At 70.3% G+C, this 55,074-nt stretch carries 59 protein-coding genes (1 of these 59 cut by a window edge); 27 read left to right on the plus strand and 32 right to left on the minus strand.

Going from position 1 to position 55,074, the window contains the following annotated elements:
- The first annotated feature begins 19 nt into the window (after positions 1–19).
- A complete protein-coding gene (locus JOE67_RS05890; protein ID WP_204974566.1) occupies positions 20–496 on the plus strand; it encodes a MogA/MoaB family molybdenum cofactor biosynthesis protein in 477 nt (158 codons plus the stop codon).
- Positions 493–918, plus strand: coding sequence for a molybdenum cofactor biosynthesis protein MoaE (locus JOE67_RS05895; protein ID WP_204974567.1), 426 nt, complete (start codon positions 493–495; stop codon positions 916–918). The genes JOE67_RS05890 and JOE67_RS05895 overlap by 4 nt, the downstream gene beginning before the upstream one ends.
- Positions 919–939: 21 nt before the next feature.
- Here the strand turns inward: JOE67_RS05895 and JOE67_RS05900 are convergent, their stop codons facing one another.
- From JOE67_RS05900 to JOE67_RS05915, 4 genes are read right to left on the minus strand one after another with little or no spacing between them, the layout of a single operon-like run.
- A complete protein-coding gene (locus tag JOE67_RS05900) occupies positions 940–1,176 on the minus strand; it encodes a MoaD/ThiS family protein (protein WP_204974568.1) in 237 nt (78 codons plus the stop codon).
- Entirely contained in the window at positions 1,176–1,655 is a 480-nt protein-coding gene (gene moaC / locus JOE67_RS05905) for a cyclic pyranopterin monophosphate synthase MoaC (RefSeq protein WP_204974569.1), read from the minus strand. The genes JOE67_RS05900 and moaC overlap by 1 nt, the downstream gene beginning before the upstream one ends.
- Positions 1,655–2,878, minus strand: coding sequence for a molybdopterin molybdotransferase MoeA (locus tag JOE67_RS05910; protein ID WP_204974570.1), 1,224 nt, complete (start codon positions 2,876–2,878; stop codon positions 1,655–1,657). The genes moaC and JOE67_RS05910 overlap by 1 nt, the downstream gene beginning before the upstream one ends.
- Positions 2,875–4,029, minus strand: a complete 1,155-nt coding sequence (locus JOE67_RS05915) for a ThiF family adenylyltransferase (RefSeq protein ID WP_204974571.1) — start codon at positions 4,027–4,029, stop codon at positions 2,875–2,877. The genes JOE67_RS05910 and JOE67_RS05915 overlap by 4 nt, the downstream gene beginning before the upstream one ends.
- Positions 4,030–4,179: 150 nt before the next feature.
- Between JOE67_RS05915 and JOE67_RS05920 the strand changes: the two genes are divergently transcribed.
- The 5 genes from JOE67_RS05920 (at position 4,180) to radA (ending at position 8,418) form a co-directional block, all read left to right on the plus strand.
- Complete coding sequence (locus JOE67_RS05920; protein WP_204974572.1) at positions 4,180–4,581, plus strand: TOBE domain-containing protein; 402 nt, start codon at positions 4,180–4,182, stop codon at positions 4,579–4,581.
- Entirely contained in the window at positions 4,578–5,390 is an 813-nt protein-coding gene (gene modA / locus JOE67_RS05925) for a molybdate ABC transporter substrate-binding protein (protein WP_338041516.1), read from the plus strand. Before JOE67_RS05920 ends, modA begins: the two co-directional genes overlap by 4 nt.
- Positions 5,387–6,196 carry an ABC transporter permease gene (locus JOE67_RS05930; RefSeq protein ID WP_204974573.1) on the plus strand — a complete coding sequence of 270 codons (810 nt, stop codon included), beginning with the start codon at positions 5,387–5,389 and terminating at the stop codon, positions 6,194–6,196. The genes modA and JOE67_RS05930 overlap by 4 nt, the downstream gene beginning before the upstream one ends.
- Complete coding sequence (locus JOE67_RS05935) at positions 6,193–6,912, plus strand: ATP-binding cassette domain-containing protein (protein ID WP_204974574.1); 720 nt, start codon at positions 6,193–6,195, stop codon at positions 6,910–6,912. Before JOE67_RS05930 ends, JOE67_RS05935 begins: the two co-directional genes overlap by 4 nt.
- A gap of 138 nt (positions 6,913–7,050) precedes the next feature.
- Positions 7,051–8,418 (plus strand): DNA repair protein RadA, encoded by a 1,368-nt coding sequence (gene radA / locus JOE67_RS05940; RefSeq protein ID WP_204974575.1) that lies wholly within the window; start codon positions 7,051–7,053, stop codon positions 8,416–8,418.
- Between the two features lie 20 nt (positions 8,419–8,438).
- Here the strand turns inward: radA and JOE67_RS05945 are convergent, their stop codons facing one another.
- The 5 genes from JOE67_RS05945 to JOE67_RS05965 form a co-directional block, all read right to left on the minus strand.
- Positions 8,439–8,675 (minus strand): hypothetical protein, encoded by a 237-nt coding sequence (locus JOE67_RS05945; RefSeq protein ID WP_204974576.1) that lies wholly within the window; start codon positions 8,673–8,675, stop codon positions 8,439–8,441.
- Positions 8,672–9,082 carry a dehydrogenase gene (locus JOE67_RS05950; protein ID WP_204974577.1) on the minus strand — a complete coding sequence of 137 codons (411 nt, stop codon included), beginning with the start codon at positions 9,080–9,082 and terminating at the stop codon, positions 8,672–8,674. The genes JOE67_RS05945 and JOE67_RS05950 overlap by 4 nt, the downstream gene beginning before the upstream one ends.
- A gap of 239 nt (positions 9,083–9,321) precedes the next feature.
- A complete protein-coding gene (locus JOE67_RS05955; protein ID WP_204974578.1) occupies positions 9,322–9,975 on the minus strand; it encodes a hypothetical protein in 654 nt (217 codons plus the stop codon).
- Positions 9,976–9,984: 9 nt separating this feature from the next.
- A complete protein-coding gene (locus tag JOE67_RS05960; protein ID WP_204974579.1) occupies positions 9,985–10,488 on the minus strand; it encodes an amino-acid N-acetyltransferase in 504 nt (167 codons plus the stop codon).
- Between the two features lie 87 nt (positions 10,489–10,575).
- Positions 10,576–13,095, minus strand: a complete 2,520-nt coding sequence (locus JOE67_RS05965) for an ATP-dependent Clp protease ATP-binding subunit (RefSeq protein ID WP_204974580.1) — start codon at positions 13,093–13,095, stop codon at positions 10,576–10,578.
- A 231-nt stretch (positions 13,096–13,326) separates the two neighbouring features.
- Here JOE67_RS05965 and JOE67_RS05970 point away from each other — a divergent pair, with 231 nt between their 5' ends.
- From JOE67_RS05970 to JOE67_RS05990, 5 genes are all read left to right on the plus strand, one after another.
- Positions 13,327–13,953 (plus strand): DUF2975 domain-containing protein, encoded by a 627-nt coding sequence (locus tag JOE67_RS05970; protein WP_204974581.1) that lies wholly within the window; start codon positions 13,327–13,329, stop codon positions 13,951–13,953.
- Positions 13,953–14,702, plus strand: a complete 750-nt coding sequence (locus JOE67_RS05975) for a hypothetical protein (RefSeq protein ID WP_204974582.1) — start codon at positions 13,953–13,955, stop codon at positions 14,700–14,702. Before JOE67_RS05970 ends, JOE67_RS05975 begins: the two co-directional genes overlap by 1 nt.
- Before the next feature lie 97 nt (positions 14,703–14,799).
- A complete protein-coding gene (locus JOE67_RS05980; protein WP_204974583.1) occupies positions 14,800–15,039 on the plus strand; it encodes a helix-turn-helix domain-containing protein in 240 nt (79 codons plus the stop codon).
- Between the two features lie 98 nt (positions 15,040–15,137).
- On the plus strand, positions 15,138–15,410 hold the full coding sequence (locus JOE67_RS05985) for a helix-turn-helix domain-containing protein (RefSeq protein ID WP_204974584.1): 273 nt from the start codon (positions 15,138–15,140) through the stop codon (positions 15,408–15,410).
- A 147-nt stretch (positions 15,411–15,557) separates the two neighbouring features.
- A complete protein-coding gene (locus JOE67_RS05990) occupies positions 15,558–16,985 on the plus strand; it encodes a dicarboxylate/amino acid:cation symporter (protein WP_204974585.1) in 1,428 nt (475 codons plus the stop codon).
- A gap of 90 nt (positions 16,986–17,075) precedes the next feature.
- Here JOE67_RS05990 and JOE67_RS05995 read toward each other — a convergent pair whose 3' ends face one another.
- Positions 17,076–17,366, minus strand: a complete 291-nt coding sequence (locus JOE67_RS05995) for a MerR family transcriptional regulator (protein WP_204974586.1) — start codon at positions 17,364–17,366, stop codon at positions 17,076–17,078.
- A gap of 129 nt (positions 17,367–17,495) precedes the next feature.
- Between JOE67_RS05995 and JOE67_RS06000 the strand changes: the two genes are divergently transcribed.
- On the plus strand, positions 17,496–17,918 hold the full coding sequence (locus JOE67_RS06000; RefSeq protein WP_204974587.1) for an Hsp20/alpha crystallin family protein: 423 nt from the start codon (positions 17,496–17,498) through the stop codon (positions 17,916–17,918).
- Between the two features lie 72 nt (positions 17,919–17,990).
- Positions 17,991–18,200 (plus strand): DUF2795 domain-containing protein, encoded by a 210-nt coding sequence (locus JOE67_RS06005; protein WP_204974588.1) that lies wholly within the window; start codon positions 17,991–17,993, stop codon positions 18,198–18,200.
- 53 nt (positions 18,201–18,253) lie between these two features.
- Here JOE67_RS06005 and JOE67_RS06010 read toward each other — a convergent pair whose 3' ends face one another.
- A complete protein-coding gene (locus tag JOE67_RS06010) occupies positions 18,254–19,996 on the minus strand; it encodes a cation:proton antiporter (RefSeq protein ID WP_204974589.1) in 1,743 nt (580 codons plus the stop codon).
- 101 nt (positions 19,997–20,097) lie between these two features.
- On the opposite strand from JOE67_RS06010, the gene JOE67_RS06015 reads away from it, so the two are divergent.
- Positions 20,098–21,132 (plus strand): LLM class flavin-dependent oxidoreductase, encoded by a 1,035-nt coding sequence (locus JOE67_RS06015; protein ID WP_204974590.1) that lies wholly within the window; start codon positions 20,098–20,100, stop codon positions 21,130–21,132.
- 143 nt (positions 21,133–21,275) lie between these two features.
- Here the strand turns inward: JOE67_RS06015 and JOE67_RS06020 are convergent, their stop codons facing one another.
- The 3 genes from JOE67_RS06020 to pheA form a co-directional block, all read right to left on the minus strand.
- Positions 21,276–21,662: an endonuclease domain-containing protein gene (locus tag JOE67_RS06020; protein WP_204974591.1), complete on the minus strand. Its 387-nt coding sequence runs from the start codon at positions 21,660–21,662 to the stop codon at positions 21,276–21,278.
- A gap of 71 nt (positions 21,663–21,733) precedes the next feature.
- Positions 21,734–22,072: a hypothetical protein gene (locus JOE67_RS06025; RefSeq protein ID WP_204974592.1), complete on the minus strand. Its 339-nt coding sequence runs from the start codon at positions 22,070–22,072 to the stop codon at positions 21,734–21,736.
- Positions 22,073–22,558: 486 nt separating this feature from the next.
- Positions 22,559–23,500, minus strand: coding sequence for a prephenate dehydratase (pheA, locus tag JOE67_RS06030; protein ID WP_204974593.1), 942 nt, complete (start codon positions 23,498–23,500; stop codon positions 22,559–22,561).
- A 127-nt stretch (positions 23,501–23,627) separates the two neighbouring features.
- Between pheA and pgm the strand changes: the two genes are divergently transcribed.
- Positions 23,628–25,271: a phosphoglucomutase (alpha-D-glucose-1,6-bisphosphate-dependent) gene (gene pgm, locus JOE67_RS06035; protein WP_204974594.1), complete on the plus strand. Its 1,644-nt coding sequence runs from the start codon at positions 23,628–23,630 to the stop codon at positions 25,269–25,271.
- A gap of 75 nt (positions 25,272–25,346) precedes the next feature.
- On the opposite strand, the gene JOE67_RS06040 is transcribed toward pgm, so the two are convergent.
- From JOE67_RS06040 to JOE67_RS06075, 8 genes are all read right to left on the minus strand, one after another.
- Entirely contained in the window at positions 25,347–26,360 is a 1,014-nt protein-coding gene (locus tag JOE67_RS06040; protein WP_204974595.1) for a LacI family DNA-binding transcriptional regulator, read from the minus strand.
- 112 nt (positions 26,361–26,472) lie between these two features.
- Positions 26,473–27,222, minus strand: coding sequence for a sugar phosphate isomerase/epimerase family protein (locus tag JOE67_RS06045; protein ID WP_204974596.1), 750 nt, complete (start codon positions 27,220–27,222; stop codon positions 26,473–26,475).
- Between the two features lie 62 nt (positions 27,223–27,284).
- Positions 27,285–28,190 (minus strand): sugar phosphate isomerase/epimerase family protein, encoded by a 906-nt coding sequence (locus tag JOE67_RS06050; protein ID WP_204974597.1) that lies wholly within the window; start codon positions 28,188–28,190, stop codon positions 27,285–27,287.
- On the minus strand, positions 28,187–29,347 hold the full coding sequence (locus tag JOE67_RS06055; RefSeq protein ID WP_204974598.1) for a dihydrodipicolinate synthase family protein: 1,161 nt from the start codon (positions 29,345–29,347) through the stop codon (positions 28,187–28,189). The genes JOE67_RS06050 and JOE67_RS06055 overlap by 4 nt, the downstream gene beginning before the upstream one ends.
- Complete coding sequence (locus tag JOE67_RS06060) at positions 29,347–30,498, minus strand: Gfo/Idh/MocA family protein (protein ID WP_204974599.1); 1,152 nt, start codon at positions 30,496–30,498, stop codon at positions 29,347–29,349. The genes JOE67_RS06055 and JOE67_RS06060 overlap by 1 nt, the downstream gene beginning before the upstream one ends.
- Before the next feature lie 81 nt (positions 30,499–30,579).
- Entirely contained in the window at positions 30,580–31,047 is a 468-nt protein-coding gene (locus JOE67_RS06065; protein WP_204974600.1) for a MarR family winged helix-turn-helix transcriptional regulator, read from the minus strand.
- A 70-nt stretch (positions 31,048–31,117) separates the two neighbouring features.
- Complete coding sequence (locus tag JOE67_RS06070; RefSeq protein ID WP_204974601.1) at positions 31,118–31,567, minus strand: MarR family winged helix-turn-helix transcriptional regulator; 450 nt, start codon at positions 31,565–31,567, stop codon at positions 31,118–31,120.
- Between the two features lies 1 nt (position 31,568).
- Positions 31,569–33,206 (minus strand): MDR family MFS transporter, encoded by a 1,638-nt coding sequence (locus JOE67_RS06075; protein ID WP_204974602.1) that lies wholly within the window; start codon positions 33,204–33,206, stop codon positions 31,569–31,571.
- A gap of 131 nt (positions 33,207–33,337) precedes the next feature.
- On the opposite strand from JOE67_RS06075, the gene JOE67_RS06080 reads away from it, so the two are divergent.
- The 3 genes from JOE67_RS06080 to JOE67_RS06090 are packed head-to-tail and all read left to right on the plus strand — an operon-like array spanning position 33,338 to position 37,253.
- Positions 33,338–34,345 (plus strand): hydroxyacid dehydrogenase, encoded by a 1,008-nt coding sequence (locus JOE67_RS06080; protein WP_204974603.1) that lies wholly within the window; start codon positions 33,338–33,340, stop codon positions 34,343–34,345.
- A complete protein-coding gene (locus JOE67_RS06085; protein ID WP_204974604.1) occupies positions 34,342–36,258 on the plus strand; it encodes a DUF2264 domain-containing protein in 1,917 nt (638 codons plus the stop codon). Before JOE67_RS06080 ends, JOE67_RS06085 begins: the two co-directional genes overlap by 4 nt.
- 38 nt (positions 36,259–36,296) lie before the next feature.
- A complete protein-coding gene (locus tag JOE67_RS06090) occupies positions 36,297–37,253 on the plus strand; it encodes a formylglycine-generating enzyme family protein (RefSeq protein ID WP_420827653.1) in 957 nt (318 codons plus the stop codon).
- Positions 37,254–37,265: 12 nt separating this feature from the next.
- Here the strand turns inward: JOE67_RS06090 and JOE67_RS06095 are convergent, their stop codons facing one another.
- The 3 genes from JOE67_RS06095 to JOE67_RS06105 are packed head-to-tail and all read right to left on the minus strand — an operon-like array spanning position 37,266 to position 39,048.
- Positions 37,266–37,619 (minus strand): DUF202 domain-containing protein, encoded by a 354-nt coding sequence (locus JOE67_RS06095; protein ID WP_204974605.1) that lies wholly within the window; start codon positions 37,617–37,619, stop codon positions 37,266–37,268.
- On the minus strand, positions 37,616–38,029 hold the full coding sequence (locus JOE67_RS06100; RefSeq protein WP_204974606.1) for a YidH family protein: 414 nt from the start codon (positions 38,027–38,029) through the stop codon (positions 37,616–37,618). Before JOE67_RS06100 ends, JOE67_RS06095 begins: the two co-directional genes overlap by 4 nt.
- Positions 38,030–38,073: 44 nt before the next feature.
- Positions 38,074–39,048, minus strand: a complete 975-nt coding sequence (locus tag JOE67_RS06105) for a LacI family DNA-binding transcriptional regulator (protein WP_239528008.1) — start codon at positions 39,046–39,048, stop codon at positions 38,074–38,076.
- Positions 39,049–39,121: 73 nt separating this feature from the next.
- Between JOE67_RS06105 and galT the strand changes: the two genes are divergently transcribed.
- The 3 genes from galT to JOE67_RS06120 all read left to right on the plus strand — a co-directional run bounded on the left by galT (position 39,122) and on the right by JOE67_RS06120 (position 42,095).
- Positions 39,122–40,306: a galactose-1-phosphate uridylyltransferase gene (gene galT, locus JOE67_RS06110; RefSeq protein ID WP_338041517.1), complete on the plus strand. Its 1,185-nt coding sequence runs from the start codon at positions 39,122–39,124 to the stop codon at positions 40,304–40,306.
- Positions 40,303–41,484, plus strand: a complete 1,182-nt coding sequence (galK, locus tag JOE67_RS06115; protein ID WP_204974607.1) for a galactokinase — start codon at positions 40,303–40,305, stop codon at positions 41,482–41,484. The genes galT and galK overlap by 4 nt, the downstream gene beginning before the upstream one ends.
- Positions 41,485–41,585: 101 nt before the next feature.
- Positions 41,586–42,095 (plus strand): GNAT family N-acetyltransferase, encoded by a 510-nt coding sequence (locus JOE67_RS06120; RefSeq protein WP_204974608.1) that lies wholly within the window; start codon positions 41,586–41,588, stop codon positions 42,093–42,095.
- Between the two features lie 89 nt (positions 42,096–42,184).
- Here the strand turns inward: JOE67_RS06120 and JOE67_RS06125 are convergent, their stop codons facing one another.
- Positions 42,185–43,615 (minus strand): gamma-aminobutyraldehyde dehydrogenase, encoded by a 1,431-nt coding sequence (locus JOE67_RS06125; RefSeq protein WP_204974609.1) that lies wholly within the window; start codon positions 43,613–43,615, stop codon positions 42,185–42,187.
- A gap of 100 nt (positions 43,616–43,715) precedes the next feature.
- Here JOE67_RS06125 and JOE67_RS06130 point away from each other — a divergent pair, with 100 nt between their 5' ends.
- Genes JOE67_RS06130 through JOE67_RS06140 form a run of 3 tightly spaced genes read left to right on the plus strand, consistent with a single transcriptional unit; the run spans position 43,716 to position 45,973 of the window.
- On the plus strand, positions 43,716–44,183 hold the full coding sequence (locus JOE67_RS06130) for an Lrp/AsnC family transcriptional regulator (protein WP_204974610.1): 468 nt from the start codon (positions 43,716–43,718) through the stop codon (positions 44,181–44,183).
- Between the two features lie 42 nt (positions 44,184–44,225).
- A complete protein-coding gene (locus JOE67_RS06135; RefSeq protein WP_204974611.1) occupies positions 44,226–45,623 on the plus strand; it encodes an NAD(P)/FAD-dependent oxidoreductase in 1,398 nt (465 codons plus the stop codon).
- Complete coding sequence (locus JOE67_RS06140; RefSeq protein WP_204974612.1) at positions 45,620–45,973, plus strand: cupin domain-containing protein; 354 nt, start codon at positions 45,620–45,622, stop codon at positions 45,971–45,973. The genes JOE67_RS06135 and JOE67_RS06140 overlap by 4 nt, the downstream gene beginning before the upstream one ends.
- Before the next feature lie 26 nt (positions 45,974–45,999).
- Here the strand turns inward: JOE67_RS06140 and JOE67_RS06145 are convergent, their stop codons facing one another.
- Positions 46,000–47,550 carry a PucR family transcriptional regulator gene (locus tag JOE67_RS06145; RefSeq protein ID WP_204974613.1) on the minus strand — a complete coding sequence of 517 codons (1,551 nt, stop codon included), beginning with the start codon at positions 47,548–47,550 and terminating at the stop codon, positions 46,000–46,002.
- A 98-nt stretch (positions 47,551–47,648) separates the two neighbouring features.
- Here JOE67_RS06145 and JOE67_RS06150 point away from each other — a divergent pair, with 98 nt between their 5' ends.
- On the plus strand, positions 47,649–49,133 hold the full coding sequence (locus JOE67_RS06150; protein WP_204974614.1) for a CoA-acylating methylmalonate-semialdehyde dehydrogenase: 1,485 nt from the start codon (positions 47,649–47,651) through the stop codon (positions 49,131–49,133).
- 19 nt (positions 49,134–49,152) lie between these two features.
- Positions 49,153–50,538: an aspartate aminotransferase family protein gene (locus JOE67_RS06155; protein WP_204974615.1), complete on the plus strand. Its 1,386-nt coding sequence runs from the start codon at positions 49,153–49,155 to the stop codon at positions 50,536–50,538.
- Between the two features lie 69 nt (positions 50,539–50,607).
- Here the strand turns inward: JOE67_RS06155 and JOE67_RS06160 are convergent, their stop codons facing one another.
- From JOE67_RS06160 to JOE67_RS06180, 5 genes are all read right to left on the minus strand, one after another.
- Positions 50,608–51,216: a histidine phosphatase family protein gene (locus tag JOE67_RS06160; RefSeq protein WP_204974616.1), complete on the minus strand. Its 609-nt coding sequence runs from the start codon at positions 51,214–51,216 to the stop codon at positions 50,608–50,610.
- A gap of 10 nt (positions 51,217–51,226) precedes the next feature.
- Positions 51,227–52,855, minus strand: a complete 1,629-nt coding sequence (locus JOE67_RS06165; protein ID WP_204974617.1) for a dipeptide ABC transporter ATP-binding protein — start codon at positions 52,853–52,855, stop codon at positions 51,227–51,229.
- Complete coding sequence (locus tag JOE67_RS06170) at positions 52,852–53,715, minus strand: ABC transporter permease (protein ID WP_204974618.1); 864 nt, start codon at positions 53,713–53,715, stop codon at positions 52,852–52,854. The genes JOE67_RS06165 and JOE67_RS06170 overlap by 4 nt, the downstream gene beginning before the upstream one ends.
- Positions 53,712–54,668, minus strand: coding sequence for an ABC transporter permease (locus JOE67_RS06175; RefSeq protein ID WP_204974619.1), 957 nt, complete (start codon positions 54,666–54,668; stop codon positions 53,712–53,714). The genes JOE67_RS06170 and JOE67_RS06175 overlap by 4 nt, the downstream gene beginning before the upstream one ends.
- 115 nt (positions 54,669–54,783) lie before the next feature.
- Positions 54,784–55,074, minus strand: the final stretch of a protein-coding gene (locus JOE67_RS06180; protein WP_204974620.1) for an ABC transporter substrate-binding protein. Its footprint extends 1,362 nt past the window's final position; the window shows 291 of its 1,653 coding nt (coding positions 1,363–1,653); its start codon lies beyond the right edge, outside the window; the stop codon is at positions 54,784–54,786.

The raw sequence follows: 55,074 nt of genomic DNA on the forward strand, positions 1-55,074 counted from the left end.
CGCGGATAGTGTGGAGAGCATGATCGCCGCCGCCGTCGTCACCGTCTCAGACAGGTCGGCCGCCGGCGTGCGCGCCGACACCGCCGGTCCGGTCGCGGTCGCCGCGCTGCGGGAAGCGGGTTTCGCCTGCGACGACGCGCGGATCGTGCCCGACGGGGCGGATGCGGTGGAGCAGGCGCTTCGTGAACTGCTCGGCACAGGCATCCGGTTCGTCGTCACCAGCGGCGGCACCGGCGTCAGCCCCCGCGATCAGACGCCGGAGGGCACCGCGCGCGTGATCGAGCGGCAGCTGCCTGGAATCGCCGAGGAGCTGCGCCGCGCAGGTCTCGCCTCGACGCCCATGTCGATGCTGACCCGCGGCCTCGCCGGCGTCGTCGGCGAGGCCCTGATCGTCAACCTGCCCGGCTCGCCCAAGGCCGTCGCCGAGGGCATGCCGATCGTGCTGTCGACGGCTGCGCACGTGCTCAGCCAGCTCAATGGAGAGGATCACCGATGACCGTCCGCCTCGCTCGCATCACCGAGCAGCCCCTGTCGCTCGACGAGCACATCGCCGCCGTCGACAGCACGACCGCCGGCGCCGTCACGACCTTCGTCGGTCGCGTGCGCGACCACGATCCGGATGCGACGGACGCCGTCGTCGCCCTCGAGTACACCTCGCACCCTGACGCCGAGCCCGCTCTGCATCGCATCGCAGAGGCTGCGGCCGAGGGAACGGATGCCCTGGTCGCGGTCAGCCACCGCGTCGGCCATCTCGGCGTGGGCGAGGCCGCCGTCGCGATCGCCGTGGCGTCATCGCACCGCGATGAGGCGTTCACGGTGTGCCGCGAGGTCATCGAGGCCATCAAGCGCGACCTGCCGATCTGGAAGCGGCAGGTCGAGGCCGACGGCACGACGGCCTGGAAGGGCATCGGCGGCTGAGCCGCCGCCCGGCCGTCGCCGTCAGCCGCCGGCGAACGGCGGCAGGACGTCGATCGTCTTGGCTTCGGCGAGCGGGAACGCGTCATCCACGCGGGCGCCGTCGACCAGCACCGCGCACCGGTTCAGGATGCCGGTGAGCGCCGGATGCCCGGCGAGCAGCTGCTCCTTGAGCGAGCCCAGCGTCTGGGCATCCGTGGTCATGGTGTCGCTGCCGACCGCCTCCTGAGCTGCGGCGAAGAACCGCACGGTGGCCGCCATCAGGAGCCCTCACCCGGGCGGCGCCATGATCCGCTGCGGCCGCCCTCCTTGGCGGTGATGCGCAGGTTCTCGATCGACGCCGACTTGTCGACGCCCTTGATCATGTCGATCACCGAGAGCGCAGCGACCGAGACGGCGGTGAGGGCCTCCATCTCGACGCCGGTGCGGTCAGCGGTGCGCACGGTCGCCTCGATCGCCACGCCCTCGTCTTCGATCGCGAGGTCGACGACGGCGCCGTGCACCCCGATCACGTGCGCGAGCGGCAGCAGCTCGGGGGTGCGCTTGGCCGCCTGGATGCCCGCGATACGCGACACCGCGAGCACATCGCCCTTGGGCACCGAACCGTCGCGCAGCAGCTCGACGGTCGAGGCGGCGCAGCGCACGAAGCCCTTCGCCGTCGCCGCGCGGACGGTCGGGGTCTTCTCGGTGACGTCGACCATGCGAGCGTGGCCGGCGGAATCCAGGTGGGTGAAGGTCATCACAGCTCCATGACTTCGATGAGGTCGCCGGCGGAGACGCGCTCCGTCTCGGCGGGGACGATCGCGTAGGCCTCGGCTGCGCCGAGCCCCACGCTGAGGTGCGAACCGGATCCGCCTGCGGTCGCCGGGCGCACGACGGGACGGGCGGGATCGGTGCGGTCGATCACGGCGGGCAGGTACTGACGTCGGGCGGGCGGCGTGGTCCAGTCGGTGCCGGCGGGCAGCATCCGCTTCGGACGATGGATGCCGGCGGCCCCCTGCATGCGCAGCAGGGCCGGACGCACGAACACCTCGAACGAGACCGCAGCGCTCACCGGATTGCCCGGCAGTCCGAAGATCAGCATGCCGCCGGCGGCGCCGAAGCCCTGCGGCTTACCGGGCTGCATGGCGATCTTCGCGAACTCCATGCTCTCGCCGAGGCTCTGCTTGACCACCTCGTAGGCGCCGGCGCTCACGCCACCCGAGAAGACGATCACGTCGGCACCGAGTGCCCTCGCCTCGGCGACGGCGTCTGCGGGACCGTCGCCCTCGTCGTCGACGACCCGGCGCAGCACGACCTCTGCGCCCACGTCTGCCGCGAGGCCGGCGAGAAGGATGCCGTTCGACTCGGGGATCTGCCCGCGCTGCAGAGCGGTGCCGACGGGCACGAGCTCGGAGCCGGTCGAGACGATCGCGACCCGCGGGCGGGGCGCGACCTCGACGTGGGCGATGCCGGCGGATGCCAGAGCCGACAGCTGTCGCGGGCCGAGCTGCGCCCCCGCGGCGAGCACGATGTCGCCTTCGGCCGTATCGGCAGCGGTACGGCGGATGTGCATGCCGGCTGCTTTCGGAGCACGCCGCACGACGGCGGTCACGAGCGAGTCATCGAGCCCGCCTGCCGTGTCTTCGAACGGGACGATCGCGTCGACATCGCTCGGCGTCGGCGATCCGGTCATGATGCGCGCCGCCTCGCCGGGGCCGATCGCGGGATCGAGGGCGCTGCCGGCCGGGATGTCGGCGACCACGCGAAGAGTCACGGGATGCTCGGGGCTCGCGCTCTCGACATCGGCCCAGCGCACGGCGAAGCCGTCCATCGCGGAGTTGTCGAAGGCCGGCACGGAGCTCATGGCGCGCGCGTCGGATGCCAGGAACAGTCCGCGCGCGTCATCGAGCGCGACGGTGATGGGCGGTCGCTGCTGCACCTGGGTGAGCACGATATCGAGCTGCTGTTCGACGGTTCTCATGCGACTCCTTCCGCGTTCGAATCGCTCATCTTGCCGCCGTCGGCGCCGGAATGCGGCGAATCGAGCGATTCGAGACCCGTGGTCCAGGCATCCATCCCGCCGGCCAGCACGACGGCGTCGGCACCGGCGGCGCGCAGCGCGTCGGCGGCGCGGCGTGCACGGGCGCCGACCTGGCAGATGACGACGATGCGGCCGGCATCGATCGCGGCGGGATCGGCGAGCACCTGTGCGAGCGGCACGTGCTGTGCGCCGGGGATCATGCCGTCCGCGACCTCGGCGTCCTCCCGCACGTCGAGCAGTGCGGCGCCGGCGGCGATCTCGGCCTCGAGGTCCGCCACCGCGACGTGCGGTGCGCGCTCGGGCTGCGGCGCCGGCGCGGTCGCACGCGACGGGCGCAGCGGCACCTCTCCGGTCTTCGCACGCAGCGCGTCGATCACCAGCACGCGGCCCAGCAGCGGGTCGCCGATGCCGGTGATGAGCTTGATGGCCTCCATCGCCAGGATCGACCCGGCCTGCAGGCACAGCGCCCCGAAGACCCCGACGGCCGCGCACGTCGGCAGCTCGCCGACGCTGCCGGCGGGGTACAGGTCGCTCAGCACCACGGCATCCGTGCCCTGCGGCGGAGCCGACCAGAAGACGGTGATCTGCGCCGCGAACTCCTGGATCACACCCCACACCAGCGGGATGCCGAGGCGCTCGGTCACCGCGGCCACCTCGAGACGGGTCTCGAAGGTGTCGGTGCCGTCGATGACGAGGTCGGCTCCGGCGAGCAGGTCGGCGGCGTTTTCGGATGCCAGTCGCGCCCGCTTCGCGTGCACGACCGTCTCCGGTGAGAGATCGGCTGCCACGCGGACCGCGCTGTCGACCTTGGGCCGGCCGACATCGCTGCGGCGGTGCATGACCTGGCGCTGCAGGTTCGACAGTTCGACATCGTCGTCGTCGATGACGGTGATCTCGCCGATACCCGCTGCGGCGAGCGCGAGCACGACGGGGGCGCCGAGTCCGCCCGCTCCGACGACGGCGACGTGCGCTGCACGCAGGCGTCGCTGACCGATCTCGCCCAGGCCTGCGAGCACCTGGTGGCGCGCCGTGCGGGCGCTCTCGGCGTCGCTGAGGACGGCGACGGGCTCGACGAGCGGCGGAACGGGCATGGTCTGAGGCTACGGTTCTGCGCCCGCGCACGCCAGCCGCGCGACCCGGAAATCCGCATCGTGAGAATCCGCGCAGAGACTTCCGCATCTGCGGAGGAAAGAAATGGAATCCTCTGGATCTGCGGAACCCACCCGCCTAGTCTCAGGAGCATGACCTCGTACCGCATCGCCGATGCCGCCCGCCTGCTCGGCGTCAGCGATGACACCGTGCGCCGGTGGATCGATCAGCGCGCTCTGCCGGTGACCGGCGATTCTCCTACGCGCATCCCCGGCGACGCTCTCGCCGTACATGCGCAGCGCCTCGCCGAGTCGGGTGACGACGAGCGCGGGCCTCTCTCGAGCGCCCGCAACAGGTTCACCGGCCTGGTGACCCGCGTGCAGGTCGACGGGGTGATGGCGCAGGTCGACATCCAGGCCGGGCCGCATCGGGTCGTCTCGCTGCTGTCGGCCGAGGCCGTGCGCGAGCTGGCGCTCGAACCGGGATCGCTCGCGACGGCGACCATCAAGGCGACGAACGTCATCGTCGAGACCCCGCACGGAGGGCACCCGTGAGGCGAGTGGCAGCAGGGCTGCTGCTCTGCGCTCTGATGCTCAGCGGCTGCGCGGCTGGTTCCTCGCGCGGTTCGTCCGACTCCGGCGATGAGAGAGGCGGGTCCGAGACGTCGGGGGCCGCCCTTTCCGGCGACGTCACCGTCTTCGCGGCCGCCTCGCTGAGCATCGCATTCGACGAGATCGCCGAGGCGTTCGAGCAGCAGCATCCGGGGGTCGACGTGAAGCCGATCGTCTACGACGGCTCGAGCACCCTCGTCACGCAGCTGCAGGAGGGCGCCCGCGCCGACGTTCTCGCCACCGCCGATGAAGACAGCATGCAGCTGCTCGTCGACGACGGCCTGGCCTCCGGCACTCGGATCTTCGCGACGAACACCCTCGTCGTGATCACCCCTCCCGACAACCCCGGCAGCGTGACGGCCCTCTCCGACCTGTCCGACGCGGTCACCGTGCTGTGTGCGCCCGAGGTGCCGTGCGGCAAGGCGTCGTCGACGCTGCTCGACGGGGCCGGCGTCGAGGTCACGCCTGCCAGCCTCGAGCAGAACGTCACCGCCGTGCTGCAGAAGGTCGCCGCCGGCGAGGCCGACGCGGGCCTCGTCTACGCGACCGACGCGCCCCCGGCCGACGGGCCGTGCGATGCGCCGGCCGCCGAGGTCTGCAGCTTCCGGCCGGAGAACTGGCGCGACGCGGTCAACCGCTACCCGGTCACGGCGCTCGACGGCGCGAGCGAGGCCGGCGTCGCGTTCGCGGAGTTCGTACGAGGACCAGAGGCGCAGCAGATTCTCGGCGACCTCGGATTCGGGCATCCGTGACCCCCCGCGACACCGGAACCGGCGCCCCGTTCACCCTGATCGCCCCCGCGGTGCTGGGGGTGGCGCTGCTGATCCTGCCGCTCGTCGCTCTCGTCGGCCGCGCGTCGTGGGCGACGCTGTGGCAGGACATCACCTCTCCCGCCGCGCTCGACGCGCTGCGCCTGTCGGTGCTGAGCGGTCTCGGCGCGACGGCTCTCTGTCTGTTTCTTGGTCTGCCGCTCGCACTCCTGATGGCACGGTCGGGTCCGCGGCTGTCAGCCCTGCTGCGCGCTCTGGTCGCGGTGCCGCTCGTGCTGCCGCCGATGGTCGGCGGCGTGGCCCTGCTGTTCCTGTTCGGTCGCACCAGCCCCGTCGGGCGGATGCTGTCGGACGCCTTCGACGTGACCCTGCCCTTCACACCAGCCGCCGTGGTGCTGGCGCAGGCGTTCGTCGCGCTGCCGTTCCTCGTGCTGGCGGTGGAGGGCACGATCCGCAGCGTCGGCGGCCGGTACGAGCGCACCGCGGCGACGCTGGGAGCACGGCCGTGGCGAGTGCTGTGGCATGTGACCCTGCCTCTCGCCGTGCCGGGGATCGTCGTCGGCGTGATCCTGTGCTTCGCGCGGGCGATCGGCGAGTTCGGCGCGACGGCGCTGTTCGCCGGCAACGCCCCCGGCGTCACGCAGACCATGCCACTGGCGATCTACACGGCGTTCAACGGCGCGGGCACCGGTCGCGAGACCGCGGTGGCGCTGTCGATCCTGCTGCTCGCGACGGCGGTGGTCGTGCTGCTGCTGGTGCGCGCCTGGCGTCCGGGAGCATTGAAGTGAGCGCGGGGGCGACCGGCGCTCTCGATGCGCACGTCGTCGTGGCGCGCGCGTCTCTCGACGTGCGGCTGTCGCTGCAGCCGGGTGAGGTGGTGGCGGTGATGGGTCCGAGCGGGGCCGGCAAGACGACGCTGCTCGACGCGCTCTCCGGGCTCACGCACCTCGACGCCGGTCGCGTGGAGGTCGACGGGGTGGTGCTCGCGGACGCCCGCCGCCACACGCCGCCATCCCGGCGGGCGATCGGCCTGCTGGGGCAGGATCCGCTGCTCTTCCCGCACATGACCGCCGTCGGCAACATCGCGTTCGCTGCACGTTCGGCGGGGTCCTCCCGTGCCGAGGCGATGACGATCGCGCAGGAGTGGATGCCCCGCATAGGCCTCGCAGACCTCGGTGACCGTCGCCCTGATCAGCTCTCCGGCGGCCAGCGCCAGCGAGTGGCCCTGGCCCGTGCTCTCGCCGCCCGCCCTCGTCTGCTCCTGCTCGACGAGCCGTTCAGCTCTCTCGACGTGCAGGCGGCGGCTCAGCTGCGCCAGGTCGTCGGTGAGCATGTGAACGGCACGACGACGGTCATCGTCTCCCACACGCTCGCCGATGCTCAATCCCTCGCGCCCCGCCTCGTGATGCTCGAGGACGGCCGCATCACCCAGGACGGGACGCTGAGCGACGTGCTGGCGGCCCCCGCGACCCCGTTCGCCGGGGCCGTCGCCGCCACCGCCTGATCGCAGGGCGTTCCCGGAGCGAGCATCGGGAGGGACCCGCGAAGCGGGAGGGAACCCGCTCTGCGAGCGAAGGGAACGCCCCGGAGCCCGCACCCCAAACAAAGAAGCAACGTCCGCCCCCGCCAGTAGCCTGGGACCATGGCCACCCGCAGACCCGCTCCCCCCGCTTTCGCCTGCTCCGAGTGCGGGTGGACGACGGCGAAGTGGGTGGGCCGGTGTGGTGAGTGCCAGCAGTGGGGCACGGTGCAGGAGCAGGGTGCGAAGACGGGTCTGGTGAAGCAGACCGAGGCCGTCGCACCGCTGGCGAGCAGGGCCGCCCGCCCGATCACTCAGATCACGACGGCCGATGCACCGCGGCGCAGCAGCGGTGTCGGCGAGTTCGACCGGGTGCTCGGCGGGGGCATCGTGCCGGGGGCGGCGATCCTGCTGAGCGGCGAACCCGGGGTGGGCAAGTCCACGCTGCTGCTCGAGGTCGCGGCATCCACGGCTCGAACGGGCCGTCGGGTGCTGTACGCGAGTGCCGAGGAGTCGCCTGCGCAGGTGCGGCTGCGCGCCGAGCGCACGAATGCGCTGCACGACGAGCTGTATCTGGCGAGCGAGACAGATCTTGCGACGATCCTCGGGCACATCGACGAGGTCAAGCCCGATCTGGTGATCGTCGATTCGGTGCAGACGGTGGCGTCGGGCCTGATCGACGGCGCTGCGGGGCAGCCCAGCCAGGTGCGCGAGGTGGCCGCGTCGTTGATCCGCATCGCGAAGGACCGAGGGCTGCCTGTGATCCTCGTCGGCCACGTCACGAAAGACGGGCAGGTCGCGGGTCCACGGGTGCTCGAGCATCTGGTCGATGTGGTGTGCCACTTCGAGGGCGACCGTCAGACGGCGCTGCGGTTCATCCGCGCGCTGAAGAACCGGTTCGGCCCGACGGATGAGGTCGGATGCTTCGAGATGACGGGCGCGGGCATCTCGGAGGTGCCGGATCCGAGCGGGCTGTTCCTATCGCAGGGCGCCGCCGAGCCGGGCACCTGCGTGGCGATCGCGCTCGAGGGCCGGCGTGCGCTGCCGGTCGAGGTGCAGGCGCTGACGATCGAGTCGAACGCCCCGAACCCGCGACGGGTGGTGCACGGCCTCGACTCGTCACGTGTCGCGATGGTGCTGGCGATCCTCGAGCGGCGGGCGGGCATCGCGACATCGAAGCTCGACGTGTACGTCTCGACGGTGGGCGGGGTGCGCTTCACCGAGCCGGCGGCCGATCTTGCGATCGCCGTGGCGGTGGCGGGGTCGATCCGCCAGTGGTCTGTGCCGCGCACGATCGCCGCGGTGGGCGAGCTGTCGCTGGCGGGTGAGATCCGCCCGGTGACGCAGGCGACGCAACGGCGAAGCGAAGCGGCGAGGCTGGGATATCAGCAGGTGGTCGACGACCGGTCGAAGACCCTGCGCTCGGCCCTGGGCGACATTCGCTCGCGTACGACCGACCGCCGGCCCGAGGCCTCGATCCCGCCGTTCTGACCGTCTCTGCTTTTCGGCGGTCAACGTCGCAGGTCGCTGGGTCCCCCGCGGGTGCCCTTGTGCTCCTCCTCGATGAGGCGCACGTTGCGCACGGTGACCGTGTCGGCCATGAGCAGATCGAGCGAGGTCACGAACAGCCGGCCGATCTCGGCATCCGTCACGTCCGGACCGGGGATGTCGACGCGGAAACCCTGTGCCTGCAGGCCGCCGTCGTTCGAGAAGGTGACCTCGGCGTCGAAGACGGCGCGCCAGCTCATGCGTCGAGGGCCTTGAGCAGCTCGGCGGGCGGCGCCTGCATGGGGTGAGGTCCGGCGATGTCGAGGAACACGGTCGTGATCGTGTCCCGGTGCGTGGTGAGGAACGACCTCAGCCAGCTCGGCGAGTAGATGCCCACGCCCGGCGGAAGGTTGGCGGGCTTGTTCTTCGCATCGCTGAACAGCAGCAGCGCCACGTCGCCGGTGCCGGCGTCGCGATAGGTCCACACCTCACCGCTGTCGAGCGGGTTGTCACGCGCGCCGGGCTTGATCAGCGGCACCACCGTGTTGCCATTGCGCAGCGCGAGGGCGACAGCAGCCATGTCCTGCTTCTCGAGCGCCTGAGCGAGTGCCTCTGAGCGGAAGTCCTGCGGTGCGGGCTTCTTGCTGCCCGGCTTCTTCTTCGCCATGACACCAGCCTATGAGTGGGGCCCTCTCGAATCCTCCATTGGGGACTGGGGAACTCGAGAGGGCCCTCCGGCTCTCGGATGCGGTTGATTGTCGAAGCGCTGGGGACGCTGGTATCGACACCACTGGGGATGGCTTGACCGCATCAGATCTGAGAACCTCTACCCATGGTATCCCAAAATATCGGTTGCGTCAGCCTAAAACCGGAATTTCTCCGAACGGTTTGCGACAGATCTGTTCGCTAGCGCAGCAGGAACTGCTTGGGCTGAGCGCTCGCGAACCCGCCGATCGACACCATCACATGGTACGAAGCGCCGCCGCCCGGGGCCCGCGGCCTGTTCTTCTCGGCGCAGGTCTCCTTCGACGACCTCGTGCGGTCCCAGACCACCGGAGTCGAGCTGGTGACCGACGCACCTGCCTCGAGCGTCACGATCATGTCCGAGGGCTCGGACTGGCAGTCGGTCGAGTTCCACCACACGTCCGAGCCGCTGGTGATCGTGAACTTCTGCGTGCTCGATCCGACGTTCATCGTGCAGTCCTGGGCACTCGTGTTCTTGAGCGCGATCGACAGCTTCGGCAGTTGTCCCGCGGCGTAGGCGTCGGCATCGGTCACCGCGGTGACCGTGACGTCCGCAGCCGTGCACGCGACGATCGCCGGAGACTCCGACGGGTCAGGGCTCGGGCTGGGATCGACGCTCTCCGCTGTCGAGGGGCTCGGCTCCCCCGCATCCGGAATCGCCGTCTGACCACCCGAGGGGTCGGCAGGGGCTGCATCCGACCAGGGCTGGGCGATCGCGAGCCACACGCCGCCACCGATGGCGGCGAGCACGAGCACGAGGATCAGCAGCACCGCGAGCCGGCGGCGACGGTAGACGGCGGCTGACTGACGGGGCATGACTCCAGGCTAATTCAGGTGCTTGATCATCCTCGTGTTGCCGAGCGTGTTCGGCTTGACATGGGCGAGGTCGAGGAACTCCTCGACGCCCGCGTCACCGCTGCGCAGCAGCTGCGAGTACACATCCGCGTCGACGACCTGCTCGCCGATCGGCTCGAACCCGCGGCGCGAGAAGAAGTCGGTCTCGAAGGTGAGGCAGAACAGACGGGTGAGGCCCAGCTGGCGTGCGCGGTGCTCGAGATCGGTGACGATCGCTCGTCCGACGCCGTGACGCAGATAGTCGTCGCGCACGAGCAGGGTGCGCACCTCGCCGAGGTCTTCCCACATGACGTGCAGGGCACCGCAGCCGATCAGCTCGCCGTCGGCTTCGGCGACCACGAACTCCTGAACGGCGCCGTAGAGCACCGCCAGATCCTTGCCGAGCAGGATGCGCTGGTCGACGAGCGGCTCCAGCAGGGAGTGGATGCCGAGGATGTCGGTGCTGCGCGCAGCGCGGACGATGAAGTCGCTCACCCTTCCAGCGTAGGGCCGGAACGCGGCCGAGCATGGGAAAGGCCCGGATGCCTGGCATCCGGGCCTATCCCGATCCGTCTCAGCCGATCAGCCTGCCGCGAGGTCTGGCGTGGTCGAGATGCCGCCGCCGGTGTTGACGCCGACCGACACCTTCTCGCCGCGCGGAGCGTGCTCGAACGCGAACTTGCCGTCGACGACGTCGACCTTCACGTGGTCGCCGGTGTTCAGCTGGCCGTGCAGGATGCGCTCGGAGAGCTGGTCCTCGATCTCACGCTGCATGGCGCGACGCAGCGGTCGGGCGCCGAGGGCCGGGTCGAACCCGATGTCGATGAGCTTGTCCTTCGCGGCATCCGACAGCTCGACGGTCATGTCGCGGTCGAGCAGGCGGTCGCCCAGCTGCTTGACGAACAGGCCGACGATCTGGCGCAGCTCGTCCTTGTTCAGCTGCGGGAAGACGATGATGTCATCGAGGCGGTTGAGGAACTCGGGCTTGAAGTGGCGCTTGAGCTCTTCGTCGACCTTGCCCTTCATGCGCTCGTACGTCGTCTGCGAGTTGCCCTCGAGCTGGAAGCCGACCGGGCCACCGGCGATCGCCGACGAGCCGAGGTTGGTCGTCATGATGATCACGGTGTTCTTGAAGTCGACGATGCGTCCCTGACCGTCGGTCAGGCGACCCTCTTCGAGGATCTGCAGCAGCGAGTTGAAGATGTCGGGGTGCGCCTTCTCGATCTCGTCGAACAGCACGACCGAGAACGGCTTGCGGCGCACCTTCTCGGTGAGCTGGCCGCCCTCTTCGAATCCGACGAATCCGGGAGGGGCTCCGAACAGGCGCGAGACGGTGTGCTTCTCACCGAACTCCGACATGTCGAGCGAGATGAGGGCAGCCTCGTCGTCGAACAGGAACTCGGCGAGAGCCTTGGCGAGCTCGGTCTTTCCGACGCCGGTGGGGCCGGCGAAGATGAACGAGCCGCTGGGGCGCTTCGGGTCCTTGAGGCCGGCGCGCTGGCGACGGATCGTGCGGCTGAGCGCGGCGATCGCCTCTTCCTGCCCGATGACGCGCTGGTGCAGCGCCTTCTCCATGAAGACGAGTCGGCTCGACTCCTCTTCGGTGAGCTTGAAGACGGGGATGCCGGTGGCCTGAGCCAGTACCTCTGCGATCAGTCCCTCGTCGACGACCGCCTGGGTCGCGACGTCGCCCGAGCGCCACTGCTTCTCGAGGCGCAGACGCTCACCGAGCAGCTCCTTCTCCTGGTCGCGCAGGGCTGCGGCCTTCTCGAAGTCCTGCTCCTCGGAGGCCGCCTCCTTGTCCTGACGGACCTTCGCGATCTTCTCGTCGAACTCACGAAGCTCGGGCGGGGAGGAGAGGATGCTGAGGCGCAGACGCGCGCCGGCCTCGTCGATCAGATCGATGGCCTTGTCGGGCAGGAACCGGTCGGAGACGTAGCGGTCGGCCAGGTTGGCCGCGGCGACGATCGCACCGTCGGTGATCTGCACCTTGTGGTGCGCCTCGTAGCGGTCGCGCAGGCCCTTGAGGATGTTGATCGCATGCGGCAGGGTCGGCTCGTTCACCTGCACCGGCTGGAAGCGGCGCTCGAGAGCGGCATCCTTCTCGAAGTACTTGCGGTACTCGTCGAGCGTGGTCGCACCGATGGTCTGCAGCTCGCCGCGCGCGAGCAGCGGCTTGAGGATGCTCGCGGCGTCGATCGCGCCTTCCGCCGCGCCGGCGCCGACGAGGGTGTGGATCTCGTCGATGAAGACGATGATGTCGCCGCGGGTGCGGATCTCCTTCGTGACCTTCTTCAGGCGCTCCTCGAAGTCTCCGCGGTAGCGGGAGCCGGCGATGAGCGAGCCGAGGTCGAGCGAGTAGAGCTGCTTGTCCTTGAGCGTCTCGGGGACGTTGCCCTTGACGATCGCCTGCGCGAGACCCTCGACGACGGCGGTCTTGCCGACGCCGGGCTCGCCGATGAGGACGGGGTTGTTCTTCGAGCGGCGCGAGAGGATCTGCATGACCCGCTCGGCCTCTTTCTCGCGGCCGATCACCGGGTCGAGCTTGCCGTCGCGGGCAGCCTGGGTGAGGTTGCGGCCGAACTGGTCGAGCACCTGCGATCCGCCCTGGGCGGCCTGCTGGTTCTCGTTGGTGGTCGCGCCGACCGCGGCGGTCTCGCGCCCCGGTGCACCCGAGAGCAGCTGGATGACCTGCTGGCGCACCTTGTTGAGGTCGGCGCCGAGCTTGACGAGCACCTGGGCTGCGACACCCTCGCCCTCGCGGATGAGACCGAGCAGGATGTGCTCGGTGCCGATGTAGTTGTGGCCGAGCTGCAGCGCTTCGCGCAGGCTCAGCTCGAGCACCTTCTTCGCGCGGGGCGTGAAGGGGATGTGGCCGGTCGGCTGCTGCTGACCCTGGCCGATGATGTCCTGAACCTGCTCGCGAACGGCGTCGAGGGAGATGCCGAGGCTCTCAAGGGCCTTGGCGGCGACACCTTCGCCCTCGTGGATGAGGCCGAGCAGGATGTGCTCGGTGCCGATGTAGTTGTGGTTGAGCATCTTCGCCTCTTCTTGGGCGAGGACGACCACTCGGCGGGCTCGGTCGGTGAATCTCTCGAACATGCTGTGACTCCTTTTCGCGCGGGGCGAAGCGGCGGTGGCGCCGTGTACATCGAGAGTAACGACCGCGACGGGCAGGAATGCCCGTGTTCGCCGTCGGCATACCGACTGGCCGCCATAGCGTTCGGGCAGCCGGAACGAGGGGGGTTCGAGCGCCGGTTGACGTGGTTATCGATTTTCGTTATGTTAACGACAAGCGATAACAACGACTATCGATATACCCCGGAGTGAGCCATGGACAACAGGGAGAGCGCTGCCGATACGGCGCGCACGCTGAGCAGAGGAGACACGATCAGCCTCGCGCTGTTCGTCATCGCCGGGGTGGGCATCGCCGCCTGGACGGCGTGGAATGTGGCGGCCCGGATCGCCGAGCTGGCCGGAGGCGGAGCCGTCCAGGTGCTGGTCGAGTTCCTCGACACGACGGCGGATGCCCGGATCGGCGAGACCACGCTGCCGGTCGAGCTCGATCGAGGAGCCATCACCGTGGAAGGGCTCGGGACGATGGGCACCGTGTCGGGCATCCTCGGGCAGCTCGCGTTCGGGCTCACGGTGATCGTGGTCGTCGCCTGCCTGATCACGCTGAGCCGGAACATCCTGCGCGGACGCGTCTTCAGCAAAACGAACACGCGCATCGTCGCCATCGGCGGCGGTGTGGGCCTGGTGGGGGCCGCCGCTGCGCACTTCTTCGACAACATGCTCTCGAATGCCGCGATGGCGCAGGCGGTGGAGGGCCCCTTCGACACGGCCGTCATATCGATCGAGCCGTTCACCTTCGTGCTCGCCGCGTTCGCGATCGCCGTGGTCGGCTCGGTGTTCGTCGTCGGCGACCGCCTGCAGAAGGACACGGAAGGGCTCGTCTGATGGCGATCGGCTTCGGGCTCGCTGCGATCGCGGTGATCGCGCTCATGCTCCTCGCGGTCGCCGTCTTCCTCTGGATGCTCGGCCGGGGGCTGCTCGGCAACGGCGAGCGGGCGATGCTCGCGACCGAGCGGCTCGCCTGGGCGGCGGTGGCCGTCTTCGTGGGAACCGCGGTGATCGGCGCGATCGTCGACCTCACGTCTCCCGAGGTGACGATGGAGCTGCCGGTGATGAACGTCTGGCCGCTGCCGCTGCCCGACGTGCAGGTCGAGGCGGGCGATGCCACTGTCCGGTCGGCCGGCATGGCGTTGGCGCAGATGACACTCGAGGGCGTCTCGACTGCGGCGCGCGCGCTCTGGGCTGCCGGCCAGGCGCTGAGCCTGCTGCTTCCCGCGACGGTCGCCCTGCTGGTGGCACTCGCCCTGCGCGAGGTCCGCACCGGTGCGCCGTTCTCTCGCGTGATGCTGCGGATGACCACAGTGTCTGCGGCAGCGATCCTGGTCGCCGGGATGGGCGCCCCGATACTGCGCGGCATCTCGGGGTCGATGGCATCGCATGAGGCCCTGAGCCTGGGGGGAGCATCGTGGACCGGGTATCCGGACGAATGGATGCCCATGGACCAGCTCCCCGAGCCGACCGTCTTCGTGCAGTGGGACTTCTGGCCGATCGGAGTGGCCGCCGGCCTGCTGGTGCTCGGTGCCATACTGCGGATGGGGCGGCGCCTGCAGAAGGATACGGAGGGCTTGGTGTGATGCAGCTCTTCCGTGGCGCACTTCCGTGGCGAGTCTCGCTCCTTCCGTCGCCTCTCGTTGCCATCGGACTCGCTGCGATCGCTATCGGGGAGCCGGCATGACTCCGGCCGAGACGGACGACGAGTTCACGGGCATCCACTGCCGGCTCGACGAGCTGCTCGCCGAGCGCGGGATGACGCTGACCGAACTGAGCGCGAAGGTCGGCGTGAGCATCGTCAACCTGTCCGTCCTGAAGAACGACCGCGCGCGGGCGATCCGCTACTCGACCCTGCGGGCGGTGTGCGAGGCGCTCGAGTGCGAGGTGGGCGACCTGCTGGTGCTCGCCGAGCGCGGCTAGCCCCACTGCCTCGAGACAAGCGGGGTGAATTCTACCGGCACTTATACCCGGGCACACTGACCCTGGCACATGTGACGGATATTCATGACGCTTGTCAGGTGTCCCGCGTTCCCTCCCCCGCCGCCGCTCGCATCGGCGAGCTGATCGCGGGCGAGCGGGTGCGCCGGGGCCTCACGCAAGACGACCTCGCCCACCTCACGCGCATCGACTCGTCGAACATCCGCGGCTATGAGAAGGGCCGCGCCCTGATGGGCATCCCGACGCTGGTGCGCATCGCGGACGCGCTGAAGATGGACCCGGGGATGCTGCTCGAGGGAGTCACCGTCGACATGTTCCCTGCACCGGCCGAAGACGGCCGCCGCCGCGCCTGAGCCCGCGTCGCCGGATGGCCCCCCTCCGACGCGATGGCGCAGGCCAGGCGCACGTCATCCTTCGTCACACACATTCACGGGAATAGGACGTTCCGCTTAGCGTTGACCCCACGTGACGCGCACTCCGCGCAGACAATTGGAGTCCCCTTGAGCACCTCTTCCTCAACCGCGCGCGCCCAGAAGGCGCCCGACACCCGAAGCCCCGCACGCAAGCTGCTGACCTCGTTCGGGTTCCAGATCATCGCCGCCCTCGTCCTGGGCATCGGCGTCGGACTGATCGCCGTCTCGCTGGGCGCAGGCCCCGAGACCCCGACGGTGCTGTCCGACACCCTCGACCGCATCGGCAGCTCGTACGTGACGCTGCTGCGCGCCGCGGTCGTGCCGCTGATCTTCACCGCGATCGTCGCGAGCATCTCCAACCTGCGACGCGTGCAGAATGCCGCGCGTCTCGCTGGTCAGACGATCCTCTGGTTCGGCATCACGGCATTCATCGCGGTGATCATCGGCATCACCCTCGGCCTGGTCATCCAGCCGGGCGCGAAGGCCGGCGAAGGCCTCGAGACCGGCGACCCCTACACGGTCGGCACGTGGTGGAACTTCCTGCTGGGCCTGATCCCGCAGAACTTCCTCGGCCTGACGGTCTCGACGAACCCCGGCCCTGTCGAGGGAACCCTCGTCTCGAACGTCGGCTTCAACGTCCTGCAGGTCATCGTGGTCGCGGCCGTCGTCGGCATCGCAGCGCTCAAGGCCGGCAAGAAGGCGGAGCCCTTCCTCGCCTTCACCGAGTCGCTGCTCAAGGTCATCCAGCGCGTGCTGTGGTGGATCATCCGCATCGCCCCGATCGGCACCTTCGGCCTCATCGGCGCCGCGGTCGTCAAGTACGGCTGGGACAAGCTGACCTCGCTCGCCTGGTTCGCCGCCGCGATCTACATCGGCCTCGCGCTCGTGATCTTCGTGGTCTACCCGATCCTCGTGCGCGTGCACGGCCTGTCGATCAAGCAGTACTTCTCGGGCGTCTGGCCCGCCGTGCAGCTGGCCTTCGTCAGCCGCTCGTCGATCGGCACCCTGCCCCTCACCGAGCGCGTCACCGAGCGCAATCTGGGCGTCCCCCGCGGTTACGCCTCGTTCGCCGTGCCGCTCGGCGCCACCACCAAGATGGACGGCTGCGCCGCCATCTACCCCGCGATCGCGGCCATCTTCGTCGCGCAGTTCTTCGACATCCAGCTGAGCTTCATCCAGTACCTGCTCATCGTGATCGTCTCGGTCGTCGGCTCGGCTGCGACCGCCGGCACCACGGGCGCCGTCGTGATGCTGACGCTCACCCTGTCGACCCTCGGCCTGCCGCTCGAGGGCGTCGGACTGCTGCTCGCCATCGACCCGATCCTCGACATGGGCCGCACCGCGGTCAACGTCGCAGGCCAGGCCCTGGTTCCCACGATCGTCGCCAAGCGCGAGGGCATCCTCGACGAGGAGCTCTACAACGCCCCGCGCAACGGTCTGCCGTTCGCCGAGGACATCGACGACGCGGATGCCGCTGAGCCGGAAGCCACGAAGGAGCCGGCCGGCACCCGCTGACCCTCCCGTTCATCCAGAGAGCGCCTCGCCCCTTCCGGGGCGGGGCGCTTTCGGCATCCGGATGCCCGATCGCGCCGTGCGCGGCGGGAGTCACTCTTCCCGACGCTTCTCCTCGAGCTCCCTCCGCAGGTCTCCGTTCTCGTCTTCGAGATCGAGCAGCCTGCCGATGCCGGCGAGGTTCACCCCGGCATCCCGCAGCTCGGCGACCCGGCGCAGGCGGTCGATGTCGTCGTCGCTGTACCGCCTCGTGCCGCCGTCGCTGCGGAACGGCGTGAGCAGGCCGCGCCGCTCGTAGAGCCGCAGCGTCGCCTCGGGGACGTCGGCGAGGTCGGCGGCGACGGCGATCCCGTACAGCGGTGTTGCAGCGTCACGGTCGGTCATCGGGCATCCATTCTCGGCACTTGAGATCTGTACGTGTTGGAGTTATAAATATACATCGACAGATGCAGATTTCCTGCATCACCATCCGCAGAGCTGCCGAAAGGCGGCCCATAGTGAGAGGAGAACACCATGGCTATGACCCTCGACCCGATCAGTCAGCTCGATCGATTCGCCGCGAGCGTGCTGGACTCCGTTCGCGCCCCGCGTGTGATGCCCGTCGACCTCTGCCGCGACGGCGACCGCTATGTCCTGCATGCCGATATCCCCGGCGCCGATCCCGGATCGATCGACGTCGACCTCGACGGCTCGCAGCTGTCGATCCGCGCGCAGCGCACCGCCGACACCGGCGAGGGCATGCGCTGGATCGCCCGCGAGCGCGGAACCGGCACCTACTTCCGCCAGTTCACGCTCGGCGACGGCGTCGACCTCGACCGCATCAGCGCCTCGTACGACAGCGGCGTGCTCTCGGTGATCATCCCGGTCAGCGAGCGCGCGAAGCCGCGGCGCATCCAGGTCGAGTCGACCGACGCCCGCGAGGCGATCAGCGCCTGATCAGCCGCGGGGAGCGCCCGGTCGCGTCTGCGGGCGCTCCCCGCATCCCCGTCCTTTCAGGAAAGGAGCACCATGTCTCTCTCGATGTCGCTGCAGCGCTTCCTCGCCGGAATGGAGTTCCCCGCCACGAAAGACGACCTCGTTCGTGAGGCCATGCGCGACGGACTCGATTCCGACGACATCCGGATGCTGATGCAGCTCGATCACGACAGCTACGACGCGCGCTGGCAGGTGCGCCTCTCGTTGGTCGCTTCCGCCGACTCGGCCCTCGTCGCGGCCTGACCGCGGCGCCATCGCTCGACTCGGCGGGCAGCCCCGATCCGAGGTGAGCGTCGTCAGGTGCGCAGCGCGATCCTGGTATCGAGGGCCAGTTCCTCGGCATCCATCGCCGCGATCAGCTCGTGCATGACCTCCTCGCTGAGGTTGCCGGCACGACGCTCCTCGAGCAGCAGCTGCCGCCGCACCGCCAGCCACCCCTTCGCCAGGGCCGTGAACTGCTCGGCGGTGGGCCGCAGCGGCTGGTCGCCCCCACCTCTCTCGGTGCCGGGCTTCTCGGCCCCTGACTGCTCCGCGTCGGACTGCACCCGCACGAGCCGCTTCGCGTAGGCGTCGAAGGCGGGCAGCCGCTCCTCGCCGTGCTCGGCGGCCCATTCGCGGCGCATCCCCCGCAGGTACGCCTTGCCTGCCTCACGGCTGCGCTCGCGCACCGCCGCGAGCTGCCTGGCATCCTCCTGCTGCTCGCGGTCGTCGACGACTCCCAGCGTGCGGATCAGCCACGGCAGCGTCAGCCCCTGCAGCAGAAGGGTTCCGACGGTCACGACGAAGGCGACGACGACGATCGCGTGCGCGGCAGCGCCGTCCATGCCCGCGAGGTCGGCTGCGGCGAGCGCCGTCGCGAGCGTCACCACGCCGCGCATTCCGGCCCACGAGATCACCGCGTTGTCACGCCACGAGAGCCGCGTCTCTGCGAGGCGATGACGCAGCTGCTCCTCGCTGAGCGGGTGCCGGCTCAGACGGCCCGTACGGCCCGGACGGCCCGCGTGGACGGCATCCGGATGCATGGCGGCGATCCGCTTCCACCGACGCAATCGCATCCTCGTCCACCACTGGCCCCACGCGTGCGCGGGATAGACGAACAGCGGCCGCACGACCAGCACCGCCGCCAGCACGACGGCCGAGAGCAGCACGACGCCGCCCACCTCGCCATCCTTCAGATCGGCGATCACCCTGGGCAGCTGCAGCCCGATGTACGCGAACACGAACGACTCGAGAAGGAAGTCGGCAGACAGCCACAGCGGCGCCTCCTGCTGACGGGTCGCGTAGCTCGTCTTCGGTGCGTTGAAGCCGACGAACAGACCCATCGCGACGACCGCGAGGACCCCCGAGCCCAGCAGCTGCTCCGCGATCGCGTATGCACCGAAGGGCGCGAGCAGCCCGAAGGTGCCGTTCACGACAGGATCCGCCACGCGCATGCGCAGCCCGTGCAGCACCGCTCCGAAGGCGAGACCCACTGCCACGCCGACGAGCACGGCCACGAAGAACTGCCCGACGCCGCCGGCCAGCGTCACGGTCGCACCGGCCACGATCGCGGCGAAGACCCGGTACATCGTCAGCGAGGTCGCGTCATTGATCAGGCTCTCCCCCGACAGCACGGTCATCACGCGCCTCGGCAGGCCGAGCCGGCGTCCGATGGCGGCGGCGGACACGGCATCCGGAGGTGCGACGATCGCTCCGAGCAGCAGCGCGCCCGGCAGGGTCAGCTCCGGCATGATCCACCACGCCAGCAGCCCGACGACGCCCGCCGTGACCACCACCAGGCCGACTCCCAGCCGCCGGATCTGCGGCATGGCCCTCCTGAAGCTCAGGAACGACACGTCGAGCGCCGCCGAGTACAGCAGCGGCGGCAGCACGATGTTGAGCAGCACGTGACCGTCGATCGCGACGTCGGGCACGAACGGAAGGAAAGAGGCCAGCAGCGCGACGACCGTCACCAGCAGAGGTGCGGGCCACCCCTTCCAGCGGGCGACGGCCGCGACCGCCACGGCACCGACGACGATGAAGAAGATGCTGGACTCCATGCCAGGAGGCTACGCCCACGGCATCCGGCCTCCGTCGCTCGCGTCGGGCGCGTCAGATCTCTTGTGGAATGCCCGCGCCGCCTGCGCGGTTGGCACTGACGATGAGTACTCCCGCGCTTTCCGTTCTCGACCTCGTTCCCGTCCGCTCAGGACAGACCTCCGCGCAGGCGATCGCCTCGTCGATGGCGCTCGCCCGGCACGCCGACGCTCTCGGCCTCGCGCGCTACTGGTTCGCGGAGCACCACAACATGCCGTCGGTGGCGTCGACCACTCCCCCTGTGCTCATCGCCGCAGCGGCCGCACGCACCGAGCGGATCCGCGTCGGCTCGGGCGGCGTCATGCTGCCCAACCACGCCCCTCTGATCGTCGCCGAGCAGTTCGCCGCGCTCGAGGCTCTCGCGCCCGGCCGGATCGACCTCGGCATCGGCCGCGCACCGGGCAGCGACCCGGTGATCACGCACCTGCTGCGCCAGTCGGGAACGACCGGCGATGTCGAGCGGTTCCCCTCGCACGTGCAGGACATCGCCGCGATGGTGCAGCCGGACGGCGCGACCGTGCGGTTCACGAGCGGCGGCGAATACGGCGTGAAGGCCACGCCCGTGGCATCCGGCGCCCCCGCCATCTGGCTGCTCGGATCGAGCGACTACTCCGCCCAGCTCGCGGCGGCGCATGGTCTGCCGTACGTGTTCGCGAACCACTTCGCCGGCACCGGACTCGAACGGGCGCTCGACCTGTACCGGTCGCAGTTCCGGGCATCCGAGGCCCTGTCGGCACCCCTCACGTTCCTGACGGCGAACGTCGTCGCCGCATCCACCGCAGAAGAGGCGAACGACCGCGCCCTGCCGCAGATGCGCGCGATGGCGCGCCTGCGCGGCAACAAGCCGATGCGGGTTCTCGAGACGGTCGAAGAGGCGCTCGCCGCTGCTCCGGATGCTGCCGAGCAGCCCCTCATCGAGGCGATGCGTCAGCGCTGGTTCATCGGCACGGGCGACGAGGTGCGCGCGTCGCTGGCCGCGTTCGCCACGCAGCACGGTGTCGACGAGATCATGCTCTCCCCCGTGGCGGGCTCGTACGATGGCGAGCCGCTGGACGAGACGCCTGGCCGCACGCAGACCCTGGATCTGCTGGTCGCCTAGCCCTCGGCCGGGCGCCGGGGGCGGGGCCCACCGGCGGCGGGCGGCGGGCGGCGGGCCCCGCCCGGCCGACGCCCACCGAGAGGTCGATAAAGCACCGGAAAGACCGCGTTCCGGTGCCTTTTCGACTTCTCGTTCGCCTTGCGTCACGACCGTGATGCGATCGCGTGGCGGATGCGATCGACGACCGCCCCCGGATGCCCGAGATCGGCCTGCGTGAGGCGGATGACGATCCACCCGCGACCCTCGAGCTCACGCTGCCGCTGGATGTCGCGGCGCCACTGCTCCCTGTCGGCGCGATGCCCGTCGCCCTCGTACTCGATGGCGACCTTCCACTCGGGGTAGGCGAGATCGATCCGCGCCACCAGCCGCCCACCGTCGAGCTCTCGATATTGAACCCATGGCTCCGGAAGACCCGCGGCGAGCAGAAGCAGTCTCGTCTCGGACTCCTTGGGCGATTCAACCCCGGCGCGTGCCAGCGGAAGGGCGTCGCGAACCGCTACGCAGCCGCGGAAGGGGCCCCACTCGGCCAACCGGGACTCGATCTGTTCGCGGGTGCAGACCGGTCTGCCTGGCAGGAGACCTGGATAGTTGTCGGCGGTTGTCATGACCGCGTCAGCAGCACGACGACCTGAGTCGCGGTCAGCTCGGCAGCCGTGCTGAAGACGGCCGCCAGGGGATCGACGACCGCGACGCCGTCGATGATCCAGGTGGTCGCACGGCTCGTCGTCAGGCGCCGCCCCTTGACCCGTGTCGTGCGCGGCGGGTTCTCGTCTCGTGGTGCCGCGACCTCGAGCGGCTCAGCGGGTGTCCACCGCACGGGGAACGGCAGGCGCCAGGCCCGCAGAGCGCTCCGGCCGATCAGCCTCTGCGACGGACGCATCCGCTGCGCGTAAGCCTGCATGCGGTCGAGAAAGCCCGTCTCGGGACGTCGAGCGCGCACGCCGTGAAAGGGTCGAGCGAGATCACGCGCCCTCATCCGGCCCCTGCCGACGCCGAGCGCCCGCGCGTCGGCGACGCTGAATCTCTCCCCGAGCTGATGAGGAAGCGGAGTCCGATGGCGCATGCGCCCCATGCTGGGCGATACGGTCACCCGCACGATCGGCTTTTCGCACGAGATGCGCACAACTCCGGCATCCGCTCGCCCGTGCAGAACGACCGAGAAGTCGAAAAGGCACCGCAGAGCCCGCCTTCCGGTGCCTTTTCGACCTCTGGGCAGTGAAGGGCGGGGCACACCGGGCACCGGGTTGCGCCTCCGGCATCCGCTCGCCTGTGCAGGACGACCGAGAAGTCGAAAAGGCACCCCAGAGCCCGCGTTCCGGTGCGTTTTCGACCTCTCGGCGGTGACAGGCGGGCACACCCGGCAGCCGGCCGGGCCGGCCGGCCGCCCCCCGCGCGTCAGGCGCCGGAGCGCACCGGAACCCCCGGGCTACGCCTCGGGCTCGCCGTGCAGCAGAGCGCGCAGCCAGTCGCGGGCCTCGACGAACACGCCGTCGGCGTAGCGCTCGGGGTAGTGCACGATCTTGCGGTCGGCGCGCGGGTACGAGCCCAGGAAGACGACGCGCGGGCTGAACCGGCGGATGCCGAGCAGCGCGTCGGCCATGCGCTCGTCGTACGCGTGCCCGTCGGCATCCACCACGAAGCGGTACCTGCCCAGCGCGTCGCCGACCGGACGCGACTGCAGCAGCGACAGGTTGATGCCGCGGGTCGAGAACTGCTCGAGCATGTCGAGCAGAGCGCCCGGTCGGTCGTCGGGCAGCTCGACGATCAGCGAGGTCTTGTCGGCTCCCGTGGGCTCTGCGGGGGGCGTGGGCTTCGAGACGAGCACGAAGCGGGTCACGGCGTTGTCGTTGTCGCCGATCTGCTCGGCCAGCACCTCCACGTCGTGATGCTGCACGATGCCGGGCGCGGCGATCGCCGCCTGCGCGGGCGACGATCCGTCGAGCACACCGAGAATGGATGCCACGTTGCTCGCCGCGGGAATATGCGCGTGCTTCGGAAGATGCTCGCCCAGCCAGCCGTGGCACTGCGCATACGCGACGGGATGCGCGGCGATGACGTCGACATCTTCCAGCTTCGTGCCCGGCTTGCCGACGAGGATGAAGTTCACCTTCACGAGGTACTCGCCGATGATCCGGAGTCCTGGCAGCGTCGCGAGCGCGTCGAGCGTGGTCGACACCCCGCCTTCGACCGAGTTCTCGATCGCGATCATCGCGGCATGCGACACACCCGACAGCACGTCGTCGAGCGCTTCGCCGACGTTGTGCACCGGCCGCCAGTGGTGACCCCTCGCCTCGGGCACCTGCTCGAGGGCGGCTTCGGTGAAGGTTCCGGCGGGGCCCAGATAGCTGTAGGTGCGGCGTTCGGTCACCCGGCCAGCCTAGCCCCGGGGTCCGGCCGCCCCTGCGGCTGTTTCCGGATGCCAGAACGCAGGCCTCCCGAAAGTCCGCAGCCGCCCGGAGGTGCGCCGCAGCACCCGGGCGGGGCAGACTATCACCATGACGAGCCGAGCTGGCCTCCCCGCGGAGGAAAAGGACCTCATCGATGTCGACGAGCTGATCGCCGCGTACTACGACCGCATCCCCGACCCGTCGGATCCGGGCCAGCGAGTCGCCTTCGGAACGAGCGGCCACCGCGGTTCGTCCCTCTCGACGAGCTTCAACGAGCAGCACATCGCCGCCACCACGCAGGCCATCGTCGATTACCGCCGCGAGCAGGGCATCACCGGTCCGCTCTTCCTCGGCCGCGACACGCATGCGCTGTCGCTGCCCGCCGAGCGCACGGCGATCGAGGTGCTGATCGGCAACGGGATCGACGTGCGCGTGGACTCGCGCGACTCGTGGGTGCCGACGCCCGCGCTGAGCCATGCGATCCTCACCCACAACCGTGGACGGGCATCCGACGACGCGGGTCGCGCCGACGGCATCGTCGTGACCCCGAGCCACAACCCTCCTCGGGACGGCGGCTTCAAGTACAACCCGCCGCACGGCGGTCCCGCCGACACCGATGCGACCAGCTGGATCGCCGACCGCGCCAACGCCCTCATCGAGGCGGGCCTCGAGGGTGTCGAGCGCATCCCGCACGCCGACATCGACGACGACTCGATCGGCGAGTACGACTTCCGCGACGCGTATGTGCGCGATCTGCCCACCATCATCGACATCGATGCGATCCGGCGCGCGGGCGTGCGCATCGGCGCCGATCCGATGGGCGGGGCATCGGTCGAGTACTGGCAGCTCATCAAGGAGATGCACGGCCTCGATCTCACGGTCGTGAACCCCGAGGTCGATCCGACCTGGCGCTTCATGACCCTCGACTGGGATGAGAAGATCCGCATGGATCCGTCGTCGCCGAGCGCCATGGCATCCCTCGTCGCGAAGCGGGGCGACTACGACGTGCTCACCGGCAACGACGCCGATGCCGACCGGCACGGCATCGTCACCCCCGACGCGGGGCTGATGAACCCGAACCACTACCTGGCCGTGGCGATCGACTACCTGTTCTCGCATCGCGCGGAGTGGCCCCGCGACGCCGCGATCGGCAAGACGCTCGTGTCGTCGATGATCATCGACCGCGTCGCGGAGTCGCTCGGCCGCCGCCTGCTCGAGGTGCCTGTGGGCTTCAAGTGGTTCGTGCCTGGTCTGCTCGACGGCTCGGTCGCGTTCGGCGGCGAAGAATCGGCCGGCGCGTCGTTCCTGCGCAAGGACGGCACCGTCTGGTCCACCGACAAGGACGGCCTGCTGCTCTGCCTGCTCGCCGCCGAGATCATCGCCGTCACCGGCAAGACGCCGTCAGAGCGCTACCGCGAGCTCGAGCAGGCCTTCGGCTCGTCGGCGTACCAGCGGGTGGATGCTCCGGCGACGCCGGAGCAGAAGGCGACGCTGGGCAGGCTGGCTCCGGATGCCGTGAGCGCGACCGACCTGGCGGGCGAGGCGATCACCGCGAAGCTCTCTCACGCCCCCGGCAACGGTGCCGCGATCGGCGGGCTGAAGGTGCAGACCGAGCACGCCTGGTTCGCGGCTCGTCCTTCCGGCACCGAGGACGTGTACAAGCTGTACGCGGAGAGCCTCAAGGGCCCCGAGCATCTCGCGCAGGTGCAGGAGGAGGCACGGGCGGTGGTCAGCGCCGCCCTCGGCGGCTGACGCCCTGCCCCCTGACAGCGAAGAGCCGTCTCCCGCTCCGGGGGACGGCTCTTCGCATCGTGGAAGCAGCGGAGGTCAGAGACCGGGCGTGCTCTCGCGCACGACGACCTCGAGCTCGAGCGGAGGCTGCTGCCACTCGGCATCCACGGTCGCCCGGAACGCCTCGAAACCGAGGTCGGCGAGCGGCACCCGCACGGTCGTCAGGCGGGGCGTCACGTCGCGGCTGACCGGCACGTCGTCGAATCCGCACACGGCGATGTCGTCGCCCACGCTGCGGCCGCCGTCGCGGATCGCCGTCATGGCTCCCACCGCGACCACATCGCTGAGCGCGAAGACGAGGGTTCCGGCATCCACTCCCTCGGCCAGCGCCGTCGTCATCGATGCCGCTCCCGACTCGCGTTCGAAGCTGCCGCGGTAGACGCGCTCGATCCGGCCGCCGCTGTCGCCGAACCCGGCGGCGAACCCGGCGAGTCGGTCGTCTGAGGTGCGCACGCCCTCGTCGGCGCCGATCGCGATCGCCCGGCGATAGCCGAGCGCAGCCATCTCTCGGCCCAGCCGCTCGGCGCCGCCGCGGTTGTCGATGCGGATGCTGCGGTCGCCGCCCTCGCCGAAGGTCACCGTGCGTCCGCCGAGCGGGGCGAACGCCGCGAGCTCGGCCGTCGTGCGGTCGTCGGCCGTCTCGGCCCTGGATGCTGCGAGGATGACGCCACGAGGACGCTGGCCGCGCAGCGCCCGCAGGATCTTCGCCTCGCGGTCGGCGTCGCGCTCGGTGATCGCGACGGTGACGATGAGCCCTTCGGCATCCGCCCCGCGGGCGACGCCGGCCGCGATCTGGCCGAAGTACGGGTCGGCGATGTCGGCGACCAGCAGAGCGATCACAGCCGAGGTGCCCCGGGCGGTGGCCTGTGCCGACGCGTTGGCGGTGTAGCCGAGCTCGTCGGCCGCCTTCTCGACGCGCTCTCGGAACGACTCGGCGACCTTGCGCTCTGATCCGTTGAGAACTCGCGACGCGGTCGCCAGCGAGACTCCCGCCGCGCGGGCCACATCGTGCAGCGTGGGCGGTGAGGTGCGCGTGCCGTCAGCGGTCATGAGCAGAGCCTACCGAGCACCGTGCGCCGCCGATTCACCGCTCAGGTCGCGATTCGTCCCGGAGAAACGGCGGGAAAGCGTGCCGGATCGCGACCTGAGCGAGGCGACGAGGTCACCCGCCATCGAGCCAGCGGCGCAGCGTCGCGGCCTCGGATGCGAGCAGCTCGGGGTCATCGTCGGGAACGAACTCGATCAGCGCATCGCGGGGCGGGGCGGGGTTCGCGGCGGCGGCGGCGAAGAGCGGATGCCAGAGGCTCTTCCTCTCATCGAGCCGGAGGCGCCGGTCGAAGGGCCACCAGGAGAAGACGTGCACCGCGCTGACATGCGCGGCGAGCGCGTCGTACTCGGCGAGCGCGACGGCGTCCGGCGCGTCGACGGTGGGCTGCCAGTACGTCGTGAGCCCTGGCACGTCGGCGATCAGGCGCAGCGCGGCCTGCGGGGTGTCGGCGACCGTGCCGCGGTGGAACTCGAGCGCGAGGGCGATGCTGCGCTCCGAGGCCTCGGCCGTGGCATCCCGCAGCCGGGAGGCGATCTGCGCGTACTGCCCGGGCGTCGCGTCGGCCGAGTCGACGCGCCCGGCCCAGATGCGCACGCGGTCGGCACCCAGAGCCGAGGCGCTGTCGAGGATCGGCGTGAGCGGCTCGTCGGCGCCGCTGCGGAAGTACGAGCCGTACGAGCAGACCGCGAGTCCGGCATCCGTCGTCACTCGCGCCACCTCGGCGGCGCGATCCGGGTCGCCGGGCGGCACGTGCACGTCGCCGCCCCATTCGATCACCTCGAGACCGGCGTCCGCCGACAGCTCGACCACCCTCTCAGGCGCGAGCTGCCGGAACGTGACCGAGCACAGGCCGGGTCTGATCATCGTCGTCTCCCGTTCGAATCGCTCACCTTGTCGGCTTCTCGCCGTCGACGCGACCATTCACGCTACTCGAAGGTCCCTGGCGCCGGCAGATGCGGCGACACCGTCGCGGCGAAGGCCGCGGCAGTGCGCGCGACGACGGCCTCGGGGGCGTCGGACCAGATGTCGGCGTTGAAGATCTCGACCTCGATGTCACGGTCGTAGCCGGTCTCGACCACCGCCCGGGTGAGTGAGCCGAAGTCGATGATCCCCTCACCCATGTAGTGCCGCGAGAGCAGCACGTCGGCGGGGAACGGGGTCTTCCAGTCGCACACCTGGTAGGTCGAGATGCGGCCCTCGCGCCCTGCGCGGGCGATCTGCTCGTGCACCTGCGGGTCCCACCAGATGTGGAAGGTGTCGACCGCCGTGCCGACCACCTCTGGGTCGAAGTCGGCAGCGATGTCGAGCGCCTGGCCCAGCGTCGACACGACGCATCGGTCGGACCCGAACATCGGGTGCAGCGGTTCGATCGCGAGGGTCACGCCCGCGCTCTCGGCATACGGCGCGAGAGTGCCGATGGCATCCCGGACCCTCTCGCGCGCACCCGCGAGGTCGCGCGATCCCTCAGGAAGGCCGCCCGCGACGAGCACGAGCACGGCGGTCGACCCGTCGGCGCCCGCCGCGGCGAGCGCAGCGGTCTCGTCGATCGCGCGGCGATTGTCGTCGAGGGCGGCGTCGCGCTCGGCACCGGCCGGGAGGGTGAAGAACCCGCCACGGCAGTGGGTCGTGAAGCGCAGGCCCGAGTCGGAGAGCATCTTCGCGGCGGTGTCGAGTCCGACCTCGTTCACCGGCTCGCGCCAGAGCCCGATGGCCCGGATGCCGGCATCCGTCGTGACCCGCAGCGCGGTCGCGAGGTCGGCGTACTTGATCGTCGCCTGGTTGATCGAGAGGCGCGGGTCGGGCGCCGGATACGCCGGGTGGGAAGTGCTCATGCGGCGATCCCGTTCAGCTTCAGCATCCCGTGCCAGCGCTCGCGAGCGAGCCCGGGATTCTCCAGGGCGAGCGACGCGTTCGCGAGCTCGACGATGCGCGACAGGTGCGGCAGGCTGCGCGCCGAGTGCAGACCTCCGACCATCTGGAACGCGGGCTGATGACCGTTCAGCCACGACAGGAACGCGACACCCGTCTTGTAATAGAAGGTCGGAGCGGCGAACACCTGCCTGCTGAGCTCTTCAGTCGGCCCCAGGATGCGGCGGTAGGCGTCTCGGTCGCCGGCATCCAGCGCCTGGATCGCGGCCGACGCGACTGGGGTGATGGCGGCGAACGCGCCCAGCAGTGCGTCGGAGTGCCCGCTGTCGGATTCGTCGATGAGCCCGACGTAGTTGAAGTCGTCGCCGGTGAACATGCGCACGCCCTGAGGAAGCCGCGAGCGCACCGAGATCTCGCTCTCGGCGTTCAGCAGGCTCATCTTCACGCCTGCGATCTTCGACGGGTCGTCCTGGACGATGTCGAGCAGCACCTCCGACGCGGCCTGCCACTCGGTCGACCCGAAGTAGCCCTCGAGCTCGGGGTCGAATGCGGTTCCGAGCCAGTGCAGCACGACCGGACCGGTCGCCCTCGACAGCACGGCACGGTAGACGCGGCGGTAGTCGTCGGCCGAGGTGGCGACGCGGGCGAGGTGACGCGAGGCCATCAGCACCGGCCCCGCCCCCTGCTCCTCGGTGAACTCGAGCTGCGACACGTACGCGTCGATGACCTGCTCGAGCGAGATGTGCGTCTCGGCGACGTGGTCGGTGTTGACCCCGACGACGACCGATCCGCCCTCCTCGCGCGCCACCTCGGCGCTGCGGGCGATCAGCTCGCGGGTCGCCGCGGCGTCGAGGCCCATGTTGCGCTGAGCGGTGTCCATGGCATCCGCCACCCCCAGCCCCCACGAGTACACGTTGCGGCGGAAGGCGAGCGTCGCGTCCCAGTCGATGTCGGCCGGCTGTCCGGGGGTGTTGTCGGCGTGCGCCTTCGGCACGACGTGCGCGGCGGCGTAGGCGACCCGCGAGCGCAGCGGTGAGGTCGGACGACGGTAGCCGCCCGAGTCGTTCAGTGCGGCGTCCGACAGCTCGCCGGATGCCGAGAGGAGGCGAAGCGTCGTCATCAGAGCGACAGCTTCTCGATGGCGACCTTGCGGCCCTCGGCGCTCGAGGTGAGGCCGGCCTCGGCGAACTGCACGCCGCGTGCGCCGGCGAGCAGGTCGAACGCGTAGTCGGTGCCGAGCACGTACGACTCCAGGTACTCCTCCCACTGCTGGCGGAACCCGTTGAGGAAGACGTCGTTCGTGGGCACGTTCTGCCAGTCGGCGTCGTAGTCGTGCGTGTCTTCGAGGTCGGGGTTCCAGACCGGCTTCGGGGTGGCGTTGCGCGGCTGGATCTTGCAGCCGAAGAGACCCACGACCGCCGAGCCGTGCGTGCCGTCGACCTGGAACTCGACGAGCTCGTCGCGGTTCACTCGAACCGTCCACGAGGAGTTGATCTCGGCGATCACGCCGCCCTCGAGCTCGAAGATGCCGTACGCCGCGTCTTCAGCGGTCGCGGTGTAGTGCTCGCCCTTCTCGTCCCAGCGGTCGGCGATGTGCACGGCGGCCTGGGCGTAGACGCTCTTGACCTCGCCGAAGAGGTTCTCGAGCACGTAGTTCCAGTGCGGGAACATGTCGCTGATGATGCCGCCGCCGTCTTCGGTGCGGTAGTTCCAGCTCGGGCGCTGCGCCGGCTGCCAGTCGCCCTCGAACACCCAGTAGCCGAACTCGCCGCGCACCGAGAGGATGCGCCCGAAGAAGCCGGAGTCGATCAGGCGCTTGAGCTTCTGCAGGCCGGGGAGGTAGAGCTTGTCGTGCACGACACCGGTCTTGACGCCGGCCGTCCTGGCGAGGCTCGCGAGCTCGAGCGCCTCAGCGAGCGACTCTGCGGTGGGCTTCTCGGTGTAGATGGCCTTGCCTGCGGCGATGGCCTTGCGGATCGCGGTGGCGCGGGCCTTGGTGACGAGGAAGTCGGCGTAGATCTCCCACTGCGGGTCGGCGAGCGCGGCGTCGAGGTCGGTCGTGTAGTCGGCGATGTCGTGCGTGGCGGCCAGCTCGGCGAGCTTCTCTTCGCTGCGGCCGACGAGCAGCGGCTTGACGGTCACCTTCGAGCCGTCGGAGAGCTCGATGCCGCCCTGGTCGCGGATCGCGAGGATCGAGCGCACCAGGTGCTGCCGGTAGCCCATGCGTCCGGAGACGCCGTTCATGATGATGCCGATCTCGCGAGTCGCCATGGTGTTCCTGTTCTGTCGGGTCGTCGTCGGTAAACGCTTTCCGTGAGTGTACCCAGGACGCGACGAACGATGCAACCGCGTTCAGCGGGCGAGCTCGTGGAGCAGCTGGGCCACGCGGTCGAGGTCGCCTGCCGACCAGCGGCGCAGCTTCTCGCCGAGCCTGCCCTCATAGGCGGCGCGCGCGGCTGTCACGCGCTCTGTCGCGAGGTCGGTCGCGATCAGGCGTCGCGCCCGCCGGTCGTCTGGGTCGCGGATGCTGTCGACCAGACCGAGCTCGGTCAGCTGGCGCACCTGGCGGCTGATGGCCGATTTGTCGGTCTGCAGCCGCTCGATCAGCTCGCCGGCGGTCGTCGCATGCCCGCTGACGATCGAGGCGAGCACCTGATAGCCGAGGGGCTGCAGATCGGGATGCACGGTCGCAGCCGCCTCGCGCCACCCGACGCGGATGCGGGCGAACAGCCGGCCGAGCTCCCGCTCGACGCGGTGCACGGCGTCGTCGAGCGCCACCCCGTCGAGGGCGCCGTCGTCGGCGCCGTGTGCATCGCTCATGCCGTCAGCCTAACGACGGCGTGGCGCCCAGGGCGCAGCCCTCATACGCAGGCAACACAGGATGCAGGATTCAGGCCTCGGCGAGCACCCGGAAGACCTTCGAGGCGACCTCGATCTCGGCGGGGGTCAGCCCGATCATGGCCGAGCGCATGCGTTCCGCATGGTCGGCCCGCAGGGCGGCGAGCATCTCGAGCGCACGCGGGGCTGCGGTCAGCACGCGCAGACGGCCGTCGCGCTCATCAGCGCGCGACTCGAGCAGGCCCAGCTCCTCGAGCATCCGCACCTGGCGGCTGACGACCGACTTGTCCATCTCGAAGCACTCCGACAGCTGGTGGGCGTTGGTGCCGCCGGAGCGGGCGATGAACGTCAGCAGCTTGTAGCCGGCGGGCTGCAGCTCGGGATGCACGCGAGCCGCAGACTCCTTCCACAGCGTCCGAGCCTTGGCGAACATCAGGTTCAGCTGGCTCTGGAACTCGGCGAGCTGCTCGTCGAGCTCGTCGGCCGCCTGCTGCGCGCTCATGTCAGCGCACGACCCGGATGCTGCCGGTCGCGGCTCCCACCTCGGCCTCGGCGACCTCGATCGCCGAGCCCTCGGCCTGCTCGCGCAGCTGCTCGGCGGAGTTCTTCGTCGACAGGGGCTTGTTGCGGATGAACGCGATCGCGATCACGCCGATCACCGCGAGCGGGATGGCGATGATGAAGGCGTCTGCGATGCCGTGGCCATAGGCCGACTCGACGACCGTGCGGATCGCATCGGGCAGATCGCCGATCTTCGGCACGTTGCCCGAGCCGAGGGCCTTGAGCGCCTCGACCTCATCCGGCGAGGTCGGCCGGAAGCCGTCGAAGCCGCTCTTGATGTACTCGCCGACGTTCGTCGCGAGGATCGAACCCATGATCGTGACGCCGATGGTGCCGGCGATCGTGCGGAAGAAGTTGACGCCGGACGACGCGGCGCCCAGCTGCTGCGGCGGGGTGTCGTTCTGCACGATCAGGGTGAGGTTCTGCATGACCATGCCGAGACCGGCGCCCAGCGCGAACATGTACGTCGCGACCAGCCCGAACGGGGTGTCGTAGCGCAGGGTCGACATCAGGCTGACGCCGGCGACCGTGAGCACCGAGCCCAGCAGCATCCAGCCCTTCCACTTGCCGAAGCGGCTCACGAGCTGACCGATGATGATGGATGCGCCCATCTGGCCGACGATCATCGGGATCGTCATCAGGCCCGATTCGGTCGGCGTCGCGCCGCGGGCGAGCTGGAAGTACTGCGCGAGGAACACCGAGGTGGCGAACATCGAGACGCCGATCGCGATCGAGGCGATCACCGACAGGGTGAAAGTGCGGTTGAGGAAGAGCGTGAGCGGGATGATCGGCTCCTTGACCAGCAGCTCGACCACGATGAAGGCGATCAGCACGACGGTCGAGCCGATCGCCAGCGTATAGCTGGTGACCGAGTCCCACTCGAACTGCTGCCCGCCCATCGAGACCCAGATCAGCAGGCCCGAGACGCCGACCGCGAGCAGCACGATGCCGAGGTAGTCGATCGAGATCTTCGCAGCCTGCGGCTTGGGCAGGTGCAGGGTGACCTGCAGCAGCACGAGCGCGAGCACGGCGAACGGCACGCCGACGAAGAAGTTGGCACGCCAGCCCCACACGTCGGTGATGAATCCGCCCAGCAGAGGACCGCCGATGGTGGCGAGCGCCATGATGCCGCCGACGACACCCATGTACTTGCCGCGTTCACGCGGCGAGATGATCAGCGCCACCGCGACCATGACGAGCGACATCAAGCCGCCGACGCCGAGGCCCTGCACCACGCGCATCGTGATGAGCATGTCGATGCTGTGCGCGAATCCGGCCGCCACGGTGCCCGCGGTGAAGAGCACGAGCGACAGCTGAACGAGCACCTTGCGGTCGAGCAGGTCGGCGAGCTTGCCCCAGATCGGGGTCGACACGGCGGTCGCGAGCAGGCTGGCGGTGATCACCCAGGTGTACTGCGCCTGGGTTCCGCCGAGGTCGGCGATGATGACGGGCAGCGAGGTCGAGACGACGGTGCCCGAGAGCACGGCGACGAACATGCCGACGATGAGGCCGGAGATGGCCGTGAAGACCTCTCGGGCCGAGCGGGTGGTCTCAGCGGATACGGAAGGGGATGAGTTCAAGGGGAAGACGCTCCTGAAAGATGGTTGATCTTCGTCAACGATACGTTATTGGTTGCTTTTGTGCAACCATTGCGTCCTGTCAACTATTCCACGCGTTGCGGAACGGTCTGGGAAAGCGCTTCACTGGGTGCATGCCCCACTCCCGCCCCCGAGCCCACGCCGTCATGGACGTCGACGCCTTCGAGCTGCTGTTCGACGAGACCAGGCGCGAGCGCTTCGCATCTCTCGCTGACGTCGCCGGCCGGATGCTGATCACCGACCTCGACGACCCCGCTCACGCCGCGCTGCTCGCCGAGACAGAGGTGCTCGTCTCGTCGTGGGGTATGCCCCAGCTCGACGCGGAGCGGCTGTCGCGCATGCCGAAGCTGCGCGCCGTGCTGCACGCCGCAGGCAGCGTGCAGCACATCGTCTCGGAGGAGTTCTGGGCCCGCGGCATCCGGCTCACCTCCGCAGCCGACGCGAACGCCGTGCCGGTCGCGGAGTTCACCCTCGGCGCCATCCTGCTCAGCGGCAAGCGCACCTTCACGCACCTGCAGACGCCGCACGACGCCACCTGGAACGCGTGGACCGCGCGACGGATCGGCAACGTCGATCGCACCGTCGGCATCGTCGGCTTCTCACGCATCGGCCGTCGGGTCGTCGAGCTGCTGCGTCCGTTCGACGGCATCCGCACGCTGGTCTCCGACCCCTTCGCCGATCCAGATGCCGTGGCTGCAGCCGGCGGCATCCTGCTGTCGGTCGACGAGATGCTGCCTCAGGTCGACGTGCTCTCGCTGCATGCCCCCGCGCTGCCCGCGACCAGGCACATGATCGCCGCACCGCAGCTCGCGGCACTCCCGGACGGGGCCACTCTGATCAACACCGCCCGCGGTGCCCTGCTCGATCACGACGCGCTGCTCGCCGAATGCCGAACCGGCCGGCTCGAGGCCCTGCTCGACGTCACCGAGCCCGAGCCGCTGCCCGCGGATCATCCGCTGCGCGCACTGCCGAACGTCGCCATCACCCCGCACCTCGCAGGCTCGCTGGGCACCGAGGCCCGCCGTCTCGCCGACTCCGCGCTCGCCGAGCTCGCCGCGTACATCGCGGGCGCGCCGGCGACGCATCCGGTGACCCAGGCCGAACTGGAGATCAGCGCATGATCCCGCTGCCAGACGACGACCGCACCGTGTCGCCCTTCACAGGCTGGACCCGCGAGCACTGGGTCGCCGTGGCCGACGCGATCCTCGACGGCGCCGCCCGGCATGCGAGCCCTGCGCAGTCGCTGATCCGCTACCCGGGCACGCCAGGCGGCCTCGGGCGGGCGATCGACGGGCTCGAGGGATTCACCCGCACGTTCATGCTCGCGGCCTTCCGCATCGCCGGCGACCCCGACGGCACGAAGGACGTCGCCGAGCGCTATGCGCGCGGGATCGCCGCGGGGGTCGATCCGCAGCATCCGGAGCGGTGGACCCGCCTCGACGAGCACAACCAGGCGAAGGTCGAGGCCGCCGCCCTCGCGCTCGGCCTGCACCTCACCCGCGACACGGTGTGGGCGCGGCTCGACGAGCGCGCCAGGCAGAACACGATCGACTACCTCGCCGCGTCGATCGGCGCGCAGTACTGGCCCAACAACTGGGTGTGGTTCCGGATCATGGTGTCGCACTTCCTCGAGAGCGTCGGCGGGCCGTTCTCGCCAGACGACCGCGCCGAGGACTTCGCGCTGCTCGACACGTTCGACCTGCCGGGCGGCTGGTCGAGAGATGGCGTCGGGCGCAACTTCGACCACTACTGCGGGTGGGCGCTGCCGTTCTATCCGGTGTTCTGGGCGCAGATGGTCGACGGCGTCCCCGCGCACGCCGAGCGCGTCGCCCGCTACCGGACGCGACTCGACGACTACCTCGACGACGCGCTGCACCTGATCGGCGCCGACGGGGCTCCGCTGATCCAGGGCCGCAGCCTGACCTACCGGTTCGCCACCGCCGCCCCCGCATGGGCTGCGGCGTTCGGCGGCGCGAGCAGGCATGATCCGGGACTGCTGCGCCGTGCGGCGAGTGGCCAGGTGCGACACTTCGTCGACCGCGGTGCGCCCGACGCCGACGGCATCCTCTCTCTCGGATGGCACGGCGAATGGCGGCGGATCGCGCAGAACTACTCCGGCCTCGGGTCGCCCTACTGGGCATCGAAGGGGATGCTGGGGCTCGCGCTGCCCGCCGAGCATCCGGCCTGGACGGCGACCGAGCAGCCGCTGCCGATCGACCGCGGGCCGTTCGCCCGCACGATGACCGCACCCGGCTGGCTGGCGACCGGAACCGCCGACGGCGTCGTGCGCATCGTGAACCACGGCACAGACCATCGCCTCGAGGGCTCTCTGCAGCCGGACTCGCCTGTGTACGCCAAGTTCGGCTACTCGACCGCGACAGCGCCGACGCTCGACGCCGCATCTGCGGCCGCCCCGCTCGACGGCACCGTGGCGCTGCTGCGCGAGGCGCTGCCGAGCCACCGATCCGGATTCATCGCCGGGCCGGTGCGCGAGCTCGACGGTTCGACCCTCGTCGGATCGTCGCGAGCGCAGGCGCACTGGCCCGTCGACTTCTCGTTCGTGCCCGACCATGGGGTGAGCGAGTACGAGGGCCGCACGGTGGTCGGCCCGTGGATCGACACGGTCTCGCTCGTCCGCGGCGCATGGGAGGTGCGTTTCGTGCGTGTGCATCACGACGGTTTCGCGGGTGAGGCGCTGCGGGTCGGCGGCTGGGCGCTGACCGCTCCGGATGCCGGGATCGCGGGCGACGCGTGGGCGACGAGCGCCCGCCTCGCGTCTCGAGTGGTCGTGCTCGGAGGCACGCCGACCGCAGCATCCGGCGTGCGCGTGCAGGACGATGTGACACCGCTGGAGGGCAGGACCGCGGTGCCGTGGATCACGGTGGCTCCCGCCGCCGGGGAGTGGCATGCCTTCGGCATCCACCTGGGCGAACCAGCCGGCGCCGGGCATCCGCCCACCGTGGCCAACGACCTGATCACCTGGCCCGACGGCGGCACCGTCTCCGTCGGTTCGATGCTCGAGGCCGCCGAATAGGCTCGGAGCAGAGCGCCGCCTCGGCGCTGGAAGGAGAGCTGGTGGACGCGGACTGCTCATGCGGTTGCGGAACGCCGACGCGCGGCGTCTTCGGCTCGATACCGCTGCGCCCGACCGCGACGGTGCCCGACGCGGCGGCGCAGCATGCCATCGAGCAGGCGGTCCTCCCCGCCGGAACCTTCGTCATGGGCGACTCGTCGGGCGACCGCAATCGCGGCGACGGTGAGGTGCCGCAGCATCCGGTGACGCTCGAGGCCTTCTCGATCGACGTGACCAGTGTCACCAACGACGCCTTCGCGCGGTTCGTCTACGCCACCGGCTACGAGACCGAGGCGGAGCGCTTCGGATTCTCCGCCGTGTTCCATCTCGCTCTCGCCGCCGACGACGGCGACGTGATGGGCCGGCCTCCCGGCACGCCGTGGTGGCTCGGCGTGAAGGGGGCCGATTGGCGGCATCCGGGCGGACCGAACTCCACGATCGAGGGGCTCGGCGAGCACCCCGTCGTGCACGTCAGCTGGAACGATGCCCAGGCGTATTGCGCGTGGGCGGGCCGGCGCCTGCCTACAGAGGCCGAGTGGGAGTACGCGGCCCGTGGTGGGCTGGAGCAGAGGAAGTATCCCTGGGGAGACGACGAGGTCGACGCGGGCGGCTGGCGTGCCAACATCTGGCAGGGTGACTTCCCTCGGATCAACACGCTCGACGACGGCTGGCTGACCACGGCGCCCGTGCGGTCGTTCGAGCCGAACGCCTACGGTCTCTGGCAGATGGTCGGCAACGTCTGGGAATGGACGTCCGACTGGTTCGACCCGAGCTACTACGGGGCGTCGCCCGCCGAGGCCCCCGCAGGACCCGCCGTCGGCCAGGCGAAGGTGCTGCGCGGCGGCAGCTACCTCTGCCACATCTCGTACTGCAACCGGTACCGCAACTCCGCGCGCTCGCAGAACACCCCGGACTCCTCGATGGGCAACGCCGGCTTCCGCACCGTCGCCCTGTGACAGCGGGGCCGGTCAGCGCCCGCTGAGCAGCACCGCGATCAGCCCGAGCGCGCCGACGGCCGCCACCACCGCGGCGATCAGCATGAGCGCCAGCGCACCGCCGATGCGCGGATCGTCGCCACGCGACCACTGCCGCATGAAGGACTGGTGCCGGCGCCGCGACACGATCCAGAGCAGGCAGGCCAGCAGCAGCCCGACCATGCCCGGCACCACCCACTCCGCGCCGCCCAGCCACTCGGGCAGCAGACGCAGCGAGACCAGCGATCCGACCGCGACAGACAGTGCCGTCCTGCGCCACGACAGCGAAGTGCGCTCCAGCTGCAGGCCCGCGTCGAACGGGCCGGTCCGGCGATCGGAGCCGCTCATCGCAGGACGGCGAGCAGAACCAGCACGCCGGCCGCGACGACCGCCACGGCCAGAACGATGCCGGTCGGCGGATGCGGCAGCGGGCGCCCCTCACGCATCCGCCGCTCCACCCGCGCCCACTCGAACCACGCGACCACGGGCAGCACGATGCCGGTGATGATCAGCACGAGCGATGCCGCGAGGCGCAGCGGTGCGTACAGGTCCAGCGCCAGCGCCTCCAGCGCCACGCCACCCGCCATGAGCGCGAGAGCAGTGCGCGTCCAGGCGAGGAACGTCCGCTCGTTGGCCAGAGAGAACCGCACATCGGGTTCGTCGCCGCGACCGAACACCGCGCGAGGGAATCTGCGATCTGCGTTCACCTGACGGGCCGTCCTCTCGCGCGCCGCGGGTCGGACGCCTGAACAGATCATTTCACGCCCCACACGGCCCGTGGATTCACGAGACCGCCCGGCCGTCAGGCGCTCGCGCGGGTGATAAGGCGGGGCGCGAGCAGCAGGTCGGCAGGATGCTCGCCCTCGATCCACGACACCAGGCGGCTGACGGCCTGGTCGCCGAGCGCGTCGAAGTCCTGCCGCACTGTCGTCAGCGGCGGAGTGAACTGGGCAGCGTCCGCGATGTCGTCGAATCCGACCACGGCGACGTCATCCGGCACGCGGCGCCCGATCTCGGCGAGCGCGCGCAGCGCGCCGAGGGCCATCTGGTCGTTCGCGGCGAAGATCGCGGTGACCCTCTCGGTGGGCATCCGGCGCGCCAGATCGAACCCGGATGCCGCACTCCAGTCTCCCCGTGCGACCCGCGGCGTCTCGAGCCCGGCGGCCGCCAGCGCCTCTCGCCAGCCGCGCTCGCGCTCGGCAGCGGCGAACGGGCCGGCGGGGCCAGCCAGGTGGTGCACCGTGCGGTGGCCGGCGGCGAGCAGGTGCTCGGTCGCGGCGCGAGCGCCGGCTGCGTGGTCGGTGCCGATGACCGCGAAGCGGTCGTCGGGCGGCGAGTCGACGACGACGAGGCGGAGGCCGGCGGATGCCGCATCGCGGGCCAGGGCGGTCGCCTCGTTCAGCACGATGGCGCCGTCGACCCCCTGATCGCGAAGGCGGTCGAAGGCCTCGGCGATGTCGGCGTCGGGCCCCAGGGTGAGCACGGTGAGCGCGTAGCCGCGAGATGCCGCCGATTCGGCGACCGCCTGCAGCATGCGGGAGTTGCCCACGGTCGCGAGGGTCTGCGCGACGAGGCCGAGGGTCTGACTGCGTCCGGTGCGCAGCGCGCGGGCCGCGCGGTTCGGCCGGTAGCCGAGCTCCGCCATCGCCTGCTCGACGCGCGCCCTGGTCTCGGGGTCGACCTTCGGGCTGTCGTTCGCGACCCGTGAGACCGTCTGGCCCGAGACTCCGGCTCGGGCAGCGACCATCGACATCGACACCCGCGTGGATCTCTGCATCCGGTCCCCTGATCTCGACGGTCACAACTCCGGAGTGTTGACGTTACCACGCTCGGCACGGTAGCGTGTTGACGTGAACACGGCAGAATCTCCTGAGTTGCGAACCACCGAGCTCGGCGCGGGCGTCGTCAAGCGGGCTACGCGCCTCGCCGACGGCCGCGAGCTGTTCTACTACGACGACCCCGGCTCCTCCCTCAGCGCCGACCGCGCCGTCGACGCCCGCATGCTCGACGAGCGGCCCGAGACCGCGACCATGCGGCAGGACGTGCTCACCGGCGACTGGATCACCTTCGCCACCCGGCGTCAGAACCGCGTGATGATGCCGAGCGCAGACGCCGACCCGCTCGCCCCGCAGACCCCGGCCAATCCCTCCGAGGTCCCCGCGAATTACGACGTCGCGGTCTTCGAGAACCGCTCCCCCGCATTCGGTCCGGCGCTGAACGAGGCGACGGGCGGTGCACCCGCTGCCCGCAACCCCACACGGGGCCTCGACGATCTCGCCGAGCTCGGCATCGGCCGCACGCGCACGAGCATCGGCCGCTGCGAGGTCGTCTGCTTCAGCCCCGACCACGAGGGCTCATTCGGCACCCAGACGGTCACGCGCGCCCGCACGGTGATCGAGGCATGGGCCGATCGCACCGCGGCGCTGTCGGCCCTTCCCGGCATCCAGCAGGTCTTCCCCTTCGAGAACCGCGGCGAGGCGATCGGTGTCACCCTCCCCCACCCGCACGGTCAGATCTACTCGTACCCATACGTCACCCCTCGCACGCAGCGGCTGCTCGACAGCATCCACCGCAGCGCACCCGACCTCATGCAGCGGGTGCTAGACAGCGAGCGCGACTCCGACCGCGTCGTGCTGCAGGGCGAGCACTGGACGGCGTTCGTGCCGTTCGCCGCCCGCTGGCCTCTCGAGGTGCAGCTCATGCCGCACCGGCACGTGCCCGACTTCGCGGCTCTCACCGACGCCGAGCGCGATGAGCTCGCCCCGCTCTACCTGCGTCTGCTCAGAGGGGTGGACGCCCTGTACTCGACCCCGACGGCGTACATCGCCGCCTGGCACCAGGCCCCCGTGCACACGGGCCGCGACACCGTGCGCATGCGTCTCGAGCTGACGAGCCCCCGTCGCGCCGAGGACAAGCTGAAGTTCCTCGCCGGCTCCGAGGCGGCGATGGGCGGCTGGACCGCCGAGATCCTTCCCGAGGTGGCGGCAGAGCGACTGCGCGACGCCATCGCCTCTGTTCCGGAGGTGTCTGCATGAGCGCGCTCGAGGCCGCCCGCTCCCTGTTCACCGGCCTGACCGGCCGCGAGCCCGACGGCGTCTGGTCGGCACCGGGCCGGGTGAATCTCATCGGCGAGCACACCGACTACAACGAGGGCTTCGTGCTGCCCTTCGCGATCCCGCACCGCACCTTCGCCGCCGCCGCGCTGCGCGACGACGACCGCGTGCGCGTCGCGTCGACCTTCGCCGAAGAGCCGGTGGAGGTCGACCTGGCGCAGCTGGATGCCCTCTTCCCGACGCCCGTCGGGAGCGCGCCCTCCGTGCCCGAGTGGTCGGCATATGCACTCGGCGTCGCATGGGCGCTCCGGGCCGCAGCCCCGGGTGCTACCGCCCGCGGAGTCGACATCGCGATCGCGTCGGACGTGCCGGTCGGTGCGGGCCTGTCGTCGTCGGCGGCGATCGAGGGAGCAGTGGCGTCGGCCCTCGACGAGCTCTGGAGCACCCGTCTCGACCCCGTCGCCCTCGCCCAGATCGGCCGTCGCGCCGAGAACGAGGCCGTCGGCGCCCCCACCGGGATCATGGATCAGATGTCGTCGATGCTCGGCCGCGCCGACGCGGCGACCTTCATCGACTGCCGGACGCTCGCGACCGAGTCGGTGCCCACCGGGTTCACCGCCGAGGGGCTCGAGGTGCTCGTGATCGACACGCAGGTGAAGCACTCGCACTCGACCGGCGGCTACCGCGAGCGCCGAGAGGCGTGCGAACGCGGGGCTGCGCTGCTGGGCATCCGGTCGCTTCGCGACGCGACCGAGGCAGACCTGCCGCGAGCCGCCGCGCTGATGGACGACGTGACCTTCCGGCGCGTGCGTCACGTGGTCACCGAGAACCAGCGCGTGCTCGACACGGTGCGCGCCCTCGCCGAGCGGGGCCCGCGGGCGATCGGCGACCTGCTGGTCGCCTCTCATGCGTCGATGCGCGACGACTTCGAGATCTCGGTCGCCGAGCTCGACCTCGCGGTCGAGACGGCTTTGGCGCAGGGAGCTGTCGGCGCCCGCATGACGGGCGGCGGTTTCGGCGGCGCGGCGATCGCCCTGGTCGCTCGCGACGACGTCGAGCGGATGTCGGATGCCGTGACCCGGGCCTTCGCGGATGCCGGCTACGCCGCTCCGCACGTGTTCACCGTGCATCCCTCGGAGGGTCCCCGCCGCGACGCCTGAAACAACCGGCTTCGAATCGCTCACCTGGCGATGAATCCGGGCAGAATCAATCCATTCACGCGATTCGAGCGGGGCCGGGACGCCCCTCAGAAGGAGCCGACATGGAGATCCGCCCCGCCACCTCAGCCGACGCCAACGGGATCGCCGTGGTGCACGTGCGCGCCTGGCAGGAGGCGTATCGCGGGCTGATGCCGCAGACAGTGCTCGACGAGCTGTCGATCGCCGAGCGTGAGGCCGGCTGGGCGCGCATCCTGGCCGACGACGATCGTCCTTCGCAGACGATCGTCGCCGAGCGCGACGGCGCGATCGCCGGCTGGGCGAGCTTCGGCGGCGCCCGTGACGCCGAGGCGCCCGGCTCCGGTGAGCTGTGGGGCATCTACGCGCATCCGGATGCCTGGTCGACGGGCGTCGGCCACGCGCTGATCACCGCGGTCGAGAGCGCCCTGCGCGCGGACGGCCACAAGACCGCGTACCTCTGGGTTCTCGAGGGCAACGAGCGCGCGGCGGGGTTCTACGAGCGCCACGGGTGGGCATCCGACGGCGCGCGCAAGGTCGACCACCGCCCCGGCCTCGAGCTGCACGAGCTGCGGCACGTCACGCGCCTGGGTTGACGCGCGGCGTCCTCGCCCCTGTTCAGCATCGCCGCCCCTGCTCAGCCACGTAGCTGAGCAGGGGCGGCGGCGACCAGCAGGGGCGAGGGTCAGAGCGCCGTCATCACGTGCTTGATGCGCGTGTAGTCGTCGAAGCCGTACTGTGACAGGTCCTTGCCGTAGCCGGAGTGCTTGAAGCCGCCGTGCGGCATGTCGGAGACGAACGGGATGTGCGTGTTGACCCACACGCAGCCGAAGTCGAGGTCGCGGGTGAAGCGCATCGCACGGGTGTGGTCACGCGTGAAGACCGACGCGGCCAGCGCATAGCGCACCCCGTTGGCAAGCGCCAGCGCGTCGTCGTCGGTGTCGAAGGACTGCACCGTCAGCACAGGGCCGAAGACCTCGTTCTGCACCGCCTCATCGTCTTGCCGCATGCCCGAGACGATGGTCGGCTCGAAGAACCAGCCCTTATCACCCTGGCGGCGTCCGCCGGTCTCGATCGTCGCGTGGGCCGGCAGCCTGTCGACGAACCCCTGCACCTGGGCGAGCTGCGCGGCGCTCGAGAGCGGGCCGTACAGCACGCCCTCCTCGTGCGGCCCGCCCGTGCGCGCGTGGGTCTTCGTGCGCTCGACGAGGGCGCGCACCAGCTCGTCGTGAATCGACGAGTGCGCGATCACGCGGGTCGCCGCGGTGCAGTCCTGCCCGGCATTGAAGAACGCGGCGGTGACGATGGCCTCCACCGCCCTGTCGAGAGACGCGTCGTCGAACACGATCGCGGGGGCCTTGCCGCCGAGCTCGAGGTGCACCCGCTTGAGGTCGTTCGCCGCAGACGACGCGACCGCCATGCCGGCCCGCACCGATCCGGTGATGGCGACCATCTGCGGTGTCGGGTGGGCGACGAGCGCGGCGCCGGTGTCTCGCGCGCCGAGCACGACGTTGAGAGTGCCCGCCGGGGTGTGCTCGGCGACGATCTCGGCGAGCAGCAGGGTCGACAGCGGCGTCGATTCGGCGGGTTTCAGCACCACCGTGTTGCCCGCGGCGAGCGCAGGGGCGATCTTCCAGACGGCCATGTTCAGCGGATAGTTCCATGGGGTGACCTGCCCGATCACTCCGATCGGCTCGCGGCGCACATAAGAGGTGTGCCCCGCGGCGTACTCGCCCGCGGCGCGCCCCTCGAGGTTGCGGGCGGCGCCGGCGAAGAAGCGCAGCTGGTCGATCGACTGCTCGATCTCGTCGGCCACGAGGTTCGCGCGGGGCTTGCCGGTGTCCTGCGATTCGAGGTCGGCGAACTCCTCCGCGCGGGATGCCATGGCATCCGCGATCCGGAACAGCGCGAGCTGCCGTTCGGCTGGTGTCTTCTCTCGCCAGATCGGGAATGCCGCCGCTGCGGCCGCGTATGCGTCATCGAGGTCGCGCTCGTCGGACAATGGGATCTGCCCGTACACCTCTTCCGTCGCCGGGTCGATGAGATCGAGCGTGCCGGTGCCGTGCGCGTCCCGCAGGGATCCGCCGATGTGATTCTGCAGCGTCATCGTTGCCATGCCGTTACTCTAGACCCGAACACTGCGGATTCAGAAGTTTTTTCGCTCTTTCTCTACGAATACAGTTGCAGACACCCGTTCTACGTGTCAGGATCGGCACATGAGCGACAAGTCGAAGACCACCGCCCTTGACGACGTCTCGAAGCGGATCATCGAGCTGCTGCAGCAGGACGGGCGGCGACCCTACGCCGAGATCGGGCGCGCGGTCGGACTCAGCGAGGCGGCGGTGCGCCAGCGCGTGCAGCGGCTCACCGACGCCGGCGTCATGCAGATCGTCGCCGTCACAGACCCGCGGCAGCTCGGATTCTCGCGGATGGCGATGATCGGCATCCGCACCTCCGGAGATCCCCGCGAGGTGGCAGAGGCCGTGAAGGCGTTCGACGAGATCGCGTATGTCGTCGTGACGCTCGGCACTTTCGACGTGCTCGCCGAGGCCATCTGCGAGACCGACGAGGACCTGCTCGAGCTCGTGTCGATGCGCGTGCGCGCCATCCCCGGCGTCGAGCACACCGAGAGCCTCATCTACGCCGGCCTGCACAAGGACTTCTACAACTGGGGCACGCGCTGACCTTCAGCGCAGCCCTGCCCCACTGACACGAGACGAGAACCCATGGGCACCACTGTCTTCGAGCGCGCCCGCCCGCGCGACAGCATCATCGACGATGCGCTGCGCAAGACCAGGCACGCGACATTCTGGCTCGATGAGATCGACCGGCCCTCGTATCCGCCGCTCACAGCCTCCACCCGCGCCGACCTCGTGATCGTCGGCGGCGGGTACGTCGGACTGTGGACTGCCGTGCGGGCCAAGGAGCGCGACCCGCAGCGGTCGGTCGTCGTGCTCGAAGCCGCGCGAGTGGGCTGGGCGGCCTCGGGCCGCAACGGCGGGTTCTGCGAGGCCAGCCTCACCCATGGCTATGAGAACGGCATGAACCGCTGGCCCGACGAGATGGATGACCTCGTGCGCCTGGGGCTCGAGAACCTCGACGGGATCCAGGAGTCGGTCGAGCGGTACGGCATGGACGTCGACTGGGAGCGCACCGGTCAGCTGGCCGTCGCGACCGAGCCGCACCAGATCGAGTGGATGGAGGGCGACGGCTTCCTCGATCAGGACGCCGTGCGTGCAGAGGTGCACTCCCCCACCTATCTCGCCGGCAACTGGGACCGCAACGGCTGCGCGATGATCCACCCGGCGAAGCTCGCCGTCGAGCTCGCACGGGTGGCGACCGAGCTCGGTGTCGTGATCCATGAGCAGAGCCGGGTGACCGGGCTCAGCGGCAGCAGTGCGCAGACCGTCACGGTGCAGAGCGGCGCGACCGTCGCAGCCGACCATGTCGCCCTCGCGACCAACGTCTTCCCCTCGTTGCTCAAGCGCAACCGGCTGATGACCGTGCCGGTCTACGACTACGCGTTGATGACCGAGCCGCTCACCGCCGAGCAGTACGACGCGATCGGCTGGGAGAACCGCCAGGGTCTCGCTGACAGCGCGAACCAGTTCCACTACTACCGCCTGAGCGCCGGCAACCGCATCCTGTTCGGCGGCTATGACGCGGTCTACCACTTCGGCGGCAAGGTGCGTGCCGAGTACGAGAACCGGCCCGAGAGCTTCCGCAGGCTCGCCTCGCACTTCTTCACGACCTTCCCGCAACTCGAAGGCCTGCGCTTCACCCACCAGTGGGCGGGCGCGATCGACTCGTGCAGCCGGTTCTGCGCGTTCTTCGGCACCGCACGAGGCGGGCGCGTCGCCTACGCGACCGGATTCACCGGTCTGGGCGTGGGCGCCAGTCGCTTCGCCGCCGATGTCATGCTCGACGAGCTCGCCGGGCTCGACACCGAGCGCACCCGCCTCGAGATGGTGCGCACCAAGCCCATCCCGTTCCCGCCCGAGCCCGCAGCGTCGATCGGGGTGAACCTCGTGCGCCGATCCATGGACCGCGCCGATCACAACGGCGGCAGGCGCGACCTGCTGCTCAGGACCCTCGACGCCGTCGGGATGGGCTTCGACTCATGACTCTGCCGCTGCACGCGGCTGCAGTCGTGACGGATGCGCTGCACGCGGCACTCACGCACGAGTCGCTGCGCGCCGACGTCGTCCGCTCGGGGTCGCCGAGCACCGGCATCCGGCAGCTGGGCACGTTCGGCGGCCTCGACGTGGGCATCTGGGAGATGACGGAGGGCGCCGCGGTCGACACCGAGGCCGATGAGGTGTTCGTCGTGCTCGCGGGCAGCGCCCGCGTCGACTTCATCGAGCCGGCGCTGCCCTCGATCGAGGTACAGGCAGGCTCCGTCGTGCGCCTCGCCGAGGGCATGCAGACGCTGTGGACCGTGCACGAGACCCTGCGCAAGGTGTACATCGCCTGAGCGGGCCCGGGGCGGCACGCCCAGGGTCAGCCGCGCGCCAGCAGGGCGAGGTGCAGGGCCGCGAGAGTCTCGCCGTCGTCGAGGTCGGCGCCGATCAGGTCGGAGATCGCTGCGAGACGCTGGTAGAACACCGACCGCGACAGATGCGAGGCGGATGCCGCGGCCGTGCGGCTGCCGGGATGCGCGACCACCGCACCGAGCACGCGCACGAGGTCGCCCTGATGCTGCTCGTCGTACCGGATCAGCGGCGCGAGCAGGCGCTCGGCGTGTTCCTGCAGCCGGTGGTCGTCGCCGAGCTCTGAGACCAGACGCGTGAGCGGCCGGTCGTCGACGCGCCGCACCTCACCGGCGCGCAGGCGGGCGGCGAGCAGGCGGGTCGGACGGATGGATGCCAGCAGCTGGGCGACCGTCGAGACCTCCGGGCCCACGCCGAGCCCCACTCCCGCTGCGTCCGCCGCGCGACGCAGCATCGCCGACCGGACAGCAGCGGCGGCCGACACGAGCACCACGGCCGCCCCCTCATGCACGGCCCCGAGCGCACGGACCGATGCGCGCTGCGCGCCGTCGTCGGTGAGCGCGGCGATCAGGGCATCCGTCGCCGCGCCGTCCGCCCTCTCGGCGACCAGCACGCTGAGCACGCGACCGCGCACCGGCAGCCCCGCGGCCTGCAGACGGGCGGCGATGTCGTCGTCGCCCGTGTGGCGGCCGCTGAGCACGGCGTCGATGAGCTCGTGCGCGGGCAGGGTCGCCCACTCGTCCGGCCCGTCGGCGAGCCGAGCGAGCGCGAGGGCCGTCGCAGCGAGCTCGAGCACGGTCGTGCGTCCGGCCGGATGCTCGTCTCCCGGCAGCGCGATGAGAGTGCCCCACCGCGCGCCTCTGGCCTCGACCGGCACGGCGAGCAGTCCGTCGCCGGCGCGCGAGCGTGCAGCCCAGTCGCCGAGCACCTCGTTCGCAGCCTCACCCCACAGCTCGGCGGTGACCACCTCGCGCCCCAGCGTCTCGAGCACGACCGGGGCACCCAGGGCCTGTGCGGCCGCGTGCACGACGGTGTCGGCCGGCGCGCCGCGAAGGGTGAGCCCGGTGAACAGCTCATGCAGCCGCTGCCGTTCCTGCAGCGCCTCGAGCTGCCCTGAGATGATCCGCCGATGCACCGCCTCGGTGATCGCGACGAACTTGACGACCCGATCCAGCGCGATCAGAGCAAGCCCGCGCGCGCGGCAGGCGGCGACCAGCGCAGGAGGGGCGACGGGGAACCGCGCACCGAGTTCGAGCACGATGCCCGCGATCCCCGCGTCGGCGAGACTGCCGGCCACCGCGCGCAGCGCGGCATCCGTGCCGCTCCACCCCGCCGCCGTCGTCAGCAGCAGCTCGCCCCCGTCGAGCAGACCCGCGACCTCAGCGCTGTCGGAGACGTGCACCCAGCGCACCCGCGCATCGAGCGCCCGGCCTCCGACGAGCACCTGCGGGTCGCCGCGCATGAGCGTCGCGGCGTCGAGGACATCCCGCACGCGAGGAAGCGCGATGTCGTCCGGACGATCTGTCCGGGTGCGGTCATCTTCCGGACGGTCTGCACTCATGCATCCATTCTGCCCGCTGGAATCATGGGAATCGAGCCAGAAGACCCGTCCGGTCAGTCTGTGCGAATGAACCCCGCATCTCATCGAGGAGAACCTTCGTGACCACGATCCGCCACTACATCGACGGCGCCGAGACCGGCACCACTGACCGCACCCTGCCGGTCTACGACCCCGCGACCGGAGGGGCGCACCGCCAGGTCGCCGCCGCCAGCGCGCAGGAGGTCGAGCAGGCGATCGCCTCGGCCAAGGCGGCCCAGAAGGCGTGGCGCGCCTCGAGCCTCATCAAGCGCGCCGACGTGTTCTTCCGTCTGCGCCAGATCCTCGCCGAGCGCACCGACGAGCTCGCCGCCATCGTCACCAGCGAGCACGGCAAGGTGCTCTCCGACGCCGCAGGCGAGGTCTCGCGCGGCATCGAGAACGTCGAATTCGCCGCGGGCCTCCTGCACCATCTCAAGGGCGAGCGCGCCGAGCAGGTCTCGCGCGGCGTCGACGTGCACTCGGTCAAGCAGCCGGTCGGCGTCGTCGCCTGCATCACGCCGTTCAACTTCCCCGTGATGGTGCCGTTGTGGATGGTCGCCTCAGCCATCGCATGCGGCAACACCGTGGTGCTCAAGCCGAGCGAGAAGGACCCGTCCGCCGCCATCTGGCTCGCCAAGGCCTTCCAGGAGGCCGGTCTTCCCGACGGCGTGCTCAACGTCGTCAACGGTGACAAGACCGCCGTCGACACGCTGCTCGACTCGACCGACGTCGGCGCCATCAGCTTCGTCGGCTCCACCCCCATCGCGAAGTCGATCTACGAGCGCGCCTCGGCCAACGGCAAGCGCGTGCAGGCGCTGGGCGGCGCCAAGAATCACATGGTCGTCATGCCCGACGCCGATCTCGACGGCGCCGCCGCCGCCGCCATCTCGGCCGCCTACGGCTCTGCCGGCGAGCGCTGCATGGCCGTGTCGGTGCTGGTCGCCGTGGGCGACATCGCCGATGACCTGGTCGACGGCATCCGCACCCGCATCGCCGACCTGCGCATCGGCGCCGGCACCGACTCCGCCTCCGAGATGGGTCCGCTGATCACCCGCGAGCACCGCGACAAGGTCGAGTCCTACGTGAAGGGCGCCGCAGCAGAAGGCGCCACTGTGATCGTCGACGGCACGCAGAAGCGATTCGAAGGAGACGGCTTCTTCACCGGCGTCTCGCTGCTCGACAACGTGCGACCGGGCATGCAGGTCTACGAGGACGAGATCTTCGGGCCGGTGCTCTCGGTCGTGCGCGTCGAGACCTACGCCGAGGCCGTCGAGCTGATCAACGCCAACGCGTTCGGCAACGGCACCGCGATCTTCACCCGCGACGGCGGCACCGCCCGCCAGTTCGAGTTCGACATCGAGGTCGGCATGGTCGGCGTCAACGTGCCGATCCCCGTGCCCGTCGGCGCCTTCTCGTTCGGCGGCTGGAAGAACTCGCTGTTCGGCGACTCGCACATCTACGGCCCCGAGTCGATCAACTTCTACACGCGCTCGAAGGTCGTCACCACCCGCTGGCCCGACCACACGCCCGCGCAGGTCGACCTCGGCTTCCCCAGCAACCACTGAGTTCAGAGGAATCAGCATCATGAGCAGCTACACCGACCGGCACGGCGCGACGCACGCCCTGCCCGCCCCCGAGGCCGAGGCTCAGGTGCGCGCCGACGACCGCGCGCACGTGTTCCACTCGTGGAGCGCGCAGGCGCTCATCGACCCCGTCCCCGTGGCATCCGGTGCCGGATCGACGTTCTGGGACTACGCAGGCAACGAGTACCTCGACTTCTCGAGCCAGCTGGTGAACCTGAACCTGGGTCACCAGCATCCCGACATCGTCTCCGCCATCCAGCGACAGGCGGGACGCCTGGCCACCATCCAGCCGTCGGTCGCGAACGACGTGCGCGGCGAGCTCGCCCGCCTGATCGCCGAGGTCGCCCCCGATGGTCTCGAGAAGGTCTTCTTCACGAACGGCGGCGCCGAGGCCAACGAGTACGCGGTGCGACTGGCGCGCCAGTCGACCGGGCGCCGCAAGGTGCTCTCGATGTACCGCAGCTACCACGGCTCGACCTCGACGGCGATCTCGCTCACCGGCGACCCGCGTCGCTGGGCGAACGACGTCAGCGACACGGGCGCCGTGCGGTTCTTCGGACCGTACCTGTACCGCTCGCCGTTCCACTCCGAGACCCCAGAGCAGGAGACCGCGCGGGCGCTCGCGCACCTCGAGCAGACGATCCTGCTCGAGGGCCCCTCGACCATCGCCGCGATCATCATCGAGTCGGTCGTCGGCACGAACGGCGTGCTCGTGCCTCCGCCCGGATACCTGCAGGGCGTGCGAGAGCTGTGCGACCGGCACGGCATCGTGTACATCGCCGATGAGGTCATGGTCGGCTTCGGCCGCATGGGCGAGTGGTTCGGGTTCCAGGCACACGGCGGACAGCCCGACCTCATCACCTTCGCCAAGGGCGTCAACTCGGGATACGTCCCCCTCGGCGGCGTCGTGATCTCCGACCGCATCGCCGCGCACTTCGACACCACCCCGTTCGCGGGCGGGCTCACCTACTCGGGGCACCCGCTGGCGTGCGCCGCCGGTGTCGCGACCTTCGAGGTGTTCGCCCGAGACGGCATCCTCGAGCGGGTGCGCGACCTCGGCGAGCGCATCGTCGAGCCGACGCTGCGCTCGTGGGAGTCGACCCACCCCAGCGTCGGCGAGGTGCGCGGACGCGGGCTGTTCTGGGCCGTCGAGCTCGTGCGCGACCGCGAGACCCGCGAGCCGCTCGTGCCGTTCAACGCCTCGGGCGCGGATGCCGCACCGATGGGAGCCTTCGCCGCTGCCGCCAAGAAGGCAGGCGTCTGGCCGTTCGTGCACTTCAACCGCACGCACATCGCCCCGCCGCTCGTCATCACCGAGGACGAGCTGGTGCGCGGCCTCGCCGCGATCGACGACGCGCTCACGGTGGCCGACGGCTACACGGCCTGACGTCGCATCGCAGACGCCGGTGAGCACCTGCTCACCGGCGTCTTGCGTGCGCGACGGGGCGCTGCGAGGTCAGAGCGTGTCGCGCACGGCGCGGTCGACACGCCAGGCACCCCCGCGCTTCTCCAGCGTGACGGTCGAGAGCGAGAGGTGCGGGGGCCCGGCGTCCAGGTGCGAGAGGTCGGCTTCCAGGGCATCCAGCAGCAGCAGCTTCGTGATGCCGCTGGTCACGACGAGAACCTCCTCACCCGACTGGGCGGCGGCGGCCAGGGCAGCACGCGAGCGCTGCACCACGGCATCCGGATGCTCTGCCGAGGGGTCGCGCTCGGCCAGCTCCTCGAGAGCCGGCCGCAGCTCGCCATGCGCGACGATCAGCCGGCCGAAGCGACGGGTCCTCGCACCCTCGAGCGCACCGAAGCACATCTCCCGCCAGCGCGAATCCTCGCGGGCGACAACACCCGCTCCCGCGCCGGCGAGCAGATGGCGAGCGGTCTCGCGATGCCGGATGCCGTCCGCCGACCACGCCGCATCGAACCCGATGCCCGCCGCCGCGAGCATCCGTCCTCGCGCGAGCGCGAGCGCGATGCCGCGCGAGGTGAGCGGCGCATCGGCCCAGCCCTGCATCCGGCCGGCGGCGTTCAGCAGGCTCTCGCCATGCCGCACCAGCCACACTCGACTCACCGCGCGGGTCTCACGAGACGGGTACCGGCACCGAGTCGATGAGCAGCCGGGTGTACTCGTGCTGCGGATCCGCGAGAAGGCGGTCGGTCGCCCCGCGCTCGACGATCTCGCCGCGGCGCATCACGATGGTCTGCTCGCACACCCGCCGCACGACCGCGAGGTCGTGGCTGATGAACAGCAGCGTGAGTCCCTGCTTGCGGCGGATGTCGGCGACGAGGTCGAGCACCTGCGCCTGCACCGACACGTCGAGCGCACTGGTCGCCTCGTCCATGACGAGCAGATCCGGTTCGATCGCGAGCGCACGGGCGATGGCGACGCGCTGCCGCTGGCCGCCCGAGAGCGTCTTCGGCCTGGCCCCGGCATGCTCAGGTCCGAGGCCCACCGAGGTCAGCAGCTCGAGCGCCCGCTCGCGGGCCCGCGCGCGGGTGACCCCGGTGTGCAGGATCAGCGCGTCTTCGACCGCGCGACCGGCGGGGATGCGCGGGTCGAGCGACAGGTACGGATCCTGGAAGACCATCTGCACGCGCTTCGCCCGCGCCAGGCGCTCGGTGCGGGTGCGCGGCCGGTCGATGGCCGAGTGCCCGCCGATGCGGATCTCGCCCGAGTCGACGCCCTCCAGGCCCACGATCATGCGGGCGAGCGTCGACTTGCCAGAGCCCGATTCCCCCACCACGGCGAGCGCTCCGCCTGCCGGTATGACCAGCTCGGCGTCGATCACGGCCCTCACCTCGTGACCCCCGCGCACGCCGTACGTCTTCGAGACACCGGCGACCTGCACCATGGCATCCGTCGGCGCGTCGGCGGCGACCGCCTTCGCCCCGCCCGCGATGCGCGGAGTGGCGGCGACCAGGCGCCGCGTGTAGTCGGCGGCAGGGTCGACGAGCACGTCGTGCGCCGGCCCCTGCTCGACGATCTCGCCGTCCTTCATGACGACGAGACGGTCGCAGAGGGAGCCGGCGAGGTTGAGGTCGTGGGTGATGAACAGCATGCCCATGCCTCGCTCAGCGCACAGCTCGCGCAGCACCTGCACGATCTCGGCCTGCGTGGTGACGTCGAGCGCGGTGGTCGGCTCGTCGCAGACGAGAAGGCGCGGCCCTGTGGCCAGCGCGCCCGCGATCATCACGCGCTGCAGCATGCCGCCCGACAGCTCGTGCGGATGCTGGTCGAGGTGCTCCGCCGGAGCCGGCAGGCGGACGGCGGCGAGCAGCTCCTCTGCGCGGGCGCGCGCGGCGTCCCCCCGCCAGGGCTGCTCACCCGCGGCGGGCGCCAGACGCAGCGCCTCGGTGACGTGGTCGCCGACCGTGCGCATGGGGTTGATCCCGGCACGCGGGTCCTGGAACACCATGGCCGCGGCTTTCCGGCGGATGTCCTGCAGCGATGCCGCGTCGTCGAGCGGCGACCGCCCCTCGACGCTGACGGTGCCCCCGACCACGGCGTGATCGGGCAGCAGCCCGAGAACGCTGCGCGCGGTGAGGGACTTGCCCGAGCCGGACTCTCCGACGAGACCCACGGTCTCTCCTGCGGCCACGTGAAGACTGATGCCGTGCAGCAGACGCCTGCCGTCAGGCAGGTCGAGTGTCAGATCCTGGATCTCGAGGAGGGTCGCCGGGGTCGATTCCGACGTGAGTGCGGTGGTCATGCGGGGATCTCCCCTCCGATGCGGTCCGACAGCTCTTCGCCGATGATGTTCACCGCGACCACGACGATCACGACGACGACAGCGGGAACGATCGCGGGCAGGAACTGCGCGGCGGCGACACCGGCCTGGGCCTCGTTGATCATGCCGCCCCAGTCGGCGGTCGGCGGCTGCACGCCGAGGCCGAGGAACGACAGCCCGGCGAGCTCGGCGAGGACGTAGCCGAAGTTGAGGGCCGACTGCGCGCCGACTATGGGGACGACGTTGGGCAGCACCCGGCGAAGCGCGATCCACGGGCCGCTGAAGCCCTGCACCCGATATGCGGCGACATAGGGCCGGCTGCGCTCCGCAGCGATCAGGCTGCGTGTGAGGCGGGCGACGAACGGCGCGTAGGCGATGCTCATCGCGATGATCGGGGCGACCAGGCCCTTGCCGAACAGCGCGACGGCCATGATCGCGATCAGCAGCGAGGGGAACGCGAACAGCACGTCGAACACGCGCCCGAGCACGGCGTCGATCCAGCCGCCGCGCCATCCGGCCAGCAGGCCGAGCAGGATGCCGATGGCGGTCGAGAACACGACGACCAGCAGGGGCCCGACAAGTGCGGTGCGGCCACCGTGGATGATGCGGCTGAGGATGTCGCGCCCCAGTGCATCCGTTCCCAGCCAGTGAGCGGCAGACGGCTGCGCGTGGAACGCCGAGAAGTCGACCGCATCGGGGTCGTAGGGTGCGATCCACGGTGCGAGGATCGCCGCGAGGGTCACGATGATCAGCACCGCGGCGCTGATGGTGAATGTGATGTGCGGTCGTGCGGTGCGCGGCGCGCGCAGCAGCTTCACCGCCATGGTGGGGGTCGCGGTCATCGGGCACCTGCTCCGGCTGCGGATCGGGGGTCGATCCAGGGTTCGAGGATGTCGACGATCGCGTTCATGACCACGAATGCGGTGACCACGATGAGCACGATCGCCTGGACGACGGGGAAGTCGAGTCGGTCGACCGACTGCACGAGCAGCGAGCCGACGCCGGCGATGCCGAACGCGGCCTCGACGATGGTGCTCGCGACGATGAGTCCGGCGACGAGCACGCCGGAGACGGTGAGGATCGGGCCGAGGGAGTTGCGCAGCACGTGGCGGCGCAGCACCGTCCAGCGCGAGAGCCCGCGGCTGGTGGCGACCTCGACGTGCTCGCGGGTGAGCTGCTCGACCATGGCCGAGCGGGTGACCTTGCCGACCAGCACGATGAACACGAGGCCGAGGGCGATCGACGGCAGGATCAGGTGGTGCACCCGGTCGAGGAGGTCCTCTCCCGAGCCGAAGGTGGGGAACCAGCCGAGCTGCACCGAGAAGACGGCGATGAGCACGATCGACCCCACGAACGACGGGATCGCGCCGAGCACGGTCAGCCCGATCAGGATGACGCGGTCGAGGGTGCGCCCCCGGTTCAGCGCCGCGACGGCGCCCAGCACGAGACCGACGACCGCGATCAGCAGCCCCGCCATCACGACGAGCGTCAGGGTCACGGGAAGGCGCTCGCCCAGCACGACCGAGACGTCCTGCCGGTACTGCAGCGAGCGGCCGAAGTCGCCCTGCAGCACGCCGCCGGCCCACTTCAGGTACTGCTGCCAGGGCGGCAGATCGAGTCCGTACTGCGCGGTCACCTGCGCGATCGCCTCTTCGCTGGGCTTGCGCCCGCGCAGCAGGAATCGCACGGGATCGCCGGGAACGACGAAGCGCGAGAAGAAGACGAGCAGCGAGGCCAGGAAGAGCGTGAGGAGGAGTCCTCCGAGCTTCCCGGCGACGCGTCGGGTGGTCGTCATATCCGGCGTCCTCCTTCGGGGTCGAGGGGGTTCAGATGCCGCAGCCGGGCCGGCTGCGGCATCCGAGTCGGTGTCAGGTGCTCCGATCAGCGGGAGCCGATCGAGCGGATGCCGATCAGCGAGCGCCGATCGTGGCCGCCCACGGGTAGTAGAGGAAAGCCATCGAGGGGTCGAGGCCCGTGATGCGCTCGCCGAGGAACATCGGCACGGGGCCTTCGAACAGCGGCAGCCACGGCAGCTCGGCGTTGGCGATCTGCTGCGCCTTCGCGGTCAGCTCGCTGCGCTCGGCGGGGTCGTCGGTGGCGATGGCCTGGTTGACGACCTCGTCGAATTCGGGGTTCGACCAGTTGCCGTAGTTGCTGAACTCCCCGGTGCGCAGCACCGAGTACATCTCCAGGGCGTCCGG

The sequence above is a fragment of the Microbacterium esteraromaticum genome (assembly GCF_016907315.1).
Lineage (GTDB): Bacteria > Actinomycetota > Actinomycetes > Actinomycetales > Microbacteriaceae > Microbacterium > Microbacterium esteraromaticum.

Coding starts and splice junctions, on each gene's coding strand:
- JOE67_RS05890 (WP_204974566.1), top strand. CDS start 20: ATGATCGCCGCCGCCGTCGTCACCGTCTCAGACAGGTCGGCCGCCGGC.
- JOE67_RS05895 (WP_204974567.1), top strand. CDS start 493: ATGACCGTCCGCCTCGCTCGCATCACCGAGCAGCCCCTGTCGCTCGAC.
- JOE67_RS05900 (WP_204974568.1), bottom strand. CDS start 1,176: ATGGCGGCCACCGTGCGGTTCTTCGCCGCAGCTCAGGAGGCGGTCGGC.
- moaC (WP_204974569.1), bottom strand. CDS start 1,655: ATGACCTTCACCCACCTGGATTCCGCCGGCCACGCTCGCATGGTCGAC.
- JOE67_RS05910 (WP_204974570.1), bottom strand. CDS start 2,878: ATGAGAACCGTCGAACAGCAGCTCGATATCGTGCTCACCCAGGTGCAG.
- JOE67_RS05915 (WP_204974571.1), bottom strand. CDS start 4,029: ATGCCCGTTCCGCCGCTCGTCGAGCCCGTCGCCGTCCTCAGCGACGCC.
- JOE67_RS05920 (WP_204974572.1), top strand. CDS start 4,180: ATGACCTCGTACCGCATCGCCGATGCCGCCCGCCTGCTCGGCGTCAGC.
- radA (WP_204974575.1), top strand. CDS start 7,051: ATGGCCACCCGCAGACCCGCTCCCCCCGCTTTCGCCTGCTCCGAGTGC.
- JOE67_RS05945 (WP_204974576.1), bottom strand. CDS start 8,675: ATGAGCTGGCGCGCCGTCTTCGACGCCGAGGTCACCTTCTCGAACGAC.
- JOE67_RS05950 (WP_204974577.1), bottom strand. CDS start 9,082: ATGGCGAAGAAGAAGCCGGGCAGCAAGAAGCCCGCACCGCAGGACTTC.
- JOE67_RS05955 (WP_204974578.1), bottom strand. CDS start 9,975: ATGCCCCGTCAGTCAGCCGCCGTCTACCGTCGCCGCCGGCTCGCGGTG.
- JOE67_RS05965 (WP_204974580.1), bottom strand. CDS start 13,095: ATGTTCGAGAGATTCACCGACCGAGCCCGCCGAGTGGTCGTCCTCGCC.
- JOE67_RS05970 (WP_204974581.1), top strand. CDS start 13,327: ATGGACAACAGGGAGAGCGCTGCCGATACGGCGCGCACGCTGAGCAGA.
- JOE67_RS05975 (WP_204974582.1), top strand. CDS start 13,953: ATGGCGATCGGCTTCGGGCTCGCTGCGATCGCGGTGATCGCGCTCATG.
- JOE67_RS05980 (WP_204974583.1), top strand. CDS start 14,800: ATGACTCCGGCCGAGACGGACGACGAGTTCACGGGCATCCACTGCCGG.
- JOE67_RS05995 (WP_204974586.1), bottom strand. CDS start 17,366: ATGACCGACCGTGACGCTGCAACACCGCTGTACGGGATCGCCGTCGCC.
- JOE67_RS06000 (WP_204974587.1), top strand. CDS start 17,496: ATGGCTATGACCCTCGACCCGATCAGTCAGCTCGATCGATTCGCCGCG.
- JOE67_RS06005 (WP_204974588.1), top strand. CDS start 17,991: ATGTCTCTCTCGATGTCGCTGCAGCGCTTCCTCGCCGGAATGGAGTTC.
- JOE67_RS06010 (WP_204974589.1), bottom strand. CDS start 19,996: ATGGAGTCCAGCATCTTCTTCATCGTCGTCGGTGCCGTGGCGGTCGCG.
- JOE67_RS06015 (WP_204974590.1), top strand. CDS start 20,098: ATGAGTACTCCCGCGCTTTCCGTTCTCGACCTCGTTCCCGTCCGCTCA.
- pgm (WP_204974594.1), top strand. CDS start 23,628: ATGACGAGCCGAGCTGGCCTCCCCGCGGAGGAAAAGGACCTCATCGAT.
- JOE67_RS06040 (WP_204974595.1), bottom strand. CDS start 26,360: ATGACCGCTGACGGCACGCGCACCTCACCGCCCACGCTGCACGATGTG.
- JOE67_RS06045 (WP_204974596.1), bottom strand. CDS start 27,222: ATGATCAGACCCGGCCTGTGCTCGGTCACGTTCCGGCAGCTCGCGCCT.
- JOE67_RS06050 (WP_204974597.1), bottom strand. CDS start 28,190: ATGAGCACTTCCCACCCGGCGTATCCGGCGCCCGACCCGCGCCTCTCG.
- JOE67_RS06055 (WP_204974598.1), bottom strand. CDS start 29,347: ATGACGACGCTTCGCCTCCTCTCGGCATCCGGCGAGCTGTCGGACGCC.
- JOE67_RS06060 (WP_204974599.1), bottom strand. CDS start 30,498: ATGGCGACTCGCGAGATCGGCATCATCATGAACGGCGTCTCCGGACGC.
- JOE67_RS06065 (WP_204974600.1), bottom strand. CDS start 31,047: ATGAGCGATGCACACGGCGCCGACGACGGCGCCCTCGACGGGGTGGCG.
- JOE67_RS06070 (WP_204974601.1), bottom strand. CDS start 31,567: ATGAGCGCGCAGCAGGCGGCCGACGAGCTCGACGAGCAGCTCGCCGAG.
- JOE67_RS06080 (WP_204974603.1), top strand. CDS start 33,338: ATGCCCCACTCCCGCCCCCGAGCCCACGCCGTCATGGACGTCGACGCC.
- JOE67_RS06085 (WP_204974604.1), top strand. CDS start 34,342: ATGATCCCGCTGCCAGACGACGACCGCACCGTGTCGCCCTTCACAGGC.
- JOE67_RS06095 (WP_204974605.1), bottom strand. CDS start 37,619: ATGAGCGGCTCCGATCGCCGGACCGGCCCGTTCGACGCGGGCCTGCAG.
- JOE67_RS06100 (WP_204974606.1), bottom strand. CDS start 38,029: ATGATCTGTTCAGGCGTCCGACCCGCGGCGCGCGAGAGGACGGCCCGT.
- JOE67_RS06105 (WP_239528008.1), bottom strand. CDS start 39,048: ATGCAGAGATCCACGCGGGTGTCGATGTCGATGGTCGCTGCCCGAGCC.
- galK (WP_204974607.1), top strand. CDS start 40,303: ATGAGCGCGCTCGAGGCCGCCCGCTCCCTGTTCACCGGCCTGACCGGC.
- JOE67_RS06120 (WP_204974608.1), top strand. CDS start 41,586: ATGGAGATCCGCCCCGCCACCTCAGCCGACGCCAACGGGATCGCCGTG.
- JOE67_RS06125 (WP_204974609.1), bottom strand. CDS start 43,615: ATGGCAACGATGACGCTGCAGAATCACATCGGCGGATCCCTGCGGGAC.
- JOE67_RS06130 (WP_204974610.1), top strand. CDS start 43,716: ATGAGCGACAAGTCGAAGACCACCGCCCTTGACGACGTCTCGAAGCGG.
- JOE67_RS06135 (WP_204974611.1), top strand. CDS start 44,226: ATGGGCACCACTGTCTTCGAGCGCGCCCGCCCGCGCGACAGCATCATC.
- JOE67_RS06140 (WP_204974612.1), top strand. CDS start 45,620: ATGACTCTGCCGCTGCACGCGGCTGCAGTCGTGACGGATGCGCTGCAC.
- JOE67_RS06145 (WP_204974613.1), bottom strand. CDS start 47,550: ATGAGTGCAGACCGTCCGGAAGATGACCGCACCCGGACAGATCGTCCG.
- JOE67_RS06155 (WP_204974615.1), top strand. CDS start 49,153: ATGAGCAGCTACACCGACCGGCACGGCGCGACGCACGCCCTGCCCGCC.
- JOE67_RS06165 (WP_204974617.1), bottom strand. CDS start 52,855: ATGACCACCGCACTCACGTCGGAATCGACCCCGGCGACCCTCCTCGAG.
- JOE67_RS06170 (WP_204974618.1), bottom strand. CDS start 53,715: ATGACCGCGACCCCCACCATGGCGGTGAAGCTGCTGCGCGCGCCGCGC.
- JOE67_RS06175 (WP_204974619.1), bottom strand. CDS start 54,668: ATGACGACCACCCGACGCGTCGCCGGGAAGCTCGGAGGACTCCTCCTC.